The organism is Actinoplanes subglobosus (assembly GCF_042650585.1).
Taxonomy (GTDB): Bacteria; Actinomycetota; Actinomycetes; order Mycobacteriales; family Micromonosporaceae; genus Actinoplanes; species Actinoplanes subglobosus.
Genome location: NZ_JBHSBL010000019.1, coordinates 547,905 through 589,511, shown reverse-complemented (window position 1 = coordinate 589,511; position 41,607 = coordinate 547,905). Strand labels below are relative to the sequence as shown.

The 41,607-nt window shown below is 71.4% G+C and carries 40 protein-coding genes (1 of these 40 cut by a window edge); 23 read left to right on the top strand and 17 right to left on the bottom strand.

From position 1 onward, the window contains the following. On the bottom strand, nt 1-975 hold a 975-nt coding region (locus ACFO0C_RS28150; RefSeq protein WP_378069919.1), incomplete at its 3' end, for an MMPL family transporter. A gap of 196 nt (nt 976-1,171) precedes the next feature. Here ACFO0C_RS28150 and ACFO0C_RS28145 point away from each other — a divergent pair. Next, nucleotides 1,172-4,588 (top strand): PQQ-dependent sugar dehydrogenase, encoded by a 3,417-nt coding sequence (locus ACFO0C_RS28145; protein WP_378069708.1) that lies wholly within the window; start codon nt 1,172-1,174, stop codon nt 4,586-4,588. Here ACFO0C_RS28145 and ACFO0C_RS28140 read toward each other — a convergent pair. The 6 genes from ACFO0C_RS28140 to ACFO0C_RS28115 all read right to left on the bottom strand — a co-directional run bounded on the left by ACFO0C_RS28140 (nt 4,583) and on the right by ACFO0C_RS28115 (nt 11,173). Next, a complete protein-coding gene (locus ACFO0C_RS28140) occupies nt 4,583-4,942 on the bottom strand; it encodes an STAS domain-containing protein (protein WP_378069707.1) in 360 nt (119 codons plus the stop codon). The two genes, ACFO0C_RS28145 and ACFO0C_RS28140, sit on opposite strands and share 6 nt — an antisense overlap. A gap of 141 nt (nt 4,943-5,083) precedes the next feature. Next, nucleotides 5,084-5,848, bottom strand: a complete 765-nt coding sequence (locus tag ACFO0C_RS28135) for a hypothetical protein (RefSeq protein WP_378069706.1) — start codon at nt 5,846-5,848, stop codon at nt 5,084-5,086. Between the two features lie 51 nt (nt 5,849-5,899). Then, nucleotides 5,900-7,213: a Na+/H+ antiporter NhaA gene (gene nhaA, locus ACFO0C_RS28130; protein ID WP_378069705.1), complete on the bottom strand. Its 1,314-nt coding sequence runs from the start codon at nt 7,211-7,213 to the stop codon at nt 5,900-5,902. Between the two features lie 120 nt (nt 7,214-7,333). Next, nucleotides 7,334-8,791 carry a cryptochrome/photolyase family protein gene (locus ACFO0C_RS28125; protein ID WP_378069704.1) on the bottom strand — a complete coding sequence of 486 codons (1,458 nt, stop codon included), beginning with the start codon at nt 8,789-8,791 and terminating at the stop codon, nt 7,334-7,336. Nucleotides 8,792-8,814: 23 nt separating this feature from the next. Beyond that, nucleotides 8,815-9,012 (bottom strand): hypothetical protein, encoded by a 198-nt coding sequence (locus ACFO0C_RS28120; RefSeq protein ID WP_378069703.1) that lies wholly within the window; start codon nt 9,010-9,012, stop codon nt 8,815-8,817. Nucleotides 9,013-9,040: 28 nt separating this feature from the next. Beyond that, on the bottom strand, nt 9,041-11,173 hold the full coding sequence (locus ACFO0C_RS28115) for an ATP-binding protein (protein WP_378069702.1): 2,133 nt from the start codon (nt 11,171-11,173) through the stop codon (nt 9,041-9,043). A 161-nt stretch (nt 11,174-11,334) separates the two neighbouring features. Between ACFO0C_RS28115 and ACFO0C_RS28110 the strand changes: the two genes are divergently transcribed. Beyond that, nucleotides 11,335-11,763, top strand: coding sequence for a PPOX class F420-dependent oxidoreductase (locus tag ACFO0C_RS28110; protein WP_378069701.1), 429 nt, complete (start codon nt 11,335-11,337; stop codon nt 11,761-11,763). Here ACFO0C_RS28110 and ACFO0C_RS28105 read toward each other — a convergent pair. Together ACFO0C_RS28105 and ACFO0C_RS28100 are read right to left on the bottom strand one after the other, a co-directional pair. Beyond that, the gene (locus ACFO0C_RS28105) at nt 11,744-12,754 is read right to left on the bottom strand and encodes a hypothetical protein (protein WP_378069700.1); all 1,011 of its coding nucleotides are present in this window, start codon (nt 12,752-12,754) and stop codon (nt 11,744-11,746) included. The genes ACFO0C_RS28110 and ACFO0C_RS28105 overlap by 20 nt on opposite strands. A 212-nt stretch (nt 12,755-12,966) precedes the next feature. Continuing rightward, nucleotides 12,967-13,872: an SDR family oxidoreductase gene (locus tag ACFO0C_RS28100; protein WP_378069699.1), complete on the bottom strand. Its 906-nt coding sequence runs from the start codon at nt 13,870-13,872 to the stop codon at nt 12,967-12,969. An 83-nt stretch (nt 13,873-13,955) separates the two neighbouring features. Between ACFO0C_RS28100 and ACFO0C_RS28095 the strand changes: the two genes are divergently transcribed. Together ACFO0C_RS28095 and ACFO0C_RS28090 are read left to right on the top strand one after the other, a co-directional pair. After that, nucleotides 13,956-14,519 carry a TetR/AcrR family transcriptional regulator gene (locus ACFO0C_RS28095; RefSeq protein WP_378069698.1) on the top strand — a complete coding sequence of 188 codons (564 nt, stop codon included), beginning with the start codon at nt 13,956-13,958 and terminating at the stop codon, nt 14,517-14,519. A gap of 88 nt (nt 14,520-14,607) precedes the next feature. Continuing rightward, a complete protein-coding gene (locus ACFO0C_RS28090; RefSeq protein WP_378069697.1) occupies nt 14,608-15,051 on the top strand; it encodes a hypothetical protein in 444 nt (147 codons plus the stop codon). A gap of 3 nt (nt 15,052-15,054) precedes the next feature. Here ACFO0C_RS28090 and ACFO0C_RS28085 read toward each other — a convergent pair whose 3' ends face one another. The 3 genes from ACFO0C_RS28085 to ACFO0C_RS28075 all read right to left on the bottom strand — a co-directional run bounded on the left by ACFO0C_RS28085 (nt 15,055) and on the right by ACFO0C_RS28075 (nt 17,374). Beyond that, nucleotides 15,055-16,464: a diguanylate cyclase domain-containing protein gene (locus ACFO0C_RS28085; RefSeq protein WP_378069696.1), complete on the bottom strand. Its 1,410-nt coding sequence runs from the start codon at nt 16,462-16,464 to the stop codon at nt 15,055-15,057. Nucleotides 16,465-16,529: 65 nt separating this feature from the next. Next, a complete protein-coding gene (locus tag ACFO0C_RS28080; RefSeq protein ID WP_378069695.1) occupies nt 16,530-17,015 on the bottom strand; it encodes an SRPBCC family protein in 486 nt (161 codons plus the stop codon). Continuing rightward, nucleotides 17,012-17,374, bottom strand: coding sequence for a metalloregulator ArsR/SmtB family transcription factor (locus tag ACFO0C_RS28075; RefSeq protein ID WP_378069694.1), 363 nt, complete (start codon nt 17,372-17,374; stop codon nt 17,012-17,014). Before ACFO0C_RS28075 ends, ACFO0C_RS28080 begins: the two co-directional genes overlap by 4 nt. Nucleotides 17,375-17,423: 49 nt before the next feature. Here ACFO0C_RS28075 and ACFO0C_RS28070 point away from each other — a divergent pair, with 49 nt between their 5' ends. The 6 genes from ACFO0C_RS28070 (at nt 17,424) to ACFO0C_RS28045 (ending at nt 24,996) form a co-directional block, all read left to right on the top strand. Further along, complete coding sequence (locus tag ACFO0C_RS28070; RefSeq protein WP_378069693.1) at nt 17,424-18,377, top strand: hypothetical protein; 954 nt, start codon at nt 17,424-17,426, stop codon at nt 18,375-18,377. A gap of 263 nt (nt 18,378-18,640) precedes the next feature. Further along, a complete protein-coding gene (locus ACFO0C_RS28065; protein ID WP_378069692.1) occupies nt 18,641-19,048 on the top strand; it encodes a YciI family protein in 408 nt (135 codons plus the stop codon). After that, entirely contained in the window at nt 19,045-20,205 is a 1,161-nt protein-coding gene (locus ACFO0C_RS28060; RefSeq protein WP_378069691.1) for an RNA polymerase sigma factor, read from the top strand. The genes ACFO0C_RS28065 and ACFO0C_RS28060 overlap by 4 nt, the downstream gene beginning before the upstream one ends. 11 nt (nt 20,206-20,216) lie before the next feature. After that, nucleotides 20,217-20,855, top strand: coding sequence for an alpha/beta fold hydrolase (locus ACFO0C_RS28055; protein ID WP_378069690.1), 639 nt, complete (start codon nt 20,217-20,219; stop codon nt 20,853-20,855). A gap of 82 nt (nt 20,856-20,937) precedes the next feature. Then, nucleotides 20,938-22,461, top strand: a complete 1,524-nt coding sequence (locus ACFO0C_RS28050) for a S8 family serine peptidase (RefSeq protein ID WP_378069689.1) — start codon at nt 20,938-20,940, stop codon at nt 22,459-22,461. Between the two features lie 81 nt (nt 22,462-22,542). Beyond that, nucleotides 22,543-24,996: a putative bifunctional diguanylate cyclase/phosphodiesterase gene (locus ACFO0C_RS28045; protein WP_378069688.1), complete on the top strand. Its 2,454-nt coding sequence runs from the start codon at nt 22,543-22,545 to the stop codon at nt 24,994-24,996. Between the two features lie 37 nt (nt 24,997-25,033). On the opposite strand, the gene ACFO0C_RS28040 is transcribed toward ACFO0C_RS28045, so the two are convergent. Both ACFO0C_RS28040 and ACFO0C_RS28035 read right to left on the bottom strand, forming a co-directional pair. Then, nucleotides 25,034-26,572: an endonuclease NucS domain-containing protein gene (locus ACFO0C_RS28040; protein WP_378069687.1), complete on the bottom strand. Its 1,539-nt coding sequence runs from the start codon at nt 26,570-26,572 to the stop codon at nt 25,034-25,036. Between the two features lie 132 nt (nt 26,573-26,704). Next, complete coding sequence (locus ACFO0C_RS28035; RefSeq protein ID WP_378069686.1) at nt 26,705-28,282, bottom strand: flavin monoamine oxidase family protein; 1,578 nt, start codon at nt 28,280-28,282, stop codon at nt 26,705-26,707. Nucleotides 28,283-28,426: 144 nt separating this feature from the next. On the opposite strand from ACFO0C_RS28035, the gene ACFO0C_RS28030 reads away from it, so the two are divergent. Beyond that, nucleotides 28,427-29,215, top strand: a complete 789-nt coding sequence (locus tag ACFO0C_RS28030) for an SAM-dependent methyltransferase (RefSeq protein WP_378069685.1) — start codon at nt 28,427-28,429, stop codon at nt 29,213-29,215. On the opposite strand, the gene ACFO0C_RS28025 is transcribed toward ACFO0C_RS28030, so the two are convergent. Next, nucleotides 29,208-30,245: a zinc-dependent alcohol dehydrogenase family protein gene (locus ACFO0C_RS28025; RefSeq protein ID WP_378069684.1), complete on the bottom strand. Its 1,038-nt coding sequence runs from the start codon at nt 30,243-30,245 to the stop codon at nt 29,208-29,210. The two genes, ACFO0C_RS28030 and ACFO0C_RS28025, sit on opposite strands and share 8 nt — an antisense overlap. Before the next feature lie 70 nt (nt 30,246-30,315). Between ACFO0C_RS28025 and ACFO0C_RS28020 the strand changes: the two genes are divergently transcribed. Continuing rightward, the gene (locus tag ACFO0C_RS28020; protein ID WP_378069683.1) at nt 30,316-30,540 is read left to right on the top strand and encodes a hypothetical protein; all 225 of its coding nucleotides are present in this window, start codon (nt 30,316-30,318) and stop codon (nt 30,538-30,540) included. A gap of 3 nt (nt 30,541-30,543) precedes the next feature. Here the strand turns inward: ACFO0C_RS28020 and ACFO0C_RS28015 are convergent, their stop codons facing one another. After that, nucleotides 30,544-30,849, bottom strand: a complete 306-nt coding sequence (locus ACFO0C_RS28015) for a hypothetical protein (RefSeq protein ID WP_378069682.1) — start codon at nt 30,847-30,849, stop codon at nt 30,544-30,546. Nucleotides 30,850-30,969: 120 nt separating this feature from the next. Between ACFO0C_RS28015 and ACFO0C_RS28010 the strand changes: the two genes are divergently transcribed. From ACFO0C_RS28010 to ACFO0C_RS27970, 9 genes are all read left to right on the top strand, one after another. Further along, entirely contained in the window at nt 30,970-31,881 is a 912-nt protein-coding gene (locus ACFO0C_RS28010) for an NAD-dependent epimerase/dehydratase family protein (protein ID WP_378069681.1), read from the top strand. Beyond that, on the top strand, nt 31,874-33,019 hold the full coding sequence (locus tag ACFO0C_RS28005) for a glycosyltransferase (protein ID WP_378069680.1): 1,146 nt from the start codon (nt 31,874-31,876) through the stop codon (nt 33,017-33,019). The genes ACFO0C_RS28010 and ACFO0C_RS28005 overlap by 8 nt, the downstream gene beginning before the upstream one ends. A gap of 12 nt (nt 33,020-33,031) precedes the next feature. After that, the gene (locus ACFO0C_RS28000; RefSeq protein WP_378069679.1) at nt 33,032-33,742 is read left to right on the top strand and encodes a hypothetical protein; all 711 of its coding nucleotides are present in this window, start codon (nt 33,032-33,034) and stop codon (nt 33,740-33,742) included. After that, on the top strand, nt 33,739-34,077 hold the full coding sequence (locus ACFO0C_RS27995) for a hypothetical protein (protein WP_378069678.1): 339 nt from the start codon (nt 33,739-33,741) through the stop codon (nt 34,075-34,077). Before ACFO0C_RS28000 ends, ACFO0C_RS27995 begins: the two co-directional genes overlap by 4 nt. After that, on the top strand, nt 34,077-35,162 hold the full coding sequence (locus ACFO0C_RS27990) for a glycosyltransferase family 4 protein (protein WP_378069677.1): 1,086 nt from the start codon (nt 34,077-34,079) through the stop codon (nt 35,160-35,162). The genes ACFO0C_RS27995 and ACFO0C_RS27990 overlap by 1 nt, the downstream gene beginning before the upstream one ends. A 171-nt stretch (nt 35,163-35,333) precedes the next feature. Then, complete coding sequence (locus tag ACFO0C_RS27985; RefSeq protein ID WP_378069676.1) at nt 35,334-36,122, top strand: hypothetical protein; 789 nt, start codon at nt 35,334-35,336, stop codon at nt 36,120-36,122. Between the two features lie 465 nt (nt 36,123-36,587). Beyond that, a complete protein-coding gene (locus tag ACFO0C_RS27980) occupies nt 36,588-36,914 on the top strand; it encodes a helix-turn-helix domain-containing protein (RefSeq protein ID WP_378069675.1) in 327 nt (108 codons plus the stop codon). A 402-nt stretch (nt 36,915-37,316) separates the two neighbouring features. Beyond that, a complete protein-coding gene (locus tag ACFO0C_RS27975) occupies nt 37,317-37,637 on the top strand; it encodes a hypothetical protein (protein WP_378069674.1) in 321 nt (106 codons plus the stop codon). A 5-nt stretch (nt 37,638-37,642) separates the two neighbouring features. Further along, a complete protein-coding gene (locus tag ACFO0C_RS27970; protein ID WP_378069673.1) occupies nt 37,643-39,112 on the top strand; it encodes a hypothetical protein in 1,470 nt (489 codons plus the stop codon). Here the strand turns inward: ACFO0C_RS27970 and ACFO0C_RS27965 are convergent. Next, nucleotides 39,090-39,494 (bottom strand): DoxX family protein, encoded by a 405-nt coding sequence (locus ACFO0C_RS27965; RefSeq protein ID WP_378069672.1) that lies wholly within the window; start codon nt 39,492-39,494, stop codon nt 39,090-39,092. The two genes, ACFO0C_RS27970 and ACFO0C_RS27965, sit on opposite strands and share 23 nt — an antisense overlap. A 152-nt stretch (nt 39,495-39,646) precedes the next feature. Here ACFO0C_RS27965 and ACFO0C_RS27960 point away from each other — a divergent pair, with 152 nt between their 5' ends. Both ACFO0C_RS27960 and ACFO0C_RS27955 read left to right on the top strand, forming a co-directional pair. Further along, on the top strand, nt 39,647-41,125 hold the full coding sequence (locus ACFO0C_RS27960; protein ID WP_378069671.1) for a M1 family metallopeptidase: 1,479 nt from the start codon (nt 39,647-39,649) through the stop codon (nt 41,123-41,125). A 179-nt stretch (nt 41,126-41,304) separates the two neighbouring features. Then, nucleotides 41,305-41,607 carry the beginning of a hypothetical protein gene (locus ACFO0C_RS27955; protein ID WP_378069670.1) on the top strand. It continues 846 nt past the right edge of the window, so 303 of the gene's 1,149 nt are visible here — the first part of the coding sequence; the start codon lies at nt 41,305-41,307; the stop codon falls past the right edge of the window.

Sequence of the window (41,607 nt, the reverse complement as noted above, 5' to 3'; positions counted from 1 at the left end):
CGAGGGTACGGCCGTCAGCCCCGCCGCCGTGGCCAGCAGCACCGCGGTCGCCCCGCCGAGCGCCATGGCCCCGAGCAGCGGTTCGGCGAACGCGGTCAGCCCGGTCATGGTCGTGGCGACGGCGAGCCCCGAGATCAGCACGGTCCGGCCGGCCGTCGCCGTGGTGCGGGCGACCAGTGCGCCGACCGGGGCACCGGGGTCGGCGTCCCGTTCGTCGCGGAACCGGGCCACCACCAGCAGCGCGTAGTCGACGGCCAGCCCGATGCCGAGCAGGGTCACCACGTTGACGGTGAACTGGCTGACCCCGGTGACCACGGTCAGCCCGAACAGGCCGAGCAGGGTCACCGACACGGTCGCCAGCGCGGCGGCGAGCGGGATCGCCCCGGCCACGAACCCGCCGAGAACCAGCACCAGCACCACCGCCAGCACGACGATCGCCACCGACTCGCCGAACGCCGCATCGGCCAGGGCCTGGCCGGCGAACGCCCGCTCGGCCAGCTTCTCGCCGCTGACCAGCACCTCGGGCGCGTCGATGCGGTGCAGTGCCGCCACGACCGTGTCCTCGACCCGCTCCCGGCGGTCATCGGGCAGGGTCCGGTCCAGTTCGACCCGGATCAGCGAACTGCGGTTGCCGGCACCGATCCGGCCGCCGGGTGCCCCGTACAGATCATCGACCGCCACCACACCGCCGAGACCGCGAATCTGCGCGGTGACCGCGGTGACGGAGGCGACCAGCGTCGGATCGAAGACCTCGCGCCCGCCGACCACGGCGACGATCATCGGCCCCTCGGGCCGTACCTGGTCGATCCGCCGTTCCGCCAGCTGTGACTCGGCGTCGGCCCGCAGGCTGCCGGTGACGGCCAGCCGGTCGAAGACCTGCCCGCCGAACACCAGCCCGGCCAGGACGAGAACCAGCCAGGCGCCGAGGACCTGCCACCGGCGGTGGACGCACCAGCGGCCGAGCGAAGCCAACATCACCGCGACATCGAAACACGGGCGCCGCCCATCGATCGACGGGCATCCACCGGACGTACGACCACTTCTGCCCGGTCGGCGACCAGTCGAGTCGGACAGCCGACGCATCGCGCTCACAGGATCTACATAGGATTCATCGATAAATCGGGGGAGGGGAATGCCCGTGCTTCGGCGTGCGCTCGCTGGGTTGGTCGCCGTGACGGCCGTGATCACGATGACGTCCTTCGCCGGTTCGCAGCCGGCCACCGCTGTCGCACTGCCGACCGGATTCCAGGAGCAGATCGTCTTCAGTGGGCTCAGCTCGCCGGTCGATCTGGAGTTCGCGTCCGACGGGCGGGTGCTGGTCGCCGAGAAGGGCGGCCGGATCAAGATCTTCGACGATCTGGCCGACACCACCCCGACCGTCTTCGCCGACCTGTCGGCCAACGTCCACAACCAGTGGGACCGCGGCCTGCTCGGCATGGCACTGGCCCCGAACTTCCCGGCCGACCCGTACGTCTACGTCCTCTACACCTACGACGCGCCGCCCGGGCAGACCGCCCCGGTCTGGAACGACGTCTGCACCAACGCCAGCGACGGCCGCTGCGTCGTCACCGGCCGGCTCTCCCGCCTGCGGGCCGCCGGGAACACCATGACCGGGACCGAGCAGGTGCTGCTGCACGACTGGTGCCAGCAGTTCCCCAGCCACTCGATCGGCGACCTCGCCTTCGGCGCCGACGGCATGCTCTACGTCTCCGCCGGTGACGGCGCCAGCTTCAACGCCGTCGACTACGGCCAGTATCCGGCCGGCGCGCCGACCAACCCGTGCGCCGACCCGGCCGGAGAGGGCGGCGCGCTGCGGGCCCAGGACATCCGCACCGCCGGCGACGAAACCCAACTGGACGGTACGTTGCTCCGGCTCGACCCGGCCACCGGCGACGCCGCCCCCGGCAACCCCAACATCGGCGCCGCCGACCCCGACACCCGCCGCATCGTCGCGAACGGCCTGCGCAACCCGTACCGGATCACCGTGCGGCCCGGCACCAACGAGACCTGGATCTCCGACACCGGCTGGACCACCTGGGAAGAGGTCAACCGGGTCGTCGACCCGACCGCGGGCGTGACCAACTTCGGCTGGCCCTGCTGGGAGGGCAACGCCCGCCAGTCCGGGTACGACAGCGCCAACCTGCCGATCTGCGAGACCCTCTACACCGACGCGGCCACCCACACCCAGCCGTTCGTGGCGTGGAACCACGCGAGCAAGCTGGTCGCCGGCGAGGCGTGCCCGACCGGCAGCTCCTCGTCGACCGGTGTGGCGTTCTACCCGGTGGCCGGTGGTCCCTACCCGGCGGCCTACCGCGGCGCGATCTTCTTCGCCGACTATTCCCGCCGCTGCATCTGGGCGGCGCTGCCGTCCACCCCGGGCGGCCTGCCCAGCGCGGCCAACCTGCAGACCTTCGTCTCCGACGCGGCCGGCCCGGTCGACCTGGAGGTCGGCCCCGGCGGCGAGCTGTACTACGCCGACCTGGGCGGGACCATCCGCCGGATCCGCTACTTCCCCGGCAACCAGCCGCCGACCGCCGTCATCGACGCGTCACCGACCCAGGGCCCGGCACCACTGACCGTCACCTTCAACGGCACCGGCTCCACCGACCCGGACCCCGCCGACGACGGCCGCCTGCGCTACGCCTGGGACTTCACCGGCGACGGCGTCACCGACTCGACCGCCGCGACGGCCACCTACACGTACACGACGGCCGGCTCGTACACCGCGCGGCTGACCGTCACCGACACGCTCGACGCGACCCACACCAGCACGATCGGCATCACGCCCGGCAACGAGGCGCCGACCGCGTTCATCGACACGCCGACCGTCGGCACCACCTGGAAGGTCGGCGACACGATCGCCTTCACCGGTCACGCCACCGACCCCCAGCAGGGCACCCTCGCCGCGTCCCGGCTCAACTGGGACCTGGTCATGCACCACTGCTCGGCGCCGGACAACTGCCACGAGCACGCGATCCGCAGCTGGACCGGTGCGGCGTCCGGCTCGTTCGAGGCCCCCGACCACGAGTACCCGTCCTACCTGGAACTCAAGCTCCTGGCCACCGACCAGGAGGGCCTCACCCACGCCGTCACGCGCCGCCTCGACCCGAAGACCGTGGACCTGACCTTCGCCACCGTGCCGTCCGGCCTCCAGCTCACCGTCGGCTCCTCCGCCGGGACGACACCCTTCGCGCGTACGGTCATCCAGGGCTCCACCAACTCGGTCTCCGCCCCGTCGCCCCAGAACACGTCCACCTTCAGCTCGTGGTCCGACGGGGGAGCGGCCACCCACGTCGTCACCGCACCGACGGCCGCGACCACGTACACCGCCACCTACACGACCGCCCCGGCACCGCAACGCATCGGCTACACCTCGGCCGGGGCCTCGCTGGACTCCGGCGACTTCAACCACATGAACGGCTCCCGCTTCGTCACCGGCGCCGAGCCGGCCACCGTCACGTCCATGTCGGTCTACATGAGGTCGGTGCAGGCCGCGCCGAACAACCAGTACCAGCTCGCCGTCTACGCCGACGCCAACGGATCACCCGGCGCACGGATCGCCACCAGCACGTCCGGGACGCTGACCGCCGGCGCGTGGAACACCCGGCCGGTCAGCGCGGCACTGGCCCCGGACACCGCGTACTGGCTGATGTACAACACCAACGGTGACAACAACCTGAGCTACGACGCCGGCAGCGCCAACCAGGGCGCGTGGAGCGCACCGACCACGTTCGGCACCTGGCCGGCGGCCTTCGGCACGTCCACCCGGTGGAACGCCAGGTTCTCGCTCTACGCCACCACCGGGGCGGACACCACCGCACCGGCGGTGACCTCGACCAGCCCGGCCGGCGGCGCCACCGGTGTGGCCGTGAACGCTCCGGTCACGGTGCGGTTCAGTGAGCCCGTGACGGCGAGCACCGTCACGGCGGCGAACCTGGAGTTGCGTGGGCCCGGTGGTGCGGCGGTCGCCCGTACCGTCGCCTATGACGCCGCCACCCAGACGGCGACGATCACGCCGGCCACCGCATTGGCCCTCTCCACCGTGTACACGGTGACCATCCGGACCGGCGTGACCGACGCGGCGGGCAACGCCCTCGCCGCCGATCACCAGTTCTCGTTCACCACGGCCGGGGCGAGCACCCCGCGGTTCGGCTACGACCAGACCGGCAGCCTGCTCGACGTCGGCGACATGAATTACCTGAACGGCTCGCGGTTCGTCAACGGCGCCACCGCGCTCCCGATCAGCCAGATCTCGGTGTATCTCGCTGCGGTGCAGGCCGCACCGGCCGACCAGTTCCAGGTCGCGATCTACGCCGACGCCGGCGGCTCCCCGGGCGCGCTGGTGGCGTCGAGCACGTCGGGCACGCTGACCGCCGGCACCTGGAACAGCCGTCCGATCACCGCGACCCTGGCCGCGAACACGGCCTACTGGCTGGTGTACAACACCAACGGCGACAACAACCTGAGCTACGACACCGGCAGCGCCGATCAGGGCGCGTGGAGCGCACCGACCACGTTCGGCACCTGGCCGTCCACTTTCGGCCCCTCGTCGCGCTGGACCGCCAAGTACTCGATCTTCGCCTCATAGCCCGTCGGCGGGCGCCACGTTGAGGACGTCGAGGAGCCCGGTGATAGTCAGGACCTGGCGCACGATGTCGTGCGCCAGGGCCACCTCCACCCTGCTGTTCGCCGTCGCCGCCATCCTGCGGCAGGTGAGCAGGGTGCGCAGGCCGGCCGAGTCGAGGAACGTCACCCGGCTCATGTCGAGGGCCACCCGCTCGGGGCGGTGACGATCGAGGATTTCGGCGAACGTCGTCTGCAGGTCGGTGACCGCGTCACGGTCGATCTCGCCGGTGAGCCGCATGACGACCACCTCGGGCGTACGATCGTCGACCGCCAGGGTGAAACGGGACTCTGATGATGTATCCACAGGGAAAGACACCGAGGGAACCTTCGGTTGACGGGTCATCGCGAATCTGCGTTGTGCAGCCGAGAGGACGAACCCTGGGAAGGCCAGCAACCCCGACGTAGTGCGGCATATCCTGCCGACCTTACGCCTGATCCGACGTTCCGCGCGGGACTGTCACCCGCCTGGTATCTCTTTCCTCTGTTCTGCGCCCGGGACCGGCGCGGGAGTGCCGGAAGCCCCCGGCTGGAAGGCGATGCCGGTCACGTCGGCGACCAGCTCGGTGAAGTCGGTGCCGTAGGCGGCCGGCTCCACGATACGCAGGACCAGCGCGAACGGCCGGTCGGCACCGTACTTCTGGTGGAGCGCGATGTGGTGCACGGCCAGGTAGCGGGCCGCGGCGAGATTGCTGCCGGCGCTCAGACCGCCGAGGAAGAACACCGGGTGCCCACCGGCCGGGCCCCAGAACCTGGCGAGCAGGACGTAGCTCGTCTCCGGGGTGAGGGTGTACTCGGTGTCGCCGACGGTGAACGACAGGCGGCGCTTGCCCTCGTCGAAGACCTCGTAGCGGACACCGCGCAGGATCGTGCGCAGGTGGGTGGCGGCGCGCGGGTTGGCCTCGCCGGGGCCGCCGACACAGAACTCGGTCAGCCGCCCGATCTCCCCGGTCGGCTGGCTGTCACCGACCCGGTCCGCGTGTGCCCCGCACTCTCGGGCGATGGTCGCCAGCTCCACCAGCGCGGCCACGTCGCGACGGTGGACGCTGAACTCGCTGGGCGACGACGCGTGCCGCGACACCACCATCAGGCAGCTGGTCCCGTCGGTGAGACCGAAGAAGGCACGTTCGCGGCCCAGCTTGCGGCGGCGCAGCAGGAAACCGGCGAGCCAGACGGCCGTACCGGCGATGATGCTGGCCAGCAGATTGATCAGGAGGTCGCCCACGCGTCGATGATGTCTGATGTGGCCGGAGCGCGGTGCGGCAGGTCCCGCCGGTCAGCTCGGTGGCGGGGAATCCCGCTGGTAGACGTCGGGTACGCCGTCGGCGTCGGTGTCACGCTCCTCGTCGGCGCACAGCAGCCGGTAGTGGCGGTTGCGGATGCGCAGGACGACGGTGGCCAGCAGTGCGGCGATCACCGATCCGGCCAGGATGCCGATCCGGGCGTGGTCGCCCCGCTCGCCGCCGGTGCCGAAGGCGAGCTCGCCGATCAGCAGCGAGACGGTGAAGCCGATCCCGGCCAGCAGCGACAGCCCGAGAACGTCCCACCAGCTCACCCCGTCGCCGAGCGACGCCCGGGTGGCCCGCTGGACCAGCCAGGTCGCGCCGAGCACGCCGACGCACTTGCCGAGCACCAGGCCGGCGATGATGCCGGCGGTCACCGGGTCGCGCAGGACCGCGCCGAGGCCGCCGGCGCCGGACAGTGACACTCCGGCGGCGAAGAACGCGAACACCGGTACCGCCAGCCCGGTCGACAGCGGCCGCCAGCGGTGTTCGAACTGTTCCGCCAGGCCGGGCCCGGGCCCTTCGGAGCGGCGCAGGACCGGGACCATGAACCCGAGCAGTACGCCGGCGACCGTGGCGTGGATCCCGGAGGCGTGCACCAGCGCCCAGGTGGCCACCGCCAGCGGCAGCAGCAGCCACCACGACCGCACCCGGCGTTGCACCAGCACCGCGAACAGACCCAGCGGAACGAGCGCGGCCAGCAGCGGCAGCACGTGCAGGGAGCTGGTGTAGAACACGGCGATGATGACGATGGCGAGCAGGTCGTCGACCACGGCGAGCGTCAGCAGGAACGTGCGCAACGCCACCGGCAGATGGGTGCCGATCACCCCGAGGACGGCCAGCGCGAAGGCGATGTCGGTGGCGGTCGGCACGGCCCATCCGGACAGTGCGCCACCGGCCGCCGTGGCATTGATCGCCGTGTAGATCAGTGCCGGCGCGGCCATGCCGCCGACCGCCGCGGCGACCGGCATGATCGCCCGCCGGGGGTCGCGCAGGTCGCCGGCGACGAACTCCCGTTTGAGCTCCAGCCCGGCGACGAAGAAGAAGATCGCCAGCAGGCCGTCGGACGCCCACTGGGCGAGGGTCAGGTCCAGGTGCCATGCGGCCGGCCCGACCGTGATCGAACCCAGCTCCTGGTAGGCCGGGGCCCACGGCGAGTTCGCCCACAGCAGCGCCAGCACCGCCGCGCCCAGCAGCAAGGCGCCGCCGACGGTCTCGGTGCGCAGCACGTCGGCGATGCGGCGGGCCTCCGGCCATGTGCCACGGCCGAACAGGAATCGCAGCGGGCGCGACGGGGTCTCGGGCACGGGGCTCCTTCGGCAGGACACGGCGAATCGAACGCCGACCAGACTTCCCGGCACACCTGACCGTCAACCTACCGTGCCGTCCCGGCCGCGGCAGCGATTCATCTCACTGCACGAGTGCGGTCACGGGGCGTGGGAGCCGCGGGCCCGTTCCTGCTCCAGCAGGGCCTCCAGATCGCTGAGCCGCCGCAGCCCGCGCAGCGGCTGGGCCATCCGGTGGTTACCGGAGAGGTCCCGTTCGTGGCGGGCCAGGAAGCTCCAGTAGCCGGCCGTGTACGGGCAGGCGTCCGCACCGGCCCGGACCTTCGGGTCGTAGCGGCAGCCACCGCAGTAGTCGCTCATCCGGTGCACGTAGGCACCACCGGCGGCATAGGGTTTGCTGCTCATCCGGCCGCCGTCGGCGTACTGGCTCATCCCGACGACGTTGGCCGTCATCACCCACTCGTAGCCGTCGACGAAACATCGGTGGAACCAGTCGGCGACCGCCCCGGGCCGCCAGCCGCGTTGCATGGCGTAGTTGCCCAGCACCATCAGCCGTGGAATGTGGTGCACCCAGCCACGGTCGCGGACCCCGGCCAGCACGTCGGACAGGCATCGTGCCCCGACCGCGTCGGCGTCGAGGTCGGCGAACCACTTCGGCAGGTCCGCGCCGGCGCGCAGCTCGTTGGAGGCCCGGTAGCGCGGCTCGAAATACCAGTAGAGGTGCCAGACGAAGTCGCGCCAGCCGAGGATCTGCCGGATGAAACCCTCCACCCCGGCCAGCGGTGCCGCCCCGCAACGGTATGCCCGCTCGGCCTCCTCGATCACCTCCATCGGGTCGAGGAGTCCGAGATTGATCGCCGGGCTGAGCATGCTGTGGGCCATCCACGGGTCGCCGGCGAGCATGGCGTCCTCGTGCGGGCCGAACATCGGCAGCCGGTGGTCCACGAAGTGCCGCAGCCGGTCCAGCGCCTCCCGGCGGGTGACCGGGAACAGGCGGGGGCCGTCGTTGCCGACGAACACGATGCCGTCGTCGTGCTGCCAGCGGTCCAGCTCCGCCCGTACCCCGGCATCGATCTCGTCCTCGACGATCGGCGGCGGCTGCGGCGCACCGAGCCGCCGGGCGCCTCGCGGCGGGGGCTCGCGGTTGTCGCTGTCGAGGTTCCACCGGCCGCCGGCCGGCTCGCCGCCGTCCATCAGCACGCCGTGCCGCTGCCGGGCGTGCCGGTAGAAATCCTCCAACCGCAGGCGGTTGCGGCCGTGCGCCCAGGTCACGAAGTCCTGCGGACTGGTGACGAAGCCGCGCGGCGGCAGCATCTCGACGCCCGGCATCCGCCGGACCAGACCGCGGGCGGCACGGGAGGTCGGATGGCAGACGGTCACCGGTTGCCGGACCCCTTCGGTGTACGTCTCCGCGCGCACCAGTTCCACGCCGGGATCCTGCGCCCGGTGCCGCAGCGCCGACAGCACGAGGTGCGCCTTCTGCCGGTGGAAGACGCGCCGACGGAAGACGGCCTTCGACTCGACCAGCAGGACCCGCTGCCCCGGATCGTCGAGGAAATGTGGTCCGAGCTGGTCGGCGAACAGCCACCGTGTGCTCATCCCGTCATTGTCGCGTGACGGTGTCACCGGCCGTGCTCAGAACGTGGCGATCGGGTTGACCGGGCTGCCGGAGCCGGTCGTGGCGTCGACCAGCGCACGGCCCGGGCGGCGGCTCGCCGGACGTCGTCGGTGATGTGGTTCAGGGTGCCGAGCTCGTCGCCCCAGCGTCCCCAGGTCGACAGCGAACGGAAGTACCCGAGTACGTCGTCCTGTGTGGGCATCGCCCGATTATCCCGGCGGGCCGCGCCGTCACCCGGATGTCACGGCCGTCCGGCCCGGCGACGCCGCGGTCGCGCTGCTGGCGGTAGGGCCGGTGGACGGCAGGGTGAAGACGAATCGTGAACCGCCGCCCGGGTCGTCGGCCGCGGTGATGCTGCCGCCGTGGCGGTTCACGATCCGCTGGCAGATGCTCAGGCCCAGACCGGTTCCGGCGTACCCGGACGCGGCGTGGGCGCGGTGGAAGTTGCCGAAGATGGCTTCGTGCTGACCGGCGGGGATGCCGATGCCGTTGTCGACGATCGTCACCTCGACACGGTCGTTCCCGGTCATCGCGGTGCGGACACTGATCGCCGGTGTGACGTCCGGCGCGGTGTACTTGATGGAGTTGCCGATCAGGTTGTCCAGTAGCTGCCGGACCAGTGTCGGGTCGGCGTGGACGGGCAGCAGACCGCCGATGTCGAAGCGGGGCGCCTTGCCGGTGGCGGCGATCATGGCGTCGGCGCGGGCCGCGGCGATGTCGGTGACGATGCGGGTCAGGTCGAGCACGTCCGGGCGCAGACCGGCGTCGCGGGACGTGGTGTAGTCCAGCAGGTCGGTGATGAGCGTCCGCATCCGGGTGCCGGCCCGCTGGGCGCGCAGCAGGCTGCTCTCGGCCTCGGTGACGGACGGGTGCGGCGGGACGTCCTGCAGCGCGTCGGCGGCGGCCTCGGTCCACCCGCGCATGGCGGTCAGCGGATTCTGCAGGTCATGGGCGACGACGCCGGCGAATGCGGTGAGTTCGTCGCGGTGACGCCGTTCGGCGGTGATGTCGTGCACGACGACGACGGCCCGCGGCACGCCGTCGGCGTCGACGAGCCGGGTTCCGGTGACGGTGACGATGCGGCCCTCGGGCACGTCGGGGTTGCGTACCAGCATCTCGCCGCAGGCGTGCTCGGCTCCGGCGATCACCTGGGCGTAGACGGTCTCGTCCCCGGCCATCGGCCGGCCGTCGAGGTGGAACAGGCCGTAGTAGTCGCTGCTGGCCACCTTGTCGCCGGGGCTGGTGCGCCCGCCCAGCAGACGTGTGGTGGCGGCGTTGCGCAGCAGTACCTGCCCGTCGGCGTCGATGACGGAGAGACCGTCGGCCATCGAGTCGATGATGGCGGTCAGCAGCTTCCCGTGCTGCTGGGCCTGATTCTTCTGGGCGGCCAGGTCGGCCTTGTCGGCGCTCAGCTGGAACAGCAGGGCCGCACGCTCGTCGCGTCCCAGGGCCAGGGCCAGCCCGATCACGGCGACCATGCCGACGAACAGCTGGGCGATCAGGGCACGGGTGGCGTGATCGGAGATCTCGGCGAACGATCCGGAACCGTGGAGGGTGAACATCACCGCGACGGTGCCGACGGCGAGGTCGTGACAGACGACGAAGGTGGTCGGCATCCGCAAGGCGGCCCACACTGTGACGGCGATCAGCGAGAACGCCACCGGCAGCCCCTGGGTGGCGGCGAAGGCGAACCAGTAGGCCAGGGCCGAGCAGGCGATCAGGGCGGTGTACTCGGCGGCGCGCCACCAGCGGGTGGCCCGCCACAGTTCGGCGGCCCAGCGCCACGAGGTGCCCCAGGTCCAGCCGATGGGGCGGTGGTGCCAGCTGTAGCTGAGCCGCAGCCCGGCCGCACCGATCAGCAGGACGCTGGCGGTGTTGCGGGCCAGCCACACCGCGCCCGAGGACCAGGCGAGGTTGCCGTTGATCAGCCACATGCCGGTGGTGCCCAGGGCGGCACCGAGAGTGGTGCTGGTCGCGGCGGCGCCGAGCAGCACCCACAGGTCACGCAGTCTGGTCAGTTCCTGCCGTCCGCCGGCGCCCCACAGATGCGGCTGCCAGCGGTGGAACAGGTACATGAACAGGGTGATCTGGCTCAGGTTCGCGATCACGAAGACCAGGGTGAGCCGGGGGCTCGCGCCGGTGGACAGGTTGACCACGGCTGTGATCGCGACCAGGGCGACGACGTCGGCCCATCGGGTCCGGGAGTGCCGCTGGGCGCAGAACCACAGGACGAGGACCCCGGCGGCCGGCCACACCATGCTGAGGTTGGTGCCGTCCATCACCGTCATCCGTCCGGCCACCGTGGCCAGCACGTACGCCGTGGCGAACAGTGCCGTTCGCGCCAGGGACGAGCGGTACGTCATGCGTCCAACCTCCCGCCGACGACCCCCACGGGCCTCTGCACCGTTCTCATCGGCAGGTCACGACCCGGTGCTGAACTCACCGGATCGCGTATCCGAGAGGCAACCCGGCCCGTTCGCCTCTCGCCGCTTCCGGCGGTCACGAGTGGCGGCAGAATCGCCTCATGGCGAAGAAGATGACGACGGCCGAGGTCCGTGATTTCCTCTCGGCCGGCACGCGGACCGGAAAGCTGGCGACGGTACGGGCGGACGGGTCCCCGCACGTCGTGCCGATCTGGTTCGTGCTCGACGGCGACGACCTGGTCTTCAACACCGGCGCCGACACGGTCAAGGGCCGCGCGCTGGCCCGCGACGGCCGGGCCGCCCTGTGCGTCGACGAGGAGGTGGCGCCCTACGCCTACGTGACGGTCCGCGGCCCGGTGACGATCTCGACCGACCTGCCGGACATGCGGATCTGGGCGACCCGCATCGCCGGGCGTTACATGGGCCCGGACCTGGCCGACAGCTACGGCGCACGCAACGCCGTCGAGGGTGAGCTGCTGGTCCGGCTGCGGCTGGAGCAGGTCAGCGGGTTCACCGGGGTCGCTGACTGAGGTTCGCGGCCGACCGGAGCGTGGGCGCTTCCAGTTCGGCGGGGTCGCCGAGCGCGCGACGGCCCATCCGCTCCCAGAAACGGTCCGGGCAGCGGCCGCGCACGCTGCGGAAACCGGTGTACGGCACCGGCGTGATCTGCAGCGACAGCCACGCGTCGTCGCTGAGCACCCGGTGCCATTCGGCCAGCGGCAGCCGCAGGTGTTCGCGCGGCCCGTCCACCGACGTCACCGGGAGTACGTAGGCGCAGTACCGTTTCAGCTCCCACACCACGACCGGCCGGTCCTCGCGCCCGACGGTCGCGTTCCACACCTGGCCGGGCAGTGGCGGCCAGGTGGCCAGGCCGGGCGGCCGTGGCCAGGACGGCGGGCCGTTGCGCATCCAGCGGGCCAGCCGCCACAGCCCGGCGACCAGCGCCGATACGCCGACCGCGGCGACCGCGGCGATCAGCAGTGTGGTCGCCGGGCCGTCCAGGTCGTAACGCCGCTGCCACCAGGCGCCCGCGCCGGCGACGGCCAGCAGGAACGCCGAGTCCCGGATCAGCAGCAGCGGCCAGTAGCCGGTGTCGACGACCCGCCAGCACGCCAGATAGCCGGCCGTCACGATCAGTGACACGATCCAGATCCGGCCGGCCTGCTCGGGCGCGGACAGCGACCGGCTCACCAGGGTCAGCTCGACGCCCGCGACGAGGAACACCAGCAGCGCCGCGCGGCCGGCGATCCAGCCGTGCCAGCGCCGCCACCAGGGCGGGCTCACCCGCCAGGCCAGTCCGTGCGCGGCGAGTGGCCCGGCCAGAAGCAACACCCACTGCCACGGCTGCGCGCCGGCGAGCAGCGGCACGATCGGCAACGGCATCAGCACCGAACCGGCCAGCACCACGAACGGCACCGCGAACCCGGCCCACGGGTAGCGCCGCCCGGCCCGGTTGCCGGGGCCGGGAGTGACCAGAGCCACCAGCAGAACCAACCCCAGCACCGCGATCAGCAGCAGCATGTGACTCCTTGTGACGTGCCGACCGTCGATGTTGCGAGCGTCGATCCGTCGCCTGTCGCACAGCCGGTCCGCCGGGTCGGCCAACCCCCGGAACGGGGGACCCCGTCGCGCGGCCGCCGGTCTGCCGTCCGGTACCGCTGGAGGGTGACCCGGATCCCGTTCCCCGCACCGGTCCGCGCCGATCACCCAGGGAACGGGACCCCGAAAGGCGGCTAGCTGAGGCCGGCGCCGGCGTAGGCGCCCGCGGCCAGGTCCTCGGCCAGGGTGGGGCCGGTCGGGTTCCAGTCGAAGGTGGCGCGTGTGACGGCGCTCGACGCCGCCATGTCGGTGGCGAAGAACCGGCCGAGGAAGCCGAAGTGGTCCACCGCGTCCTCCGGCGCGACCGGCTTGACCGGCAGGTTCAGGTAGCCGCCGATGGCCTCGGCGATCTCCCGGCTGGTCACCGACTCCTCGGCGACCACGTGCAGTCGGGTGCCGGCCGGGGCCTGCTCCAGGCCGAGGCGCACCAGGCGGGCCGCGTCGTGCACGTGCACCGCCGACCACGCCGACGTGCCGTCTCCGACGTAGGCGGCGACACCGGTGCGGCGGGCGGTCGCGACCAGCAGGGCGATGAAACCGTGGTCGCCGGTGCCGTGCACGGTGGGGGAGAAGCGGGCCGCGATGGAGCGGACGCCGCGGGCGGCGTACTCGAAAGCGAGGCTCTCGGCGCCGCCTCGCGGCGCGTCGGGGCCGCTGAACGGTGACGGATCACTCTCGGTCGACGGCCGGCCCTGGGCGAGCGCCGCCAGGCCGGAGGCGAAGACGAACGGCCGGTCCGAGCCGGTGAGCGCGTCGGCGAGGGTCTCGACGGCGGCGCGCTCGGCCCGGTTGGACTCCGCCGGGTCGGCCCAGTCGTGCTTGTTGGCCAGGTGGACGACGGCGTCCGCGCCCTCGGTCCCGCGGCGCAGCGCCGCCAGGTCGTCGAGGTCGCCGCGCAGTGCCTGCGCGCCCTTGGCCTGCAGTGACGCCTCGGCGGCGTCGGTGCGGGCGAGGCCGAGGACCTGGTGGCCGGCGGCGAGCAGCTCGTCGACGGTGTGTGAGCCGATCCATCCGGTGGCTCCGGTGACGAACACGCGCATGGCGTGCCTCCTCCCAGTGATGTCAGTGACTGACATGACGCTACACCGTGATGTCAGCTTCTGACATCACTATGATGAGAGTCATGGGGAGATGGCAGAGCGGCGGTTCCGAGCGCCTCAGGGATGCGGCACTCGGCCTTTTCCTCACCCAGGGTTACGACGGCACGACCGTCGCCGAGATCGCGGCCGCCGCCGGGCTCACCGAGCGGACCTTCTTCCGCCACTTCGCCGACAAGCGTGAGGTGCTCTTCGTCGACCAGCGTGAGTTCGAGCGCGCGTTCCTGGCCGGCCTGCCCGACGGCGGTGGCGACGACGACCCGATGACGATGATCGCCGGCGTCCTCGCCGGCGCGGCCACCCTCTTCCCCGAGGAGCGCCGGCCGTGGTCGCGCGCCCGCCAGTCGGTGATCGCCGCGAACGAGGCTCTCCAGGAGCGTGAGCTGCTCAAACTGTCGTCACTGGCGGTCTCGTTGACCCGGGCGCTGACCGCCCGCGGCGTCGACGCGGCCAGCGCGGCCCTGGCCGGTGAGACGGGCGTGACGGTGTTCCGCACGTCGTTCGCGCTGTGGGTCGCCGAGGGCGAGCGGCGCACCTTCCGGGAGATCCAGAACGCGGTGCTCGAGCGCCTCCAGGCCCTGCTCGCCTGAGCCGCTCCGAGGGGGCGGCGCGATCTCGGCGCGAGCACTACGATCGGGCCGTCGCTTGATCCACTACGGACTCCGAGGAACCCCATCGATGCCTGGAACGAGACGCCGGTGGAGCTTCCTCGCGGTGAGCCTGTCGCTGATCGCCGGCTGCGGCACGTCAGGCGCGGCCAGCAGCGCCGACCTCGCCGAGACCGTGACCGTCGACGGGTTCCGCAAGGTCGACGAGTACCGGAAGGCCGACACCACCTCGTACTACTTCGTCGGTCCTCCGGGAGCCGATCTGCGGGAGGTGGTGTCCGCCCGTGACTGGGCACCACAACCGGCGCCGACCGGCTTCCCGGACACCACGGACTACGAGTGGCTGCTGAAGAGCAACGCCGACATCGACGGGTTCACCTGCACCGTGATGGTCCTGAAGCTGCGACCGAAGTTCTCCCAGCTCACGAGAGGTCTGACCGCCGAGGAGGTGCGGGATGTCGCGGCCGGGAGACTCGACTACCTGGACGTCAGCTCCGTCTGCACGAAGTTGTGACCCTCACGCGGCCAGCACCCAGCGGCCGCGGCCCTGCTTCTTCGCCTCGTACATCGCCATGTCGGCACTGCGCAGCACGTCACGCTCCGGGGCGTGGTCGCCGTAGGCGGCGATGCCGATGCTCGCGCCGATGTCGAGCGGCTCACCGCGGAACTCGATCAGCTGCGCCACGTCGCCCAGGACACGGTCGGCCAGCCGGATCGCCTCCGCCTCCGGCAGGTTCGGGCAGAGCAGCACGAACTCGTCGCCACCGAGCCGGACCACCAGGTCGGTGGCCCGGACCGCCGACGACAGGCGCTGCGCCACCGTCGACAGCACCAGGTCACCGGCCTCGTGGCCGTGCGTGTCGTTGACCTCCTTGAACCCGTCCAGGTCCAGGTAGAGCACGGCGACCGGGCCGGGCCGGTCCAGCTCGTCGGTGAGCACGCTGCGGTTGGCGAGCCCGGTCAGCGGGTCGTGCCGGGCCTGGTAGGCCAGCTGCGCCTGGACCCGCTCCTGCTCCCGCACCGCGATGGTGAACCGGGACAGCACGAACGTGGTGCTCAGCGCCGTGGCGAACAGGGCGACGACCGCGTGGCTGTCGACGCCAGACCGCAGCAGGCTCAGCGTCGGCGCGGTCAGGAACGCCAGCCCCAGGAAGAGCACACGGGACGGGTGCAGCACGTTCACCCGCTGGCCGGGACGGGTCAGCTCGGCCCGCTCCGGGTGCAGGCACGCCGCGATGAGCAGCGCGTTGCCCAGCATGATCAGCGGGCCGATCCGGGCCACGATCGAGTAGTCGAGGAACAGCGGCAGCACGTTGTAGGCCACGTCGATCGCCAGGTAGAGGCCGACGGCGCCGAGCAGCAGGCGGGTCGGCGTGCCCCGGCCGCCCGGCGACAGCGCGATGAACAGCACGCCGGCCAGCAGCGCGACGTCGGCGATCGGGTAGAGCGGGGGCACGATCGTCTCGGCCAGCCCGTACCCGGCACCCAGTACCGGCATGATCAGGAACTGCCAGCTGGCCAGCCCGGCGGCCACCGTCAGGGTCAGGCCGTCGAGCACCGCGCCGCCCAGCTGACCCGGAGCACGGCGGCGGGCCATCATCGTCAGCGCCACCGCCAGCAGCGGATAGCCGCCCAGCCAGAACGCGTCGGCCAGGCCCACCGGCGGCACGCCCGCGGCCAGGTAGTAGTAGGCGAGCTCGATGCTGTCGCCGATCAGCCACATCGTCTGCGCGGTGGCCACCAGCACCCAGGGGAGGCGGTCCGGTCCGGCGCCGACACGGGCGACGGCCATCCAGGCCATCACACACATCGTCAGATAGGTGACGACGTACAGCACGTTGCCCACGGGCGTGTCATATGTCATCACCAGGCCGGTGACGGCGGACGTCGCCCCGCCGAGAAACACCCAGATCCTGCCTGTCGTCATGAACGAACAGTCGGCCGGTCAACCGCCGAACTGCGGACATCCGGCAGTGACCCGGCGCACCCGTCTCACTGACCGCGTTGTGCCTCGTAATACTCCTTCATCGCCGGGAAGTAGTCGCCGAACTCCGGAAGTGGCCGGTCCTCCCGCGCCGCGACCAGGGCATCCAGGTAGAACTCCCAGCCGGGACCGACCTCGGCGACATTCTCCTGACCGGTCAGGTGCTGGGTGAACCGCAGCTCGGTGACCCCACCGGTCTCGGTCAGCGTCAGGTCGAGATGCCACGCGCCGTAGTCGTCGACCGCCGACAGGGCCAGCCGTCGTGGCGGCTCGCACGCGTCGACCGTCATGTCCATCCACGGCGCGCCCTCCTCCAGCGCCATCTGCACCTGCACCGAGTTGCCGGGTGCGGCGTCACCCTTCCACGTACCGAACCAGCGTGCCGTCCGCTCCGGCTCGGAGATGCTCGCCCAGACGTCGTCGATGGGGGCGCGGAAGGTGCGGGTCAGGACCAGGTCGTCGCCGAAGAGGCGTCCGGTCGGTGTCGGGCTCACGCGATCTCCTCATGGGTCTCGGGGGCCGGGGCGGCGGCGCGCCGCTCGCGGCGGGTGCGGTGGACCTCGGTCTCCAGCGCGTCGAACCGCTGCTGCCAGCCGGACGGCCGGGTCAGCCGCCCCAGCCAGCCGGCCAGCTCGTCGAGAGGGCCGGTGACCAGCGTGTAGACGCGACGGCGGCCGTCGGCGGCGTCGCGGACCAGCCCGGCGTCACGCAGCACCCGCAGGTGCCGGCTGACCGCGGGCCGGCTGATCGCGAACCGGCCGGCGATCTGCCCGGCCGACAGCGGCTCGTCACGCAGCATCAGCAGGATCTCCCGCCGCACCGGATCCGCGATCGCGCCCGCCACCTCGTCCACCCGGAAAGCGTAACCTACTGGTTACGCTTTTGCTCATCTATGGTGGGGCGTGCCTTCCGCCCGTCTCGTCGCCACGCTCACCGCACCCCTCGATCCGGCGTCGTCCGACCCGCCCGAGGTCCGCTACCTGGCCGGACGCACCCTGCTCGTCCAGCGCGGCGACACCGAGGTGGCCGTCGGGGACCGTCGCTTCCCCGCACCCTGGCCGCGGGGTTACGGCTCGCTGGCGGTCGCACCCGCCGGTGACGTCGTCGTCTTCGCCGGAGTGCACGCGCTGCGGGCCGTCGGCGCCGACGGCTGGGAGGTGCGGCACGGCTGCTGGTCCGACGCGATGTGCGAGGTGGCCCACGAGACGTTCGACGAGTACGCCGGAGACCACGACCACCTCCACGCGGGCGAGGGCTCGGCCGCGTTCTCCCCGGACGGCCGCCTGGTCTGGGCCCACGTGCGCACCGGCGACGAAGAGGAGTGGCTGGTCCTCGACGCCGCCGACGGCACCGTGCTGGGCCGTGCCCCGACCGGCACGGTGGCCTCGATCTCGGTCCACTTCCCGCACCCCGATCCGGCGCGCATGGGCCTGACCGTCGGCGAGGGCGAGGAGCACTCGCCGGTGCTGTGGGGACAGTGGGACGGCGAGAAGCTGACCGTCCAGGAGCTGGTCGAGAACATCCTGCTCGACGTCAGCCCCTCCGGCGACCACTTCCTCACCGCCGACCTCGACCTCCGCGGGCTCAACCTGTACCGCACCGGCGACCCCACCGAGCTGCGGACCCATCGCACCGGCGACACCGTCTGGGACATCCAGGCCGCCTTCCCCTGGGAGTCGGTCGCCGTGGTCGGTACCGAGGACGAGCACCGGCTGCTCGACCTGGACACGATGACCGTGGGTGGCCCGATCACCTACCCGGCCCCAGCGTCCGGCCCCGCGCTCCCGGCGGGTCCGGGCATCTGGGCGACCACCACTCGCGACGCCGTCCACCTGTGGACCCTGGACCCGGGCTGATCCGTCGTCCATCGGGGGCGTCTACCACCTGGGGTATAGACCGCCTGGAGCGGTTCGAGGGGACCGTGCTGGGGCAGTGGTACACGCGGCTGGGCATCATCGTCGCGGTGATCGTCGCCTTCGAGCTGCTGCGGTCACGGCGAGGCTCCCGGAGAAGTTCCCGGGAGAATTCCGCCGAGTGATGTCGAGACCGCGTGTGCGGCTCCGTCCCCGGGACGAAGCGCGACCAGAATGGGTCGCAGACCGCACCGAGGAGAGACATCATGGCGAAGTACCTTCTGCTCAAGCACTACCGTGGCGCGCCGTCCGCGGTCAACGACGTGCCGATGGAGAAGTGGACGCCGGACGAGATCTCGGCCCACATCAAGTACATGAACGACTTCGCCGCCCGGCTCGAGGAAAGCGGCGAGTTCGTCGGCGGTGACGCGCTGGCGCCGGAGGGCGAGTGGGTCCGCTACGACGGGGAGGGGCGGCCGCCGGTCACCGACGGGCCGTTCGCCGAGACCAAGGACCTCATCGCCGGCTGGATGATCATCGATGTGGACAGTCGCGAGCGGGCCGTCGAGCTCGCCGGGGAGCTGTCGGCCGCACCCGGTGCCGGCGGCCGGCCGATCCACGAGTGGCTGGAGCTGCGCCCGTTCCTGCACATGCCGCCGACCGTGACCGAATGACCGAGTCTCTCGCCGCGCTCCGGGGGCTCACCCCCGGGGTGCTGGCGATCCTCGTCCGCCGCGGAGCCGACTTCGCGGCTGCCGAGGACGCCGTCCAGGACGCCCTGGTCGAGGCCCTGCGGGTGTGGGCGGACGAACCGCCCCGCGACCCGAAGGGCTGGCTGATCACGGTCGCGTGGCGGCGGTTCCTCGACGCGGCCCGTGCCGACACCGCCCGGCGACGGCGTGAGGACCTCGTCGACCGGGAACCGCCGTCCGGCCCGGCCGCCTCCGCCGACGACACGCTGTGGCTCCACTTCCTGTGCGCCCATCCGTCGCTGACCCCGGCGTCGGCGGTCGCGCTCACGCTGCGTGCGGTCGGCGGGCTCACCACCCGGCAGATCGCCGACGCCTACCTGGTGCCCGAGGCGACCATGGCGCAGCGCATCAGCCGGGCCAAACGCACCGTCTCCGGCGTGCGCCTGGACCAGCCCGGTGACGTCGCGACCGTGCTGCGGGTGCTCTACCTGGTGTTCAACGAGGGCTACACCGGCGACGTGGACCTGGCCACCGAGGCGATCCGGCTGACCCGTCAGCTCGCCGCCGCCGTCGATCATCCCGAGGTGGCCGGGCTGCTCGCGCTGATGCTGCTGCACCACGCCCGGCGCGCCGCCCGTACCACCTCCGACGGCAGCCTCGTCCCGCTCGCCGACCAGGACCGGGAACGCTGGGACACCGCGATGATCGCCGAGGGTGTCGCGATCCTCCAGCTGGCGCTCTCCCGGGACCGGCTCGGCGAGTTCCAGGCCCAGGCGGCGGTCGCGGCACTGCATGCCGACGCGCGGACTGCCGCCGAGACGGATTGGGTACAGATCGTCGAGTGGTACGACGAACTCGTCCGGCTCACCGGCAATCCGGTGGTGCGCCTCAACCGGGCGGTCGCGGTCGGCGAGGCCGACGGCCCGCATGCCGGCCTGGCGGCCCTGGCCGAGGTGGACCCGTCGTTGCCGCGCCACACGGCGGCCGCCGCCTACCTGCACGAAAAGGCAGGAGACCGGATCAAAGCCGCCGAGTTGTACGCCGTAGCCGCCCGCCGATCGTCCAACCTGGCCGAGCGCAATCACCTGACCAGGCAGGCCGCCCGCCTGCACAGCACCGGCTCCCAGTCCCGTCCCTGAGGAGGCGTGTCGTGGCCACGTTCGTTCTGATCCACGGTGCCGGCGACGTCGGCTGGTACTGGCATCTCGTGGAGGCCGAACTGCGGTCACGCGGCCACCACACCGTGGCGCCCGACCTGCCCTGCGACGACGACACGGCGGGGCTCCCCGAGTACGCGGACGCGGTGATCGCGGCCGCCGGTGACCGCGAGGACCTGGTCGTCGTCGGGCATTCGCTCGGCGGGTTCACCGCGCCGCTGGTCTGCGAGCGGGTGCCGGCCCGCCTGATGGTGCTGGTCGCGCCGATGATCCCGGCGCCCGGCGAGGCGGTCACCGAGTACTGGGCGAACACCGGCTGGGACACCGAGCCGCGCGAGGAGCACGACGACGTCTTCTATCAGGATGTGGCGCCGGGACTCGCCGCCGAGGCCCGGGCCCGGGGCCGGGCACAGTCGGAGACGCGCCTGGGGGAGCCGACACCGATGGGCGCCTGGCCGTCCGTACCGACAAGGGTGTTGATCTGTCGCGACGACCGCCTGTTGCCGCCCGGCTATCTGCACCGCGTCGCCCGGCAGCGTCTCGGGGTCGTCCCCGACGAGATCGACGGCGGCCACACGCCGGCACTGAGCCGGCCCGGCACGCTCACCGACCGCCTGGTGCGGTACCTCTAGGCGGCGGAAATCCCGGGCCGAAGTCCTCAGGTTCCCGGCCGCCCTGCCGATGCCCGCCTCCTGCGTCAGGGAAGGGGAGCGGATGGTGGAGACGAGACGATGGGTCCGGCGAACAGGACTCGGTGTCGTGGCGGCGTTGCTCGCGACGACACCGTTCGGTGCCGGCCCGGCTCACGCGGCGGAACCGGCGGTGGAGCTGGCCGGTAGCGACTGGCTCGACCTCGGTGGGGCCAACGCCGCCGTCGGCGTGGTGAAGAACGCGGCCGGCGGCAAGGTGACGAACGGGACGGTCGACACGGCGTCGCTGACCGGGGCGGGCATCGGTGTCGCTCTGATCGACTCGGGTGTCGCCCCGGTCGCCGGCCTGAACCAGCCCGGAAAGGTGATCAACGGCCCGGACCTGTCGTTCGAGTCGCAGACTCCCGGCCTGCAGAACATCGACACCTACGGGCACGGCACGCACATGGCCGGCATCATCGCCGGTTCCGATCCGGCGAACGGCTTCGAGGGCATCGCCCCCGGCGCGCACCTGATCAGCCTGAAGACGGCCGCCTACGACGGTGCGGTCGACGTCTCGCAGATCATCGCGGCGATCGACTGGGTGGTCGCGCACCGCAACGACCCGGGACTCAACATCCGGGTGCTGAACCTGTCGTTCGGCACCGACTCGATCCAGCCGTCCCTGATCGACCCGCTCTCCTTCGCGGTGGAGACGGCCTGGCGCAAGGGCATCGTGGTGGTCGCCAGCACCGGCAACGACGGTGCCGCCCGGGTCACGAATCCGGCCTCCAACCCGTACGTCCTCGCGGTCGGCGCGGCCGACCCGAACGGCACCGCCGCCCGCGCCGACGACACGGTCGCCGCGTTCAGCAACCGTGGCAACGCGGTCCGGCACCCGGACCTGATCGCCGCCGGCCGGTCGCTGGTGTCGCTGCGGGTCCCGGGTTCGTACATCGACACGACGTATCCGGCGGCCCGTGTCGGTGACCGGCTGTTCCGTGGCAGCGGCACCTCGCAGGCCGCGGCCGTCGTCTCCGGCTCGGTGGCCCTGCTGCTCCAGCAGCGCCCCGGACTCAGCCCGGACCAGGTCAAACAGCTCCTGATCAAGACCGCCGACCCGCTCCCCAAGCCGGACCCGATCGGCTCCGGCGCCGGACAGCTGGACATCGCCGAGGCCTCCGCCCTGATCGCGCCGCTCAACGCCACCCAGGTGTGGGCGCCGGCGACCGGACTCGGGTCGCTGGAGGCCGCCCGCGGCACCAGCCACGTCGCCGACGGCGTCACCGGGGCCGAACTGACCGGGGAACGCGACATCTTCGGCATGCCGTGGATCCCGCTCACGTGGGCGGCGGTCGCCCGGAACGGCAAGGCGTGGAACGGCGGCACGTGGAACGGCTCGGTCTGGTCCGGGCAGGCCTTCACCGGCACGTCCTGGGCGTCGGCCACGTGGGCGGTCGTGTCCTGGACCGGCAGATCCTGGGCCGGGCGGTCCTGGAACGGCGACAGCTGGGCCGGGCGATCCTGGAACGGCGCGACCTGGACCGGGCGATCCTGGAACAGCGGAACCTGGGCCGGACGGTCCTGGGCGGGCCGAAGCTGGGGCTGATCGGGGCACCGCCACGCGCGTTCACTCAACCCCGGCGCGCTGCCGCCGACAGGGAGAACGTACAGCCGGGAGGGGAGGACCATGGGACGCGGAGGAGCCCGCACGCCCGGCGCACGGGTCCTCGCCCTCTCGGCGGCGCTCGCGATCGCGGTCGTGCTCGTGCAGGCGGGGATGGGGCAGCTCCTCGGTCCACCCCCGCCGCACAGCGCGAGCCTGCTGCTGCTCGGCACCCTGGCTCTGCTGTTCGCCCTGGCCGAGCGGTTCACCGTCAAGTTCCCGGTGCGCCGGGGCGCGCACACGATGAGCCTGAGCGAGATCCCGCTGGTCCTCGGCCTCGTCATGATCCACCCGGCGTTGCTGCTGCTGGTCCGTCTGGCCGGGGCACTCGCCGGGCTGATCGTGCTGCGCGGCCAGCGGGGCGGCAAACTCGTCTTCAACACGACGCTCTACCTGACCCAGGCGACCACCGCCGCCGTGGTGTTCCACCTGCTGCGCGGCACCGCCGACCCGTACGGGCCGGTCGGCTGGGCGGCCGCGTTCGCCGCGACGTTCGCCGCCGACCTGGTGTCGATCGTGCTGATCAGCGCGGTCATCGCCCTGCACGACGACAGCCAGGAGTGGCGGCGGCTGCTCAGTGCCGACGTCAAAGAGCTGCTGCAGATGCCGCTGGTCGCGGTCTCCACCACCCTTGCGCTGGTCACCGCCATGCTGGTCCGGCAGCAGATCTGGGCGGCGCTGCTGCTCGGGGTGCTGGTCTTCTGTGCCTACCGGGTGTTCGACCGGTACGCCCAGCAGACCCGTACCCACCAGCAGGTGGAGGACCTCTACCGCTTCACGCGATCGCTGGACGGGCTGACCGACGCGCGGGAGGTGACCCGTACCGTGCTCGGCCAGGCCCGCGACATCGTCCGTACCGAGGAGGCCGCGCTCGTCGTCCCGCAGGACGGCCGGACCGTCCGGATGCTCCTGCACGGCCGGGAACAGTTCGCCGTCTCGCCGCTCGCCGGTGACGCGGACGACTGGTGGCAGCCGGCCGCTACCGGCACACCGGTGCTCGGGGAGGACCGGATCGCGGTGCCGGTCCGCCTCGGGGAGCAGACCGGGGTGCTGCTCGTGACCGGATGCATGGCCGACACGCCCGCCTTCACCGACGACCACCATCGCCTGCTGCAGGCGATGGCCTCGCACGCCGGGGCCGCCCTGTCCGAGGTGCGGCTGCTGGAGCGGCTGCGCCACACGGCCGCGCACGACCCGCTGACCGGGCTGCCCAACCGCCAGCGGTACCTCGCCGACCTGCAGGAGGCCACCGACGCGGCGGTCGCCACGGGCGGGACGGTCGGGGTGCTGCTGCTGGACCTGGATCGTTTCAAGGACGTCAACGACGGGCTCGGCCACGACACCGGCGACGACCTGCTGCGGCAGATCGGCCGGCGTCTCGAGGAACGGTACGGCCGGCGCGGCACCGTGTCCCGGTTCGGCGGCGACGAGTTCGCGCTGATCATCCGGGACGGCGGCGACCAGGAGGTGATCGCGGCGCTCGCCGAGGACGTACGGCGTACCGTCGAGCTGCCCGCACCCGTCGGCGACCTGGAGCTGGACGTGCAGGTCAGCATCGGGGTGTGCGTGGCCCCGGAGCACGGCGACGACGCCGATCTGCTGCTGCGCCGGGCCGACCTGGCGATGTATGCGGCCAAGGACACCCGCTGCGGTGTCCGCGTCTACCAGCCCGAGGACGACCACGACACGGCCCGCCGTCTCGCTCTGATGGCCGGCCTGCGCGTCGCCGTCGAGTCGGGCACACTCACCGTCGTCTACCAGCCGAAGGTCGACCCGGCCACCGGCCGCCCGCTGGGCGCCGAGGCGCTGGTGCGCTGGCAGCACGACGGCCGGCCGGTGCCGCCGGACGAGTTCATCCCGCTCGCCGAGCGGGCCCGCCTGATCGGACCGCTGACCTGGCACGTCCTGGACACCGCGCTCGGCGAGTGCGCGACCTGGCGCGGCCTCGGCCACCCGCTGTCGGTGGCGGTCAACCTGTCCCCCGACATGCTGACCGACCCCGGTCTGACCGGCCGGATCGAGCAGGCCCTGCACCGTCACGACCTGCCGGCCGGAGCGCTCACCCTGGAGATCACCGAGAACGCGATCATGGCCGACCCGACCGGCGCCCGGCGCACCCTCGACGCCCTGCACGGCCTGGGCGTGAAGCTCTCCATCGACGACTTCGGCACCGGGCACTCGTCGCTGGGGCGGCTGGCCCACCTGCCGATCCACGAGGTCAAGATCGACAAGAGTTTCGTACGGCACATCGTCACCGACCGCACCCGGCGCGCGGTGACCGACGCCGCGCTGCAGCTGGCCCGCGCCCTCGACCTGACCGTCGTGGCAGAGGGCGTCGAGGAGCAGGACGAACTCGACTACCTCCGCGAGCACGGCTGCGACGCCATCCAGGGATACCTGATCTCCAAGCCGATCCCGCCGCTGGAGTTCCTGACCTGGCTGGAGAAGACCCGGACCGGCGGCCGCCTGCCGGTGTGACATCGGTACGCCCCGCCGGCCCACCCGCCTGGCAGAGCTAGGCCCGGGTGATGTCCTTCCGTAGTCTCGCTGCGAGTGCCGCGAATTCGTCCTGGTGGGCTGTGATGAGATCCGGCAGCGGCCGGCGATCGTGCCAGAGCGGAGTGCCGCCTTCGATTTCATCGGGCGGTCTGCGTACCAGGGACCCGTCGACCAGTTCGAGGAGAACGCCGTCGGCGTTGTCCGGGCTCCATTCGAAGACCGCGTACTCGAGGCCGACCAGTTCCAGCATCATCTCATCCGAGACGATCGGATCGCCGAGGCGGCCGCCCAGCGCCCAGCTGATGGTGTCGCCGTAGACCGTCTCGAACGCATCGATGATTCCGGTGTACGTGCCGCTGTGGACAAGGCAGCCCTTTAGCCGCCTTTCGACTCGCTGGTCCCGTATCGCCATGACCTCCAGTCCCGGCAGATAGTTCGCCAGCTCATCTGGCCATCCATGGGCGAACGCCGAGACGAAGTCGCACGGATTGAACACCAGAGCGGCGACGTCCATCGCGTACGGCAGTTCCGCGACCTCCCGGAGCCAGCGATCGGTGACACTCATCCATCGGGGGTTCGCCGAGGCGGCGTAGGCGATCCTGCCGACGAATCGGTCCCATCGCTGTTCGTGGTCGGAGCGGGCGATACCCGTATACCGGATGGCGGAGAGGCCGCCGCCCGTCGCGGCTTCCCGGGCCAGGTCCTGGCTAGGGAAGATCATCTCACTGCGGAACACTCCGCGCCGCCGGGTCGTGCCCATCGTCCAGTCCGGACTCTGCAGCAGGCTCTGGAGGACCTCGGGCCTGCCGGTCTCCACCGATCCGGTGATCGATTGCTGGCAGAGGAAGTACAGCGCGAGGTACTCGGTGGGGAAGTCCGCTGGGGCATCCGAGAGGTCGTACTCCTGATCGTCGGCGACTTTCGACAGTTTCATCTCGGCGGTACTCCCCGGGTCGACATTGCCGAACACGAGGTAGAGCAACGGGGGGTTGACCGGATGCGTGAACTCGAAGCCGATCAAATTCTCCACGTCGACCGTGTCGAGCCGGGAGTTCACCCACTCCCACAGCCGCCCCAGATCCTGGTCCCAGGGCTGTATCGAGAGTTGGAGCGGTGTAGGACCGACAAGTGCTGTCGGCGGAAGAGCGTGGACTTCGGTCGAAGAGACCGGGGTCGGGCCGTCAGGTTCGAGGCCCAGTTGATAGCCGCGGAGATCAACCGACCATTCACGCACCGCCTGGCTGAACGGGGCGAGCAGTTCCCGCCAGTGCGTGGAGACCAGGGCGACCCGGACGTCGGCGGCCCCCAGCCTCATCTGCTGGCGCATCAGCTCGACATACTTGTGCAGTTCATGCAGCCCTTCCCGGGCGGCGTTGTCCGAGCGTTTCAGCTCGATGATGACGTAGGCCCCGGTGAGATCCTTTGCGAGGATGTCGACTCGTCCGCTGGAACCGACCGCGTTCGGTAGCTGGAAGTTGGTTTTCACCAGCGTGAGCCCAGCCTCGATGATCGACAGGTTTTCCGCCAGTTTGTCCCGGATATCATCCTCATGCATCGGCGCCACACTACGGCAGTGCTTCAACTCCTGAGGCGCTTTCCTGACGGGGTCGGCGTACCGCCGTTGAGCCGGACAGCGGGTGGGATGTGACCGGAGTGTTCGCGTCGGCCGCCGGGGTGCGGGCGGCGGTCAGCCGGTGAGGACCCGGCGGTGCAGGGCGGTGACCGCGGCGCGGGCCGACAGGAACGCGCCGTGCTGCCACGCGACGGCCTGGCTCAGCCAGTCACCGGCGAAGTAGACCCGCCCGGCCGGCTGGAGCAGCAGGCGGAAGGCGGTGTTGTCGTCCCACGGGGCGTAGTTCCAGGCGGCCTCCAGATGGGGCGTGCGATGCCAGGCGACGGAGAAGGCCGAGTCGAGTTCGGTGCGGTACTTCGGGCCGTGGATCCGCTCGCCCCGCTCGACGGCCCGGGCGGTGCGCTCGGCCGGTGGAAGGGCCCCGTAGGCCTCGGCGGCGTCGGCGAAGTGGTAGTAACCCACCAGCAGGCCGCGCGGGGCGTGGAAGTCGTGCGACGGGTACCACACCTGGCCGATGTCCAGGTCGGTCTGGGTGCTGCCGCCGTAGATGCGCAGGTCCCGCTCCCACCAGCGGCTGCGGTACTCCAGGCCGATCTTCCCGGCGGCGAACGGGAGGAACGCGCCGAGTGCCGCCGTGACGTCCGGGCCCAGGTTGTGCGGGATCCGGGCCATCAGGTTCGGCGGCAGCGCGGCGACGCAGAAGTCCGCGGTGATCTCCCGCTCCCGGCCGCCCTGCCGGAAGGTCACGGTCACGTCCGCGTCCCGGCCGGTGACCCGCAGGACCTCGGCGCCGGGACGGACCCGCTGTGCTCCGACCCGGCCGGTGAGCGCGGCGGCGATCCGGTCCATGCCACCGACCGGCTGGAACATCATCATCGCCTGGTCGTAGCCGGACTCGAAGCTCAGATAGCGGCCGACCCCGCTGGCGAACACGTCCGACAGCGACGGCGGCCCGGGCAGCGGTGTGCCGCGATCCTCGCCGGCGCCGGGGTACGACGTGAAGCCCCGCCGGCTCGACCCGGTGTAGCGGTGCTCGCTCCCGATGTCACCGAAGTCCTCCAGGAAGGCCAGCAGCCGCTCCTTGTCCTCGGAGGTCAGCACAGCGTCGAGCGCGCCCTGGTCGGTGGCCTTGGCGAGCAGCTCCGACACGTACCCGTAGAGGTCGGCTTTTGCGGTCCGGAATCGCACCGGTGACCCGCCCGCCTGGCTGTGGATGAGGGTGTCGGCGTTGGCATTGACGAACGGCTCGATGGGCACGCCCAGCTCACGGCAGTAGTCGAGGGTGACCATCCACTGGGCGATCCGGGCCGGACCGGCGTTGAGATAGGTGCCGGGGGAGAAGGCGGCGCGTTGGGTGTGGCCGTCCAGATCGGTTTCCGCACGCCCGCCGCGGACCGTCAGGTTGCGGCCGCCGGCGACGTCACGTGCCTCCAGGACCGTGCAGTCGTAACCGGCCTTGCCGAGCTCGTAGGCCGCGGTGAGCCCGGCGATGCCGCCGCCCAGGATGACGACCTTGCGGGCGGCGCGGCCGGTCAGGTGGAAATCAGCCGGCCGCGGCGGTGCGAAATCCGGCGTCGTGGTGCGCACCGGCGCGTACCCGAGCGCACCCATCGTCGCGAAGAGTGCACCAGCCCCGCCGGTGACACCCACCGAGGTGAGAAACCTCCGCCGTGTGAGCTCCCCGTCACCCATGACCCGACCCTGCCGCCGGTGGGTCACACCGTCATCTATCGATGGTTGCGGATCGGTAACCGGTGCGGCCGGCGGGACGGGGTGGCGCGGACCGTGCCCGGTATGTCAAGTTGAGGCCCCGCTGAACGTTTTCGAGGAGCTTCCATGCCGCCCGGCGACCTCCAGACCGACCGTCCGCACTCCGCGCGGATCTACGACTACCTGCTGGGCGGGAAGGACAACTTCGAGGCCGACCGGCGGGCCGCCGAGCAGATGCTCCAGCACACGCCCGGGCTGCCGATCTCGATGCGGGCCAACCGCCGGTTCATGGCCAAGGTCGTCGGGTTCCTCGCCGACCGCGGGATCCGCCAGTTCCTCGACGTCGGCACCGGCCTGCCCACGTCGCCCAACCTGCACGAGGTCGTCCAGCGGATCGCCCCTGAGGCGACCGTCGTCTACGTCGACAACGATCCTCTCGTGCTCACCCACGCCCGGGCCCTGCTCACCCCGGTCGGCACCGGCTCTGTCTCCTACCTCGACGCCGACCTGCGGCAGCCGGAGACGATCCTGGCGGCCGACGCGGTCGCGAAAGGCTTCGACCTGTCCCGGCCGGTCGCCCTCACCATGATCGCGGTGCTCCAGCACGTGATCGACGACGAGCAGGCCCGCGAGATCATCGGGCGGCTGATGGCACCACTGCCGGCCGGGAGCGCGCTGGCGCTGTCCGCGGTGACGGTCGAGAACGACCCGAACGGCGCCGGTACGGTGCGGACGTACAACCAGAACGGTGTGCCGGTCGTCGCCCGGACCCGGGCGGGGGTGGAGGCGCTGTTCGGCGGGTTCGAGCTGGTGGAGCCGGGTGTCGTCCCGGTCCACCACTGGAAGCCGGTCGACCTCGACAAGGGCGTCGACGACGCCGCCGTCTACATGTACGGGGGAGTGGCCTTCAAATGAGCCGGGGGTCGATCATCGTCATCCCGGCGACGGTGGTGGTGTCGAAGACCGGTAGCAGCGACGCCGCCTCGGTCAGTCCGATGGTGCGCTCGATCAGCCGCCGCGGATCCAGCCGTCCCCGCGCGATCAGCGCCATCATCTCCGGATAGTCCACAGCCGCCATGCCGTGGCTGCCGAGGACGTCGAGTTCCCAGCCGATGACCCGGGCCATCGGCACCCGCGGGTGTCCGCCGACCGGCGGCAGCAACCCGACCTGCACGTGCCGGCCGCGCCGCCGGAGGCTCAGGATCGCGTCGGAGCAGGCCTGCTCGGCGCCGACCGCGTCGACGGCGACATGGCTGCCACCTCCGGTCAGCTCGGCGACGGCGGCCGGGACGTCGCCGCCGGTGAGAAGCGTGTGCTCGGCGCCCAGTTCGGCGGCGGCCGCGAGTGCCGCCGGATTGCGGTCGACGGCGACGACCCGGCCGCCCAGGGCGCGGGCGATCATCACGGCGCTCAGGCCGACACCACCGGCGCCGATCACGGTCACCCACTCGCCCTCGGTCACCCGCGCGCGGCCGGCCAGCGCCCGGTACGCCGTGGCGAATCGGCAGCCCAGCCCGGCGGCCGCCTCGAAACCGACGTCACCGGGGATGGCCACCAGGTTGGTGTCGGCGGCGTGCAGGGCCACGAGCTCGGCGAACGAACCCCAGTGGGTGAACCCGGGCTGCTCCTGACCGGGGCACACCTGCGCCTGCCCGGCCCGGCACCACTCGCAGCGCCCGCACCCGCACACGAACGGGACGGTCACCCGGTCGCCGGCCGCCCACCGCTCGACGCCGGCACCGGTCGACGCGACCACGCCGGCCAGCTCGTGACCGGGCACGTGCGGCAGGGTGATCTCGTCGTGGCCGGCCCAGCCGTGCCAGTCGCTGCGGCACAGGCCCGTCGCCATCACCCGCACCACCACACCGCCGGGCGGGGCTGACGGCTCCGGCACCTCCCGAACCTCGGGCTGACCCTCGAACGCATCGAACACCACGGCACGCATCCGGACATCCTCGCAGGCGGGACGGCTAAATCGATGGTGCCGTGCGCGTGCGGTGGGCGAGGATCCGGCGGTGACGAACACTCCTGAGGGATTCACCTACCGGATACGCAAGAACGGCGAGGTCGAGATGCTGCACCACGGGCGGCCGGCCGGTGTGCTGCGCGGCGCCAAGGCGGCCCGCTTCCTGGCCGACGTCGACAACGAGGACCCGCAGGAGCTGATGGCCCGGCTGACCGGCAACTACCGGCACGGCAACGAGCGGACCGCGAAGAACCATCCCCGGAACCGGCGGTAACGGTCAGTCGTCGTCGGGTTTCGTGTAGTAGTTGTTGGTCATCGTGGCGCTCGTACCGTCGCCGATCTGCACATTCCCGCTGCTGCGGAAACCCTTGATGGTGATCCGGCTCCCGCCCGCCGGGGTGTCCTCCTGGGAGCGGCGCCGTAGCGCCGCGACCGCTGTCACCCCGGCGATGACCAGGGCCAGCAGGAAACTGCCGACACTCGCATACTGGTCGGCGTCGCCCAGCGACTCCCTTGTCCCGAAGAAGATCCCGGCCAGCACGAACGCCACCACGAACCCACCCGCGGTCAGCCACAACCTCACCGCCGTCACCACCACCCCTGCTCGGTCTGCGTCTCCAAGGATGACGCAACCCGGCAATCGTCGCGGCGAGCCTGGACAGGGCGTGAACGTGCCGCTTCCGGCGGCTACTACAGTGCGTCTGTGCGGGTTGTGGTCACGGGGGCGGCGGGCTTCATCGGCAGCCATCTCGCGCAGGCCCTGGCGGCCGCGGGGCGCGACGTGCTCGCGGTCGACTCGCGAAAGCGGGGCGCATCGACGGCCAACATCGCCGAGCTCGCCCGGGCCGGCCTCACGATCATCGATCGCGACCTGGTCACCGATGATCTGGCGGACCTGGCGGACGTCGACATCGTCCTGCATCTCGCGGGGCGGCCGGGGGTGCGGACCTCGTTCGGGGCGGGTGCGGCCGACACCCATCGGGACAACGTGGTGGCCACCGAGCGGCTGGTCGCGGCGTGCGCGGCCACACGGCCACGGTTCGTGTTCGCTTCCAGTTCGTCGGTCTACGGGGACGCCGACCGGCCTTGCGACGAGGACGACAGGATCGACCCGCGCAGCCCGTATGCGAGATCGAAATCGGACGCCGAGACCCTCGTGCGGGGATCCGGTCTGCCCGCGGTCGTGCTGCGGTACTTCTCGGTCTACGGACCGCGGCAGCGCCCGGACATGGCCTTCCACCGGTTCATCGAGGCCGCTCTCGACGGCTCACCGGCACCGCTCTACGGCGACGGTGGCCAGAGCCGGTCATTCACGTTCGTCGGCGACGTCGTCGGCGCGACCATCCGCGCGGCGAGCGTCCCGGTGCCGCCGGGCACGATCATCAACGTCGGCCATCCGGTCACCGTCCGTGTGCGAGACGCCCTCGATCGCATCGGTACGCTCCTCGGCGCCCCACCTCCGACGGTCACCAAGGACCGTGCCCCCGGCGACGTGACCCGCACCTGGGCCGGCACCGCACGCGCCTCCCACCTGCTCGGATGGAACGCCACGACCGGGCTGGACGACGGCTTGGCCCAGCAGATCGCGTGGCATCGGAGGAGACGCCGTGGATGACAGGCACCGTGCCGCCTATGTGGCGTTCGACCGGTTCCCGTCGGCGAAGGGCTCGGCGGTGCACATCCGGCACATGGCCGCCGAGCTGTTCGAGCGGTACGGCGGCGGCCTGCTGTGCGTGCTGGGCGGCGGTGACCTGCCCGCCTACCAGCGTGAGGGCGCCGTGGAGATCGTCCGCTTCACCGATGTGGTGCCGAACCTGCTGGACCGGGCGCAGGCCTTCTCCGCGTGGGTGGCCGACCGGCTCGAACCCCACCACGACACCCTGGAACTCTGCCATGTGCGTGACCCGTGGAGTGCGCTGCCCGCCCTCGGGACCGGCGCGCCGTTGATCTTCGAGGCGAACGGGCTGCCGTCGATCGAACTGCCCTACGCGTGGCCGATGGCCGCCCCGTCGACGCTGGCCAAGGTCCGTGAGATCGAGGAGCACTGTCTGCGTCATGCGTCGGCGGTGGTCGTTCCGTCGTACGTCATCCGGAATGCCGTGACCGATCGCGGTGTGGCGCCGGACCGTGTGCATCTGGTGCCGAACGGCGCCGATCCGGTGGCGGCCGACGTGCCGCGCCCACCGGACGCGCCGGGCCGATATGTGGTCTATGTCGGTGTGCTGCAACCGTGGCAGGGTGTCGACGTGCTGTTGCGGGCGTTCGCGCGGCTGGCCGATCTGACCGATCTGTCGCTCGTGGTGTGCTCGTCGGTGACGCCGTCGCGGTCCCGCCCGCTGGTCCGGCTCGCCGAACGGCTGGGAGTGCGGGTGACCTGGCGTTTCCAGTTGCCACACGAGGAGGTCGCCGGCTGGTTCGCGCACGCCGAGCTGTCGGTGGCGCCGCTGATCGCCACGCCGCGCAACCTGGAGCAGGGGTGCAGCCCGATCAAGGTGTGGGAGTCGATGGCCGCCGGGACCGCCGTCGTCGCCTCCGACCTTCCGGTGATCCGTGAGGTTCTGGGCGATCTGGGCCGGTTCGTGCCGCCGGGGCGCCCAGCCGAGCTGGCCCGCGCGATCCGGGTCCTCCTGGAATACCCGGAACTCCGCCGTGACCTGGGCGAACGCTCCCGCCAGAAGATCATCGACGGATTCACCTGGAAACACGCGCGATCCCGGCTGTCCGACGTCTATGACCTGGTAGCAGGCCACTGATAGGTTCCGGTCATGTTCTTCTGGCGCAAGCAGAAGGCCGCGATCGCCGGATTCCATCCGCTGCACCAGGCGCTCATCCACGAGCGCGGGTTCTCCGCGACGCAGCCGGCGGCTGGCTGGGTCGCGCTCACCACCAGCCTCCACCGGCATGCCGGTCTGGTCAGCCGCTCGAAATGGGCGCTGCCGCCGCGGATGCTGGACGTCATCGTGCCGCTGATCGACGAGATCTGCACCGACCTCGGACGCAAGGGCACCCTGACGATCACCGCCGACCTGCGCGGCCACGAAGCGCCCGGCAAGAGCCATCCGCCCCGTGACCTGCCGGTCCGCCCGCCGGTGAAGTCGGCCACCGACACCTGGAGCATCGACCCGTGGCTGCGGCTGCGCGCCGACCTGCGCGACGGCAGCGTCCTGGAGGTGCTGGTCGTCGACCGCGTGCGAACCCGCCGGGTCACCAAACGCAACCCGCGCGGCAAGACCAAGATCAAACGCAAGACCAAGCAGGTGCAGATCATCAAGGTACGGCGGAAGCTGCCACCCGGCATCCCCGGTCAACGGCCCGCCTCCGCCCCGCCACGCTGGATCCAGACCGTGGTCCGCGACGGCCCGCGCCGCAGCGTGACAGCCGCCGCCAAGGTGACCCGCAAACCACAGTCCCCCCACGAGCAGGTCGACTGGATCCTCGCCGTCGCCACCGAACCGTTCCGCTGGAGTGCACGATGACGCCCTGCGCGGTCACCACCGGCTTCTTCACCCTCGGCAAGTGCGGGCAGATGGCGGTGGCCGGCTGCTCCTCCTGCGGCCGGGCGATCTGCGCCGACCACATCGCCGACGGCGGCCTGTGCCCCGAGTGCGCGGCCGCCCGCAACCAGCTCAGCCACCCGGCCGCGGTCGCCGCCCGCCGTCGCCGCTCCTACCGGCAGCGTTCGTCCGAGCAGTACGCCGACACCGTCTGGTACACGAGTTTCGACACGTTCGACCGGGCCGCCTTCGACCCGGACGCCGGAGCCCGGCAGGACTACCTCGACGACGGCGACGGCGCCCTGGTGGACAGTTGATGCGGCTGCTCTGGGTCACCGAGAACCATCCGCCCAGCCCCGGCGGCATGGCCAACTCCTGCGACCGGATCGTCCGCGGGCTGCGCGGCGCCGGCGTGCGGGTCGACGTCGTGCACCTGAGCCGACGCACCGGCCACCACCGGGAGGAAGGGCTGCGGGTGGTGCCGCTCGGTGACGACCCGGAGCACGCGCTGCGCCGGCTGTGGACCGTTCTCGAACCGGGGATCGGCGACTACACCCACGTCGTCGCGTTCGGTGGTACCTATCCGATGCTGGCCGCGCCCGTCTACGCCCGGTGGGGTGGCCTGCCACTGGTCACGCTGCTGCGCGGCAACGACTTCGACACCGGCATGTTCTCGCTGCGCCGTCAGCCGGTCGTCCTGGAGGCGCTACGCTCGTCGGCCCACGTCTGCGTCGTCGCCGCCTCCACGGCGCCGCAGGTCAGTGCCCTCGCCCCGGACACGCCGGTCACGTGGGTCGCCAACAGCATCGACACCACCGAATGGCGGATCCTGCCGTCCGAACAGCGCGCCGCCGCGGCCTGGCGTGCCGCCAACGTCGCCCCCGGACATCGCACGATCGGTGTGATCGGGCAGCTCAAGAACAAGAAGGGCGTACGGCTGCTGCTCGATGCCCTTCCCGCCGGCCGTTTCCACCTGATCCTGGCCGGAGACCTGGAGCCCGGCATCGGTGAATGGCTGGCCGCACATCCGGCGGTCGCGCACACGGTCCTGCCGTTCCAGGACCGCTACCAGCTGCTGTCGGTCTACGCGTCGTGCGATCTGGTGGCACTGCCGTCGTTCTACGACGGCCTGCCGAACGTCGCCCTGGAAGCCGCGGCCCTCGGGATCCCACTGCTCACGTCGGACGCCGGCGGCCTGGCCGACCTGGTGGACGACGAGATCGGTTTCCGGTTCCCGGCCGGCGACCCACACGCCTGCCGCGCCGCCGTCCACCGTGCCGCCACCGCAACCGAGGCCGACCTGACCGCCCTGGGCGAGGCCGGAGCCCGGCGGGTCCGCGACCGGTTCGGCATCGCCGGCGAGACCGACGGCTACCTGAAGGTGCTGGAATCCGTCCGGTGATCACCCGCCGCCCCGGTAATCCGGCGCCGGCATCCTCGCCTGCGTCCCCTTCATCGAGACCCGTCATGATCGCCAGCCGCTCGGCTTCGCCGCGGCCCGACATGACCGCTCGCCGTCCGTTTGATCGGGGCCCGGCATGATCGGTTGCTGTCCGGTTCATCGGGGCCTGGCGTGATCGCCTGTTATGTGCGGGGCGGTGGTCTCGGGCATCTCACCCGGATCCGCGCGTACCTGCACACCTGCCATCCCGGTGAGACGGCGACGATCCTGACGACGTCGCCGTTCACCGCCGACCCGCGGGTCCTCGGCCCGCACCGGCTGCTGCCCGCCGTGGCCCTGCCGTCACTCCACCCGTCGACACTGGTGGTCGACGCCTTCCCCGCCGGCCTCGACGGCGAACTGTCGGCGGCCTCCATCCCGCGCGGCACACGGACCGTGCACCTGGCGCGGCTGCTGCGCTGGGACGCCTACCTGCCGCTGCTTCCCGCCGACCCGGTGCGTTTCGACGAAACGTGGCTGCTGGAGGACCTGACACCCGAGCACCGCGCCCATTTCCCGGCGGCGGCCCCGCTCACCCTGACCGACCCGCCGGAGTCGACACCACGCGGCGCCGCCGAAGGGTCCTGGTTGATCGTGCACTCCGGCCCTGCGCCGGAGATCCACGAGCTCATCGGGTACGCCAGAGACTGCGCCACCGCCGAAGGCATCCGTCCACGGCTGCTCCTGGCCGCTCCGTCAGCCCCGCACGACCTGCCGGAGGACGTCGCGCACATCGACCCGTACCCGGCATGGCCGTTGTTCGCCGAAGCCGCCCGGGTGATCACGGCGGCCGGTTTCAACGCCGTCCGCCAGACGCGCCCCTGGCGCTCGAAACACCTGATGCTCCCGTTCCCACGCCGCTGGGACGACCAGTACACCCGCGCTGCCGCGGCCCGAAGGCCAGCATCCGCCCAATCTTGACCGGCTTACCACCGCCTTCGGTGGTAACCCGCTCAAGATCTGGCACTGCGCACGGCGGCGCGGCACGGCGGCACGGCGGCACGGCGGCACGGCGGCACGGCGCTGCGGCACGGCGCGGCACGGCGGCACGGCCCGGCGCGGCGGCGCGGCGGCACGGCGGCACGGCACAACGGCACGGCGGCACGGCGGCACGGCGGCACGGCCGATCTTGACCGGCATACCACCGCATGCGGTGTAAACCCGGTCAAGATCCGGATTGGGTTGGCGCTGCACGGTGCCGAGCTGCACGGTGCCGAGCTGCACGGTGCCGAGCTACTTGGCCGATCTTGACCGACTTACCACCGAAAGCGGTGTGTCTAGTCCCATGAGATGTGTCAGTGGTGAAGTCCCGGTACATGTGTCATCTGGTGTGAATCATGGGTGTGCTGGTGTGTGCTGCCGGGCATGGCTTCCCGGCGGTGTGTCATGAATCTGCTCGATGCCCAGCTGGCTGCTGGGGTCTGGGTGAACGCGGCTGAGTTCGCGCGGGAGCATGGCGTGTCGGCGCGGACGGTGTACCGGCATCAGGCCCGGATCCGGGCCGAGGGCCAGTGGCGGGAACGTTCGCGGCGGCCCCGGTCCAGTCCACGCCTCACGCCGCCGGAACTGGATACCTGGATCTGCAAACTGCGTACCGACCTCGCCCCGGACAACGGCGCCAGCTTCATCCACGACGCCGTGACCGAACTGCATCAACGCGCCCGGCCCGCATGGTCAACAACTACTGACACATCTACCGGGACTCCTTGTTGACACATGTCTCGGGACATGACACACCGAAAGCGGTGTAAACCCGGTCAAGATCCGGATTGGGTTGGCGCTGCACGGTGCCGAGCTGCACGGTGCCGAGCTACTTGGCCGATCTTGACCGACTTACCACCGAAAGCGGTGGTAAGCAGGTCAAGATCCGGCGTGGCAGGGCGTGCGGCAGGGCGTGGCGGGGCGTGCGGCAGGGCGTGGCGGGGCGTGCGGCAGGGCGTGGCGGGGCGTGCGGCAGGGCGTGGCGGGGCGTGCGGCAGGGCGTGGCGGGGCGTGGCAGGGCGTGCGGCAGGGCGTGCGGCAGGGCGTGGCAGGGCGTGCGGCAGGGTGCGGCACGGCCTGGCCGATCTTGAGCGGGTTGCAACCGGAAGCAGTCGTAAACGGTCAAGATCGGGCATGGGCCGGAGGCCGGCGGAGGGCGAGCGGGCGCCGCGTGGCCCGGACGCCGGGCGGTGGCGGGCGGCGGGCGCGGTGGCGGGCGGCGGGCGGACGCCGGGCGCGGTGGCGGAGGCCGGGCGCGGTGGCGGACGCCGGGCGCGGTGGCGGACGCGGTGGTGGACGCCGGGCGCGGTGGTGGACGCCGGGCGCGGTGGCGGACGCCGGGCGCGGTGGCGGGCGCGGTGGTGGACGCCGGGCGCGGTGGCGGCGCGGTGGCGGGTGGGCGGCGGGCGCGGTGGCGGGTGGGGCGCCGGGGCGGGTGCCGGTCTGGAACGATGATCGTCGTGGGAACGGGGACGTGGGATCGGCCGCTGGACGGCGTCGCGCAGGTGCCGTGGGAGGAGTTGCTCGCCGGCTCGGAGGATGCGACCGCGAACGGGATCGAGATGATCCGCGCGCTGACCGCGATCGCGGCCGGGGACGAGGTCTACGGCAACTGTGAGCGGATCGGCGACATGCTCACGCCCGATGCCGACTTCCGCTACAGCGAGTGGGGGCAGGATTTCGGTTACGGCCGGGCCGCTCCGGCGGTGGTCGGCTTTCTGGCCCGGATCGCCGCCTCGCACACCGACGACCACACGACGACCACCTGCATCGAGTGGATCGAGAACCTGGTCAACACGCCGATCGAACCGGTCGGCGCGACCGATGAGGATGTGGACGCGCACGTCGACGCGATCCGGTCGGCGCTGCTGGACAACCGGGCGGCGTTGCGGGAGGCGGCCCGCCGTCTGCCCGAGTTCCGGCCGGTGGTGGACCGTCTGATCGCCGAGGCCGGCGCCGGCGCCTACGAACCGCGGTGGCGTGGCGTCGCCCGTCCCTTCGCGGCGAGTCACGCCACCGACGTCGGCCTGGTCGATGCCGGTCGTCCGCTGGTGGTGGGCCTGCACACCTACGGCGCCACCGACTTCCACGACCCGGGCACCGGCACCGTCGTGGTGTCCTCCCCGGAGTGGTGGCGGGAGAGCACCGTGTGGCCCCTCGACGATCCGGCCGGCCCCATGCTGGTCACCGGTAAGCCCCGCCGGGTGTGGCGGCACCGCGACGGCGCCTGGTCCGCGAGGTATCTCGGGCACCCCCTCCGGAGCCTCACTGTGGTTGCCGTCGACGACGGCGAGATCCTGATCCGGTACGCCAGGAATGTCCTCGCCCGGCTCGACGCCCGTACCGGCGCCCGGATCGGACCGGAGGTCCCCCTGCCGTGGGGGAGGGAGGTCCACACCCAGTCCTGGCACCCGTATCGATCGGGCGGCCGGCGGTTCGTGCTGGTCGGCCTGAACCACAACGAGAAAGCCCTGCGGATCGACTTGGACGAGGGTGTCGTCGACGGCCCGCCACTGGTCAACCCCGGACGCTTCCTGACATCGTTCGAGCTGGACGGCCGTACCGTGCTGGTGTTCGCCGCCGACGGTGCGATGTTGCGGGTCGATGCCGAGTCGGGCGAGGGTGCTGGTGATCCGATCGAGGTTCCCCGTTTCACTGCCTGGCGGGAGAGTGCCTGTGTCTACCGCCAGGGTGACCGTCCGATGCTGGCGGTCGCCTCCGGCCGGCGGATCCTCCGCTTCGACGCCCGGACGGGTGCGGAGGCCGGCCCGCCGATGCTCGGGCACCGTCGCGAGGTCATCGCCGTCCGGGCGGCGGTGATCGGTGGGCGTCCCACATTGTTCAGCGTCGACTACGGGACGATCCGCCGCTGGGACGCCGTCACCGGCGTCCCGTGGCCGGCGCCGATCAGCGACGCCGAAGTCGGCTGATCGACGACCGGCGTCCCCAGGCGATGAAGACGCACATCGCGAAGATGATCACGGGCGTGAGCGCTTGTGCGCCGTTGTGCAGGATGAACAGCTGGGTGATGGTGGCGCCGATCATCAGCAGGGCGAGCCCGATCGCGGCGAGCCCGGCGAGCCGGGGCACGAGCAGCCCGATGCCGCCGGCGAGTTCGACGACGCCGATGAAGTAGCGGAACCAGGTCGGCGCGCCCATGTCCTCGAAGGTCTGGACCGCGTAGGCCTCGCCGACGAGCTTGGGTGCCGCCGACGCGACGATGAGGAAGACACCGAGCAGCCCCTGGAACGCCCAGAGGGTGCGGTGGAAGCGGACGGCGGGAACGGTGGGCGCGCTATCGGCGACAGTCATGATCGAATCCTTACTCACGTTGGGTACCGGTAGAGACCGGCGAGCCCTGCCGAACTAATCGGCGGCCCGCCCCGTACCGATGAGTTAATAGATTCTTTTAGATGTATTGGTACGTTTCCCGTGATCGGAATTCTCCGTGAAGGGAGACACCCTTGCTCCGCAGAACCGTCACCGTGACGGCGGCCGTCCTCGCCGTCGTCCTCGGCGTCCAGACCGGCTCCCCGGCCGCACCCGCGCCCGGTAGCCCCGGCGCCGGCGACGTCTACTACCCCGAATACGGCAACGGGGGATACGACGTCGCGCACTACGACATACGCCTGCGTTACTACCCCGACACCGACCGGCTGACCGGGACGACCACGATCCTGGCGTCGGCCACCCAGGACCTGTCCCGTTTCAACCTCGACTTCGCGCTGGCCACGAAGTCGGTGCGGGTCAACAACCGGGCCGCGTCGTTCGTCAAGCAGAGTGACCACGAGCTGGTCGTGACCCCGGCCCGCACGGTGGCGAAGGGCGCGCCGCTGACGATCGTCGTCGAGTACGACGACATCCCGTCGAACGTCGTGGCCTCCGGCTTCACCTCGTGGAACCGGACCCCGGACGGTGCGCTGGCCGTCAACGAGCCGGAGATCGCCTGGTGGTGGTACCCGAGCAACGACCACCCGACCGACAAGGCCTCCTTCGACGTCTCGGTGCTCGTGCCGGACGGCGTGGAGGCGATCTCCAACGGTGTGCCGACCCGCTGGGCGACGCCGGCGTTCGACGGCTGGAGCCGCTGGTCGTGGCGGCAGGACAAGCCGCAGGCCACCTACCTGACGTTCCTGGCGATCGGCGATTTCGACACCTACCAGGACACGTCGGCGGACGGCAGTCCGATCGTCACCGCCTACAACACCCGGCTCGACGCGGCCACCGCCGCGGCGGCGAAGGCCAGCGTCGAGCGCACCGACGAGATCACCGACTGGCTGGCCGGGCTCTTCGGTCCCTACCCGTTCGGCGCGCGCGGCGGCGTGGTCACCGGCGCCAATGATCAGGGCTTCGCCCTGGAGACCCAGACCCGGCCGGTGTACGACGGACGCAGCTTCATCCGAGGCTCCAACAACTCGCTGATCGTCCACGAGCTGGCACATCAGTGGTTCGGCGACTCCGTCTCGGTCGGCCAGTGGAAGGACATCTGGCTCAACGAGGGCTTCGCGACGTACGCCCAATGGCTCTGGTCGGAGGAGCAGGGCGAGGGGACCGCCGACGAGATCGCCGACTACGTCTACGGCACGGTGTATCCGGCGGACAGCGCGTTCTGGCAGGTGCTGCCGGGCGATCCGGGCCCGGGTGACCTGTTCGACAGCGCCGTCTACGACCGGGGCGCACTGACCCTGCACCACCTGCGCGAACTGGTCGGCGACGACGACTTCTCCGCGATCCTGCGCGCCTGGACCGACTCCCAGCGGTTCGGCGACGGCACCACCCCGGAGTTCCAGGCGCTGGCCGAGCGGATCTCCGGCGTCGACCTGGACGCGTTCCTGCAGACCTGGCTCTACACCCCGGGCCGCCCCGACCTGGGCGTGCGCTCCCTGGCCGCCCCGGCGCAGCCGAGGTCCTGGCCGCTGATCGTGGCCGCCCACCAGCACTGACCGTGATGGCGGTCGCCGTCGCCCGCACCGGCACGGCGGCCGCCACCGGGCGTACCCTCCGCCTCGACGACAGGGGGTCCTGTCGGCGCTGGCCGCAATAGCCCTGCTCCGACCCCTCACCCGGGATGAATCAGCCGGAACCGCCGGATATCGTCAATAGGAGTGTCTACCGTGACCCGATGAGACGCATCATCGTGCTGACCTGCGCCGTCCCGCTGCTGGCGGCCGCCGCTGCCCTCACCGGCGGGGCCGCCGCCACCGGTGGACGCGTTCCCGAACCGGCCGCGTCACCGCCGCTCGGCGACGAGTACTACACGCCCACCGAGCTGAATCGTGGCCTGTTCGACGCGGCGGACCTGCCGGCCGGCTACACCCGGCTCGACGGCGCCGCGGCCGGCTATCCCGGCGTGCTGGACACCGACGCCTGCTCCGTCGTCGGATACAGCGAGCTGAACGGCGCGAGCGCGATCCAGACCACTGCC

Excerpts from the sequence above, each read along its gene's own strand:
- ACFO0C_RS28125 (WP_378069704.1), bottom strand. The coding sequence starts at position 8,791 with ATGAGCACACGGTGGCTGTTCGCCGACCAGCTCGGACCACATTTCCTC.
- ACFO0C_RS28120 (WP_378069703.1), bottom strand. The coding sequence starts at position 9,012 with ATGCCCACACAGGACGACGTACTCGGGTACTTCCGTTCGCTGTCGACC.
- ACFO0C_RS28115 (WP_378069702.1), bottom strand. The coding sequence starts at position 11,173 with ATGACGTACCGCTCGTCCCTGGCGCGAACGGCACTGTTCGCCACGGCG.
- ACFO0C_RS28110 (WP_378069701.1), top strand. The coding sequence starts at position 11,335 with ATGGCGAAGAAGATGACGACGGCCGAGGTCCGTGATTTCCTCTCGGCC.
- ACFO0C_RS28105 (WP_378069700.1), bottom strand. The coding sequence starts at position 12,754 with ATGCTGCTGCTGATCGCGGTGCTGGGGTTGGTTCTGCTGGTGGCTCTG.
- ACFO0C_RS28100 (WP_378069699.1), bottom strand. The coding sequence starts at position 13,872 with ATGCGCGTGTTCGTCACCGGAGCCACCGGATGGATCGGCTCACACACC.
- ACFO0C_RS28095 (WP_378069698.1), top strand. The coding sequence starts at position 13,956 with ATGGGGAGATGGCAGAGCGGCGGTTCCGAGCGCCTCAGGGATGCGGCA.
- ACFO0C_RS28090 (WP_378069697.1), top strand. The coding sequence starts at position 14,608 with ATGCCTGGAACGAGACGCCGGTGGAGCTTCCTCGCGGTGAGCCTGTCG.
- ACFO0C_RS28085 (WP_378069696.1), bottom strand. The coding sequence starts at position 16,464 with ATGACGACAGGCAGGATCTGGGTGTTTCTCGGCGGGGCGACGTCCGCC.
- ACFO0C_RS28065 (WP_378069692.1), top strand. The coding sequence starts at position 18,641 with ATGGCGAAGTACCTTCTGCTCAAGCACTACCGTGGCGCGCCGTCCGCG.
- ACFO0C_RS28060 (WP_378069691.1), top strand. The coding sequence starts at position 19,045 with ATGACCGAGTCTCTCGCCGCGCTCCGGGGGCTCACCCCCGGGGTGCTG.
- ACFO0C_RS28050 (WP_378069689.1), top strand. The coding sequence starts at position 20,938 with ATGGTGGAGACGAGACGATGGGTCCGGCGAACAGGACTCGGTGTCGTG.
- ACFO0C_RS28045 (WP_378069688.1), top strand. The coding sequence starts at position 22,543 with ATGGGACGCGGAGGAGCCCGCACGCCCGGCGCACGGGTCCTCGCCCTC.
- ACFO0C_RS28040 (WP_378069687.1), bottom strand. The coding sequence starts at position 26,572 with ATGCATGAGGATGATATCCGGGACAAACTGGCGGAAAACCTGTCGATC.
- ACFO0C_RS28035 (WP_378069686.1), bottom strand. The coding sequence starts at position 28,282 with ATGGGTGACGGGGAGCTCACACGGCGGAGGTTTCTCACCTCGGTGGGT.
- ACFO0C_RS28030 (WP_378069685.1), top strand. The coding sequence starts at position 28,427 with ATGCCGCCCGGCGACCTCCAGACCGACCGTCCGCACTCCGCGCGGATC.
- ACFO0C_RS28025 (WP_378069684.1), bottom strand. The coding sequence starts at position 30,245 with ATGCGTGCCGTGGTGTTCGATGCGTTCGAGGGTCAGCCCGAGGTTCGG.
- ACFO0C_RS28000 (WP_378069679.1), top strand. The coding sequence starts at position 33,032 with ATGTTCTTCTGGCGCAAGCAGAAGGCCGCGATCGCCGGATTCCATCCG.
- ACFO0C_RS27995 (WP_378069678.1), top strand. The coding sequence starts at position 33,739 with ATGACGCCCTGCGCGGTCACCACCGGCTTCTTCACCCTCGGCAAGTGC.
- ACFO0C_RS27990 (WP_378069677.1), top strand. The coding sequence starts at position 34,077 with ATGCGGCTGCTCTGGGTCACCGAGAACCATCCGCCCAGCCCCGGCGGC.
- ACFO0C_RS27980 (WP_378069675.1), top strand. The coding sequence starts at position 36,588 with ATGAATCTGCTCGATGCCCAGCTGGCTGCTGGGGTCTGGGTGAACGCG.
- ACFO0C_RS27975 (WP_378069674.1), top strand. The coding sequence starts at position 37,317 with ATGGGCCGGAGGCCGGCGGAGGGCGAGCGGGCGCCGCGTGGCCCGGAC.
- ACFO0C_RS27965 (WP_378069672.1), bottom strand. The coding sequence starts at position 39,494 with ATGACTGTCGCCGATAGCGCGCCCACCGTTCCCGCCGTCCGCTTCCAC.